Here is a 57,671-nt window from a genome sequence, read left to right on the forward strand (position 1 = left end):
TTCTCGCGACGCCTTATGGGATCGAACCGGACAACTCCTCGACCTCTTCCCCGCCCACGAATGTCAGAATTATATCCGCCATGCCGGATATGATCCCGTATGATCACAAAATGCTCTAGCGCGATCGCCCGCCATGCGGAAGCGCCCGCCGACAAAACGCCACACGCCGACGGACGCCCCTCAGACGGTCATTCATGGGCATGAACGAACCGCAGGCGCGCGGTAGCATGAGCTGACAAATGGGCTGAGTAAACAATTGTAAAATCGAGATGCCGAATCCGGCCTGTCACTCGCCGGATGCTAGAGTGCGGAAGCTGGACGAGAATATCAATATTTCTTCCGAACAGACGTCGATCGTTGCTGGATGTGTAGAATCCTGATCTTCGAGAAACGCTCGAAGGATTTGATCCGTACGTTGCCCGGATCAAATTGGAACGGATAAGGGAAAAGATCCACCCATTTTGTCTGCCTGTCGATCGTCACGATTCTTGCTCGCTTCTCCCTATTCCGGGATTATAGGCATCGGAGTGCCGATGAGCACTCTGCCAGGCAGAGCGCATCTTCCTCGAGCGTCGGCTCCCGCTTCCGACAATCCGATCCGATAGGCCTGCCTCGGCGGCACCGCGCCTGTCATGGCAGGAGCATCTCGACCCGCGTGCCTGCCGCAGCCGGTACGATCACGAGCTTGCCGCGATGAAAGCTCACGATCGCGGCGACGAGGCTGAGGCCGAGGCCAGTGCCAGGTTGCAGCACCGCATTCGGCGCCCGGAAGAAACGCTCGGTAACCCGGGTGACATGCTCTGGCAGGATCCCCGGCCCATCGTCGCTGACCGCAATGCGGGTGCACGCGCCGGATCGATCCGCCGTCACGAGGATGTGCCCTCCTACGCCGCCATATTTGATCGCATTGTCGAGCAGATTCGATACGGCCTGGAAGATGAGATCCGGATCCGCGCACAATGCCAGCCCCGGCTCAATCTCGGTCACGATGGACTGGCCGTGGCTTTCCGCTTCCGGCTGATGGAATTCCACGGCGTCGGCGAGCAGGGCGGCCAGATCGATGGCGCGCAGGCCGGCAGCGTGGCGGCCGCTTTCGATCCGCGCGATCTTCAGCAGCGCGTCGAAAACGGCGCGCAGGCGTGCCGCCTCGTCGATCGCCTGCTCGACCAGCGTTTCGCGCTCCTGCGCATCGGCCGCTCGACGCAATTCGTCGAGATCCGCATGCAGCCGGGCGAGCGGAGTGCGCAGTTCATGGGCGATATTGTCCGAAACCCGGCGGACGGATTCCATCAGATCCTCGATACGCGCCAGCATGCCGTTCAACGTGATCGCGAGATCGTCGAAATCGTCCCCGCTGCCACGGATGGCGATACGCTCGTGCAGATCGCCCTCCATTACACGGCGGGCGGTGCGGTTTATCGCGTCGAGCCGCATGCCTACTGCACGGCTCATCGCAAAGCCGCCAATGATGGTGAGCAGGATCGCCGCACCACCGAGCCAGAGCGCACCCTGCGCGAACAGGCGTTCGCGATCGGCGAGCATTTCGACGTCGCGTCCGACGATCAGCCTGGCTCCGTCGGACAGGGCGCGTTCGACGACGAGGGCTTCCTCGTCATGTTCGATGCCATTTTCAAAAACATCTGCTTCGAGGCGGATCGAATGGGTGATCGGCTTGCGTGGCCAACTCGGCAGATTTGCGGTGATCGCCTCGCCGTCGGATGCGATGAGCGCGTGGAAGGCGACAGTTTCCTCCCGCTTTCTCACGCGCCGCTGGAGCGCCTCGATCAATGCTGGCCGTCCATGCGCCGCGTCGATTCGGGCAAGCGTGTCGGCCTCAGCTGCCACGATGCCGAGCTCCTCCTGCATGGGGCGATGCACGCTGAGCCAGAAGGCCGCGCCGCACAGGCTCAGCAGGGATCCTAGGAACAGCCCGACATAGGTCAGCGCCAGCCGAAAGGTGAGGCTGCGCCTCATCCGATGGACAACGCCGCGCAGGGCCCTCATTCGCCGGCGCGCAGCACGTAGCCCGTGCCGCGCACGGTGTGCAGCAGGGGCTTGCCGAAGCCGCGATCGATCTTCTGGCGCAGGCGGCTGACATGCTGATCGATGATGTTGGTTTGCGGATCGAAATGATAATCCCACACATTTTCGAGCAGCATCGCGCGCGTCACCGTGCGGCCGGCATTGCGGGCGAGATATTCGATGATCCGGAATTCGCGCGCCGTAAGGTCGATGCGCTGGCCCCGTCGCGTGACCTGGTGTCCGAGCAGATCGATCGCGAGGTCTCCGACGACGATCTCGGTCGACGGCGCGATCGCTGGTCCGCGCCGTACGATGACGTCGATGCGCGCCAGCAGCTCAGACATGGCGAAGGGCTTGGTGAGATAGTCGTCTCCGCCGGCGCGCAGTCCGGCCACGCGCTCGTCCACCTCGGCAAGCGCGCTCAATATCATCACGGGCGTCGTGATGCCGCTGGCGCGCAGCGTACGGATGATGGTCAGTCCGTCGACCTGCGGAAGCATGCGATCGATGACGAGCAGATCGAAATCCTCCGACGCCGCTCGCAGCAGGCCGGACCGGCCGTCCGCCTCGCGCACCGCACTATGCCCCGCCTCGCGCAGGCCGCGTCCGATATGCTGCGCGACGCGATCATCGTCCTCGATCAGCAGGATGTTCATATCGGCTGGTTAGAGCGAACGCACAGCATGCGCCACCATGCCCAACATTTGATTTCGGCCATCTTCAGGGAGGCGGGGAAAGATGGCCGAAATCAAATGTTCGAACCATCCTATCGTCAGGCACGAGTGCCACGCCTCGCCGCGAAAGGGAGCGACGATGGCATTGAGGGATGACGGGGTGGAAAAGCCTGATGGTCCGGCGCCCCGGCCGACCCTGCTTTCGGTCTTCGATCTTGACCGCACGCTAACCCGGCTGCCCACCTACTTGCCTTTCCTTCTCTACGCCGCGTGGCAGCGCGCGCCGGAGCGCCTATTGCTGCTGCCCGCGCTGCTCGCGCCGGCGCTGGCCTATGCGCGCGGCAGCCTGCCTCGGGCGCGCATGAAGGAGCGGATGCACGCGTTGCTCCTAGGCAAGGCGCTATCGGCCCGTGAGGTGCATCTGCTGGCCGAAGGATTTGCCGAGCGGCTGGTGCGGGCGGGTATCTATCGCCAGGCGCTCGACCTCATCGCCGCGGACAGGGCGGAGGGCCGTCGCATCATTCTCGCCACCGCGGCGCCTCGCTTCTATGCGGCGGCCCTCGCCGGGCGGCTCGGCATTGGTGAGGTGGTGGCAACCGATTGCGACTGGAGGGAGACTTATCTCACGCCTCATATCGTCGGCGAGAATTGCTATGGCGATGCCAAGTGCGCGATGCTGGCGGATCATCTGAGCGCGGGCGGGATCGAGCGCGACCGGGCGCACATCCGCTTCTACTCCGACCATTGCTCAGACTTGCCGACGTTCGACTATTGCGATGAGCCCGTAGCGGTGAACCCATCCCCACGTCTGCGTGCGGTCGCTGTCGATCGCGGCTGGCGGATACTGGATTGGCGCGGTTCGGCGGCGGCTGCGCGTGCACTATGGGACGAAAAGAACGAAAGCCAGCTCGGGATGGCCAGATGACAAAGCACATATGCCATTGGCGGCCGGTGCCGGTCGCTCTCTCTTTCGTTCTCCTGTCAGCCGCCTCACCTGCCCAGGCGAGCCGTGGTGGCTGGGACGACGCCAGCACGATTGGCCGCGACGTTCTGGTCGCCGCGGCTCTGATCACGCCCGCCGTGCAAGGAGACTGGTCGGGCGAATTGCAGGCCGTTGGCAGCCTGGTCGTCGCCGGCGGCACCACCAAGCTGCTCAAAGAGGGTTTTCCGGAGCGCCGGCCTGACGGCAGCGACCGCAAGAGCTTTCCCTCGGGCCATACGTCGATCGCCTTCGCCGCGGCTGCGACGCTGGAGAACCGCTACGGCTGGAAAGCGGGCCTGCCAGCTCTGGCAGTGGCCACTTTCGTGGGCGTCGGTCGCATTGAGGCAAAACGCCACCACTGGTACGACACGGTAGCAGGTGCCTCGATCGGGCTCGCGAGCGGTTTCCTCCTGACGCGGCAAAGGCACCCGGCGGTGCGCCTCGTGCCGTGGGGAGACAGCAAGGGCGGTGGTCTCGCCTTCTCGACCCGCTTCTAGGTTGGTGTACGATTCGATCGCATCGGATCGAGCGATCTTACTCGTTTTGGTATCGTAGTTTCCGAGCTGGCAGCTGGGCCCGGCTGCTTCGCAATCGCGTCAGCGCCCCGAACCGGACGTTCGCGCATTTCATCACGTGCGAAGGCAGGGATGACTTTTCCCGAGAGCCGGGAAACGCGCGCGCGGCAGTTCGAAAAGCGCTTCTCGATCGCCGCGTGCGACTATGTCTCCCCTGGAGGCGATCTTTCCCTGGGGAAACGGCCATGGCCGTTTCCTTCGAAGCAGCGATGAGGAGCGGGGGATACAGGGTCAAGCCACTGCGACTTCGAGATCCGGTGCCAACACCGGTGCGCTACCCCCGTCTAACGAGGTAAATTCTACCGACGCCGACGAACCGGTCCGCAATTCTTTTGCAGACGGATCATGAGGTGGACGTGAGATCGTATTCCACCGGGGGGCTTTGGCGGCATAGCCTGGCCGATCTCTGACCAGTCCGGGATCGTCATGCTGGCATAGGGCGCTCACCTGACGGCGTTCGCTGGACCGAGGCGATCGCAAGCGTCTTTGTTGCAATGCGGCGTCTTGTCAGGCGACCTGGGTTCGCGTACCCGCCGCCACAACGGCCGTGGCCGGTCCACGGCCGGTGACCGGCGGCGTGTCTGCTTCTGTTGTGCACTCATGAAGGTGGGATAAGATGAGCCTCTACCTTGATTACCTGACCGAAATTCAAGGCAGAGCAACCCAGGGGCTTGCACCCAAGCCGATCGACGATGGCGGGCTCCTCGCCGAGATCATCGCGCTCATCAAGCAGCCTGGCAACGAGCATCGGGCCGACGCTCTGAAATTCTTCATTTACAATACGTTGCCAGGTACCACCAGCGCGGCGGCGGTCAAGGCCGCTTTCCTGAAGCAGATCATCCTCGGGGCAGCGGTTGTTCCGGAGATCTCGGTGGCCTTCGCGCTTGAGCTCTTGTCTCACATGAAGGGCGGCCCATCGGTCGAAGTGCTGCTCGACCTCGCGCTGGGCGATGAGCCCGCGATCGCGAAGCAGGCGGGCGACGTGCTCAAGACGCAGGTCTTCCTCTACGACGCCGATATGGCGCGTCTGCGCGACGCATTTCTGCTGGGCAACGGCATTGCGACGGAGGTCCTCGAGAGCTACGCGCGGGCTGAGTTCTTCACCAAGCTGCCCGACGTCGAGGACGAGATCCCGGTCGTGACCTTCATCGCTGGCGAAGGCGATATCTCGACCGACCTGCTGTCGCCCGGCAATCAGGCGCATTCGCGCTCGGATCGCGAACTGCATGGCCAGTGCATGATCTCGCCGGAAGCCCAGCAGGCGATCGTTGCGCTCAAGGCGCAGCATCCGGACAAGCGCGTGATGCTGATCGCCGAGAAGGGCACGATGGGCGTCGGATCGTCGCGCATGTCGGGCGTGAACAATGTGGCGCTGTGGACCGGCAAGCAATCGAGCCCCTATGTGCCCTTCGTGAACTATGCGCCCGTGGTCGCGGGCACCAACGGCATCTCGCCGATCTTCGCGACCACCGTCGACGTGACCGGCGGCATCGGCATCAACCTGAAGAACTGGGTCAAGAAGACCGGCCCCGACGGCAAACCGATCGTCAACAATGACGGAAATCCGATCCTCGAGGAGAAGTTCTCGGTCGAGACGGGCACCGTCCTCAAGATCGACGTGAAGAACAAGAAGCTCCGCAACGCGGAGGGCGAAGAACTGGTGGACGTCGCCGCCTCCTTCACGCCGCAGAAGATGGAATTCATGAAGGCCGGCAGCTCCTATGCCGTCGTCTTCGGCAAGAAGCTCCAGACTTTCGCCGCGCAGACGCTCGGGATCGAACCGACCCCGGTCTTCGCTCCGAACAAGGAGATAACTGCGGAGGGCCAGGGGCTGACCGCGGTCGAGAAGATCTTCAACCGCAACGCCGTCGGCGTGACGCCGGGCAAGGTGCTGCATGCGGGCTCCGACGTGCGGGTCAAGGTGAATATCGTCGGCTCGCAGGACACGACCGGGCTGATGACCGCGCAGGAACTGGAGGCGATGGCGGCCACCGTCATCTCTCCGCTGGTCGATGGCGCCTATCAGTCGGGCTGCCACACGGCTTCGGTGTGGGACAAGAAGGCGCAGGCCAACATCCCGAAGCTCATGGCCTTCATGAACAATTTCGGCCTGATCACCGCCCGTGATCCGAAGGGCGTCTATCATGCGATGACGGATGTGATCCACAAGGTGCTGAACGACATCACCGTGGACGATTGGGCGATCATCATCGGCGGAGACAGCCACACGCGCATGTCCAAGGGCGTGGCCTTCGGCGCGGACTCCGGCACCGTCGCACTGGCGCTCGCCACCGGCGAGGCGACCATGCCGATCCCGCAGTCGGTTAAGGTGACCTTCAAGGGCAAGATGCAGCCGCATATGGACTTCCGCGATGTCGTCCACGCCACCCAGGCGCAGATGCTGCAGCAGGCCGGCGACAATGTCTTCCAGGGTCGGGTCATCGAGGTCCATATCGGCACTCTGCTTGCCGACCAGGCCTTCACCTTCACCGACTGGACGGCCGAGATGAAGGCCAAGGCCTCCATCTGCATCTCGCAGGACGAGACGCTGATCGAGTCGCTGGAGATAGCGAAATCGCGCATCCAGATTATGATCGACAAGGGCATGGACAATGCCGCCGGGACGCTGAAGGGTCTGATCGCCAAGGCCGATACCCGCATTGCCGAAATTCGTATGGGCGAGAAGCCGGCGCTGGCCCCCGACGCCAATGCGAAATATTTCGCCGAGATCGTGGTGGACCTGGACCTGATCGACGAGCCGATGATCGCCGATCCGGATGTGAACAACGCTGATGTATCGAAGCGCTACACGCACGATACGATCCGACCGATCTCCTATTATGGCGGAACCAAGAAGGTGGATCTGGGCTTCGTTGGATCCTGCATGGTGCACAAGGGCGACATGAAGATTGTCGCGCAGATCCTCAAGAATATCGAAAAGACCGACGGCAAGGTCGAGTTCAAGGCGCCGCTGGTCATCGCGCCGCCCACCTACAATATCGTCGATGAACTCAAGGCCGAGGGTGATTGGGAGATTCTGCAGAGATATTCGGGCTTCGAGTTCGATGATGCGCACCCGAAGACGGCGTCCCGGACCGAATATGAGAATATTCTCTATCTCGAACGTCCGGGCTGTAACCTCTGCATGGGTAATCAGGAGAAGGCGGCGAAGGGTGACACCGTCCTTGCCACCTCCACCCGCCTGTTCCAGGGCCGCGTCGTCGAGGATTCCGTGGAGAAGAAGGGTGAATCGCTGCTGGCATCGACCCCGGTCGTGGTCCTCTCGACTATTCTCGGCCGCACGCCGAGCGCCCAGGAATATAAGGCCGCAGTGGAAGGGATCGATCTGACGAAGTTCGCGCCGCCGAAGGCGGCGTGATCCGAGTCCGGCCCGTATTGTCAAAAACCGGCTTCGTACCGCTATAGCAATCGCGGCAATCGCGGCATTCAATGAAGACAGCGCAGCGTCTCGCTCGCGCTGTCTTCACTGTCGCGGAATCTGTTCCGTTCCGTCAGAGATGTGGTTCCGGGATCTGGTGACGCGGATCTGACGTGAAGCGGTTGGTTGGTTGCCCCGTATGCGGATGGCTTCGCGCTGCCTGCGGCCCAGCTGCATCCTTCCATTCAGGCCGAATGGTGCGCGTCAAATTCCGGGGGGAGATAGCTGGCGGCTCCGCGTCAAAAATTTCCAGGTCACGACAAGGACGTCGCGATGGGCCGGATGGGCCGGGAAAGCCACTTTTATCGGGGTGACGCCATGCCTGATCCGCCTGTCGTCGAGGAGCACGGCATCGCCTGGATCACGAAGCATGAAGCGGCCGAGCGGCTGTTCGTCATTGCCTCCAATCTCGGTCACGCCTTCGTCCACATTTTCGCGGGATATCAACAAGACCAGCACCCAGTCGACGCCGTCTCGATGCAGACCCTCGGGCGTCGGGCGGCCGATCTCCGTCGGCGAGGCTTCGATCCTGAACTGATGCATTTCGCTGTGCCAGCACCCTGAGATATTCCGACCATCGAGTGTGCTGAACAAAGGGGTCAGGCGCTGAAAGATCGAGCGCAGGATAGCGCTGTCGGCGACGGCGGATTCAACGGGGTCGAACCAGCGCTGCACATCGCCGTTGAGCGGATTATAGTCGCGGCTTTGGAAATGCGGCTGGTGAGGCTTGCGAACGAAGTCGCGGCCGCTTGCTTCGAACACGGCGTGGCGACGGCGCCGGTAGCGCCCACCGTCCGCCATGTATCGGTCCTGCCCCAGCCTGTCCCAGGACGATGCAAAAGACGGCCAATTCTCATCGGACCAACCAGCCAGCCGTTGGAGCGCTGGTGCGGGCAAGTGAACATACCCGCTTTGGACGAGCTTCTCCCGAAAGCCAGTAATCGCATCACCATGACTCGCCACTGCGATCGGATCTCCCTACCAGCTGCAGATAGGAGGCGGTGGAGCGAATTGCGATGCCGGTGCGGTCGGCCCAATGGTGCATCATCGCCCATTCGCCGCGATAAGGTCATTCTTGGGTCGCCGGCTTTGATGGGCCCATGATCTGACGTTCAGCTTCCAGCCTTGCCGTATCCGACGAAAGCTCTTCAGGCTGCGCGTCAGTGGGGAAGGGCGAAGGCGAGCGTATAGTCGCCATAGCGGGTGCCGAGCGCGCCATGTCCGCCTGCCGTGATGACGACATATTGCCGCCCGTCACGGCCCCGATATGTCATGGGTGTTGCCTGGGCGCCGGCAGGCAGACGGGCTTTCCACAGCTCAGCGCCCGACCGTGCGTCGAATGCGCGCAGATATTGGTCGGTGGTCGCGCCGATGAACAGCAGTCCGCCGCGGGTGAGGATCGAGCCGCCGAGATTCGGAACGCCCGTCTTGATCGGCAGGCCGAGGCGGGTTCCGAACAGACCGGTGTCCCGCGCCGTACCGAGGATCTGGCTCCACAGGACGCGCCGGGTCTTCAGGTCGACCGCAGTCAGCTTGCCCCAGGGCGGCGCGCTGCAGGGTGCGCCGAACGGCCCGATCCAGGCCTGCACCACCGCCACATAGGGCGTGCCGAACTGTTGATAGTAGATTGGCGCCTTCGCATTCTCACCGCCGCGCGCGGCCGCCGCGATCATCTTCCTGCCCTCGGTCGAATCCGCCCGGACGAGATGAATCCGAAACGGCATCTCCATCGTGTTCACGGTCATGAACCCGCGTTCGGGATCGACCGCGGCGCCGCCCCAGTCGGTCACCCCATCGAAGGCGGGGTGGCCGATGATGGGGGTCATGCCGATCGGCGCGTAGATGCCCGCGGCCCGGGCCTCGCGAAACTGGATGCGACAGACGAGCTGGTCGATCGGCGTCGCACCCCATGTCGCCGTCTCGGTGGGCGGTGGTGGGGTGAAGGAGGGCATCCCGACCGAAAAGGGCTGCGTCGGCGAGAAGCGTTCGTCGGTCATTCCACCTTGTGTTGGCACGCGCCGTTCGACGATCTGGGCAAGCGGCGCGCCCGTCAGGCGGTTGAGAAGATAGACCTGGCCCATCTTGGTGGTCTGGACGAGCGCCGGGACGGTAGCACCACCCGCTGCCTGAAGATCGATCAGCGAAGGGCCGACAGGCACGTCCATGTCCCACATGTCACGGTGCACGAGCTGGCGATGCCAGCGCATCCTGCCGGTGGCGATGTCGAGAGCCACGATCGACGTACCATATTTGTCATCGAAGGGACGGCGGCGCCCGATCCAGTAATCCGGCGTCGCGTTGCCGGTCCCGAGATAGACGATGCCGTTTTTCGGATCGGCGGTCATCGCACCCCAGACATTGGGTGTGCCGCGCGTGTAGGTTTCCGTCCCGGAGAGAGGCTTGACGGCGTCATCGCCGCGCCCGACGTCCCAGCTCCATATGGGCGCGCCAGACACGGGATCATAAGCGCGTACCACACCGGCGGGTTCGTCGACTGCGACATTGTCGATCACGCGTTCACCAATGATCAGGCGGCCGTTTGCGACCACGGGCGGTGACGTGCTGATCTGGAAGGCGGCGGGGGAGGGACCCATATTCTCGCGCAGGTCGATATGCCCTTTTCGCGCGAAGCTCGCGCAGGGGCGACCGGTATCTGCATCCAACGCATAGAGTTTGGCGTCGAAGGTCGGCGCGAAGATGCGGCGAGGGCAGGGCGTCCCTGCTGGCGCCTCGAAATAGGAAACGCCGCGGCAGACCAGATAGCTATTGCCTTTGATATCGGCAGTGCTGTGCCAGCTCCATCGGGTCTTGCCCGTCGTCGCGTCGATCGCCTGGACATAGCTGTGCGGCGTGCAGGTGTAGAGCGTATCGCCCACCTGGATCGGAGTGGCTTCAGAATGATATTCGCGCAGGTGCCTGACCGCTTCATCCGCCATCACGACGTCTCCCGTGCGCTGGGTCCAGGCCAGCTGGAGCCGGGCGACATTGGCGGGTGTGATCTCGTCGAGGGTGGAATAGCGATCGCCAGCCAACGTGCCGCCATAATGTGACCAGTCCTGCATGCCGGACGCCGATCCGGCCGTGGCGGCCGTTGCCGAGGCTGTCGCCTGCCCGGCGGACGGGGCGAGACCGTGAAGCACGAGGGCAGTTGCGCTTGCGAGCAGAAGGAATGTTAAGGCCGAAGCCGGCACGCGCCCCCGCAGCGGCCGGCGGATCAAGGTGAGGGCCACAAGGATGAGGAGAACGGTCGGCGCAACGAGACGCGGGATGAGCTGAAGGCCGTCGAGTCCAACCTCCCAGATCGCCCAGGCCAGCGTCGCAATCCAGACGAGCAGGTAGAGCATGGCGCCTCGCCGGTCCCGCCGTCCCAGGAGGGCCCCGCTCACGATCATGGCCAGCCCGGCTAGACCATAATAGATCGAACCTCCCAGCAATGCGAGCTTGCTTCCCGCGACCAGGAAGAAGCCGCCGAGAAGTGCGATGAGCCAGCCCAGTGCGATCGCATAAATCTTTGCCATGTCGCGGTACCCTAATGCGCCAGTTGCCGATCAGGCTATGGCGGCCCGCGAGAGGAACACATTCGGCGGCAAATGGTGCCGCCCCGAACGACCGCCCGGAGCAGACCACGCACTGTGGCGTAGCGGAGAGAGGCGGATCATTGCGTCTCTCTAGATCGCCCGCACTCGTTTCGCACCTCCATCGCAACAGGCGCCGGCAGATGCGGGATAATCAGATTGTGGCCAGCAATAGCTGCATTCCGGCCTTTTCCTTCCCATCAGCTCATCCAGCGTCTGCCACGCAAAACTGCGGACGGGCGCCGGACCGCATCTCCCTACAGGCGCTCGTCAAACTCCATTACAAAGGGTTCACATGGACCGTCAGGCCAAGGCGAGCTTGACTGCGACCGGCTTTGCAGGTGGCAGCCCGTCCTGTTTGGACTTTTCGAGCAGGTCCTGCTTGCGTGCCATCATGGCGTCACGCAATGCGACGAGATCGACATCGGTCTTGCGACATTGGGCGAACATGCCTTCACTGGGCATCTCTTCCTCATGCACATGATGTTTGATTTCTTCGGACAGCACCGTGATCTTCGCATCGTAGAAATTATCGGAAGGGCTGGCTGCCTCGATGTCGTTGACGAGCAGCTTGGCGCCATCATGCTCGACATAGGCTTCGTCGAGCGTGTCGTCCTCGATCTTTCCGCGAAAGGCAGGGTAGAAAATCTCCTCCTCAATCAGCGTGTGGATCTTCAGTTCGGTGCAGATCTCCCCCGCAAGCTGCTGCTTGCGGTTGTCATCGCGTGCTTTTTCAAACGCGGCGAACAACTGCTCGACCTTGCGATGATCCGCCTTCAGCAAGGCGATAGCATCGGTGAACATGGCCTCGGTCATGGGCGTATCTCCATTGCGTGGGAATGGCAGCTAAACCGCGATGCGGCGCCATGAGTTCCGATGAGCGGGAAGGAAAAGAACAAAGGCAAATGGAGTTGATCAATGTTAATCATCTGCCGATCAATGCAGCAACGGTCGATGAGGATATCCGGAAAGCGGGAGAGCGATCTCCAATAATTGCGGCCACTAGCCCAAGGAACTGGATCCCCTAATTCCCGAGCGCTGATCTCGATCAAGTCTCGCGTCCATAATCTGCGCTATCCAGTATGTGAACGGGCGTGGGGCGAGTCGAGGAGACGAGCACATGGCGGATATCGGGATCGCAACGGACGAGACGTCCACTCTGATAGCATCCAACAAGGTAGAAGGAACGTCCGTCTACAACCGCGAGGGCGAAAAGCTCGGCAGCATCTACAACTTCATGGTAGACAAGGTTTCCGGCGAGGTTGAATATGCCGTCCTTCAGTTCGGCGGCTTCCTGGGTTTGGGTAGCGACTATTATCCGCTGCCTTGGGAGATGCTCACCTATGAACCGCAGCAGGGCGGCTATGTGGTCGACATCGACAAGGAGACGCTGCGGGACGCGCCGCATTATGCCAATGACGAGCCGGCATACGACCGTGCTTATGGCGAGCAGGTCTATGGCTATTACGGATTGACCTATTTTCCCTGATCCTGGAACGGAGCCAGACTCCAGCAGCCTGGCTCCTATCCCGTCAGCCTGCAAGCGCATTGACACCTTATATCTTCGGAGATGTGAAGACGGACTGGTCGCTAACCTAGGCTATTATGCGCCCGTTCGGGGCCATGCGACCATTGCGGATTCACATAGATCACGTCTGCGCGGTTATTCCCAGCACGGGTGGGAACGGCGTGTTCTCCGGTTGGTTCTGGCTCAACCCTCCACACGAGAGAGCCTTACCATGAGCGATTCCACGACCTGCGCCTCGCAGGACGACGCCCCTTTGACCGCGTCAAAGCGCAGCGATGCGGTGGATGCGGCGACGGCGGCGTTGGTCGAAGCGAAGGGCGATACACTTGTCGGCCGCACCGTGACAGTTAATCGACCGCGCGAGGAACTCTATAATTTTTGGCGTGACCTTTCGAACCTGCCGGCCTTCATGGAGAATGTCGAACGTGTCGACGTCATCGATGATCTCCGATCGCACTGGGTTGTCAAGGCGCCCGGTGGCCGGACAGTCGAGTGGACATCGGTGATCACCGAGGATCGTGCAGGCGAGCTGGTAGCGTGGGCGTCCGAAGACGGCGCGGACGTACCGAACAGCGGCCGGATCGATTTCCGCGACGCGACGGGAGGGCGCGGCACCTGCGTCACCGCGACCATCCTCTATGATCCACCCGCAGGCGCGGTCGGCCGATTGATCGCCAAGCTGTTCCAGCGCGAACCTGCCATCCAGGCGCGCCGCGATCTCCGCCGCTTCAAGCAGCTCATGGAAACCGGCGAGATCGCCACCTCCGCGCGCACGCGCGCGCAGCGCGAACAAGAGAGGGATTGAGACCGATGCGCGCACTGACCTGGCACGGCAAGCATGACGTCCGCGTCGAGACGGTTGACGATCCGGAGATTCTCAATCCTCGCGACGCGATTATCCGCATCACCTCCACTGCAATCTGCGGTTCGGATCTGCATCTCTATGATGGCTATATTCCGACGATGCAGAAGGGCGACATCCTCGGCCACGAGTTCATGGGCGAAGTGATCGAGACCGGGACCGGATCAACGCTCAAAAAGGGCCAGCGCGTGGTCGTGCCTTTCACCATCGCCTGCGGTGCCTGCTTTCATTGCTCCAAGCATCAATATTCTGCCTGCGACAATGGTAATCCTGCGGACAATCAGGACATTGCAATGGAGCTATATGGCCAGCCAATGTCCGGCCTGTTCGGCTACAGCCACATGACCGGCGGATATGCTGGCGGCCAGGCCGAATATGTTCGCGTGCCGTTTTCCGACGTCGGGCCGATCGTGATCCCGGACGGCATCGAAGACGAGAAGGTGCTGTTCCTGTCGGACATATTGCCGACGGGCTGGATGGCGGCCGAGAATGCCGAGATCGAGCCGGGCGACACGGTAGCGGTCTGGGGTTGCGGCCCGGTTGGCCTGTTCGCGGTGCAGTCGGCGTTTTTGATGGGTGCCGAGCGCGTGATCGCGATCGATCACTTCCCGCACCGGCTGGAACTGGCCCGCCGGTTCGGTGCCGAGACGATCAATTTCGAGGAAAGCGCGACCTATGAAGCGCTAATGGAGATGACCGGCGGAATCGGTCCTGACGCGGTGATCGACGCGGTGGGCCTCGAGGCGCATGGCTTCTTCGTCGATAATGTGATCGATCAGATCAAGGCCTCGACCTTTCTCGGCACGGATCGCCCCCATTCGATCCGCCAGGCGATCATCGCGTGTCGCAAGGGTGGCCGGGTCTCGATGCCGGCGGTTTATGGCGGCTTCGTAGACAAGTTCCCGCTCGGCGCGTTCATGGAGAAAGGGCTGACGCTCAAGACCGGCCAGACCCATGTCCAGCATTATATGCCCGCGCTTCTGAATGCGATCATCGAGGAGCGGGTCGATACCACCTTCCTGATCAGCCACCGGTTACCGCTCGAGCAGGCACCCGAGGGCTACAGGATGTTCCATGACGAGCAGAACACGGTGACCAAGGTCGTGCTCAAGCCCGGCATGGCATTTGGGGCCGAATAGGAGATTTCGCATGGCGGACAAGTTCGCGATCGTGACCGGTGCGTCGACTGGCATCGGCTTGGAGCTGGCGGCCCTCGCCGCGCAGAATGGCTATGACCTGCTGGTCGTAGCCGACGAATCCTATATCAACGATGCCGCGTCGGACCTCCGGCAATATGGCACCGAGGTGAAGCCGTTGGAGGCCGATCTATCTACACTGGACGGCGTCGATGCGCTGCTCGCTGCGACGAGCGGACGCCGGATTGACCTGCTTTGCGCTAATGCCGGCCGTGGGCTGGGTCGCGCTTTCCTCAGCCAGTCGGTGGATGACTGGCGCCGGGTGATCGACACCAATGTCACCGGGACCCTGTATCTCTTGCAAAAGATCCTTCCCGACATGGTGCGGCGGGACGATGGCAAGGTGCTGATCACCGGATCGATCGCCGGCTTCATGCCCGGCAGCTTTCAGGCGGTTTACAATGGCTCCAAGGCGTTCATCGACAGCTTTGCCGACGCGATCCGCAACGAGTTGAAGGACAGCAAGGGGTTGACGATCACCACGCTGATGCCCGGTCCTACCGAAACCGAATTCTTCGATCGAGCCGACATGATGGACACCAAGGTCGGTACTCAAAAAAAGGACGATCCCGCCAAGGTCGCGAAGGACGGCTGGGATGCCCTGATGGCGGGCCATGCGCACATCGTCTCTGGCTGGAAGAACAAGGTGCAGGCGGCCGTTGCCCATGTCGCGCCTGCTTCTACCCTGGCCGAGCGGCATCGCGAAATGGCTGAACCCGGCACCGCCGAGCGCGACAGGAGGAACGATTGATACAGCGCCGGAGCAGGTGCGCGACGGGCGGGGCCTCGCTAGATCAGCGGGCGTCGAGAATCTCGCGCACCTTCCTGGCCAGCGTCTTGAAGGTGAACGGCTTCGCCAGAAGCTCCACGCCCTCGTCCAACCGGCCGTCATGCATGATCGCGTCGCGCGTATAACCGGAGCTGTACAGGACCTTGAGCCCAGGCTGCCGTTCGACAGCGGCCCGGGCCAGTTCGCTGCCCGACATGTTGGGCATGACCACGTCGGTCATGAGCAGGCTGATCGGCAGTTCCTGTTTGTCGAGTAGCCGGAGTGCGGATGCGCCGTCATGTGCCTCGATCACACGGTATCCCAGCTCGCGCAGCACGCCGACCGTGTAGGCTCGCACGTCATCGTCGTCTTCGACGACCAGCACCGTCTCGTCGGCCGATCCTTGTTCGACGCCATTGCCCTCCGGAAGCATGTCCGCCGCCACGACAGCGTCGGCGCGAGACAGCAGCAAGGTCACGCTGGTGCCTGCACCGGGCTCGGAAGAAACCGTGACCCCGCCGCCCGACTGGCGTGCGAATCCATAGACCATGGACAAGCCGAGGCCCGTTCCCTTGCCGACCTCCTTGGTCGTGAAAAAAGGATCGAACACCCTGGCGAGGGTGGCGCCATTCATGCCGATGCCGGTGTCGATGACGGTGATCGCCACATATTCGCCAGGAGCGACGCCCTCCGGAGCCGTTTCCGAAACGACGCGCTGATGGCGCGCGCTGATCGTGAGCGTACCCCCGCTTGGCATTGCGTCGCGGGCATTGACGGCGAGATTGAGAATCGCATTCTCGAGCTGGTTCGGATCCGCCTCGATCCGCCAGAGATCGTCAGGGACATCGATCACGATGGCGATCGATTCACTGATCGCTCTGCTCAGCAGATCCGACATGCCCGAGATGAGCCGTGCGACATCGAGGATCCGGGGATTCAGCGGCTGGCGCCGTGAGAAGGCCAGTAGACGGTGGGTGAGAGCGGCCGCGCGTTCCGCCCCCTTTGCTGCATGTTCGAGGGCGCGCCTGAGCCGCGGGTCAGCATTTGCGTCGAGGCGTCGCGTCGCCGTATCGACACTGCCGATGATGATGGTGAGCAGATTGTTGAAATCGTGCGCGATGCCTCCGGTGAGCTGGCCGACCGCTTCCATCTTTTGCGATTGCCGGAGAGCTTCCTGGGCAAGCGCGAGCTCGCCCTCGGCGCGCTTTGCCTCGGTCACGTCGTAGGAGGTGCCGGAGGCCCCGATAATTTTGCCCTCGGCGTTCAACAATGGATTGAAACGCACTTCGAACCAACGCGGTTCGCGTTCTTTCTCGCCAAATTCCTCGGTGACGACGAATATTTCCCCTGCGAGCGCCCGCGACCATATGGCCCGCTGCCGGTCGCCATGTCCGGGCAAGCCGTCGAATAATGCCAGGAAATTGTCTCCGACCTCCGGCCGTCGGCCATAGGCCTTGTCGAACACCGCCACATTCGCCGGATTGATCGCCAGGATGCGATATTGATGATCGAGCACGGTTACCGCGGCCGGCGAGCACGCGACGACGTCGGCATAGACCTTTTTTTCCAGCAGCGCCTCGGCGACGCGCTGCTCGAGCGTTTCGTTGAGGCCGCGCAGTTCGGCCTCGCGTCGCTTGGCATCGGTAACGTCGTAGACGACGCCGAGCAGACGGTAACCGCCGGCATCGCCATCACGGATCACTTCGCCGCGGCGGGCGATCCAGCGTATCGCCTCGTCGTCGCCCCGACGGATCTGAAAGTCTCCGTCGAGCATCGCGGGAATCGCGTTGTCGGCCCCTTCCGGGATCAGCGGACGCGCGGGCTCGAGCAATACCCCATTGATCGTTCGGACCGGCAGGCGATCGGTCGGATGCAAACCGAGCAACCGGCAGAACTCATGACTTACGGAGACGGTGGCGAAGCCGTCGCTATATTCGAAGGTGCCGATGCCCCCTGCGCTTTGCGCGACACGCAGACGCTCCTCGGTACGCTTGCGTTCGGTAACGTCGACGATGAGGCCGGTGAAGCGTACCGGTTCATCGGCCGCGTCCCGGTGGCTCTGGCCCCGTCCGTGCATCCACAGCACGGCACCGGTCGGATCGATGACCCGGAATTCCTTCGAGAAGAGTTCGGCACCAGCGAGAAGCCCGGCGACCGCGATGCGGATCCGGGCCCGGTCGTCCGGGTGGATCGCCGCGAAGAAGCATCGCGTCGGGTAGCCGGTTGCGTTCGCGGTTCGATCGAGCGCATAAAGCTCTGCGAAACGATCGTCTACATACAGCCGATCGGCCGCGATATCCCAATCCCAGGACCCGCTTGCCCCGGCAGCGGCAAGCACTGCGCGAAGCTGATCGTCGCTCGGCCGTTGATCAGCCATCGTCACCCACGACACGGGCGATGAACTCGTCTAGCAGTTCCTTCAGCGTCGCCAGCGACGGGATGTCCATGAGCATGGCGATATAGCCACGGATGTCGCGCTTGCGGATTGCGAAATCGACATAGAGGAAAAGCACCAGTCCCTCGGTGTCGCCCTTGTCGTCGACCTCGAACAGGGTTGCTCCGTCGCCGCGCAGCACCTCCGGGATGGTCATGCTGAGCGAACGCTTGAGCATGTTCGCCATCGTTGCAAGGCAGCTGTTGAGGATGACGTTGCCGGTCTCCCCCAGCGCTTCATGCTCCATCTCGACCACGTCTTCGACGGATAGTTCGCCGCCGGTGACTGCGCGCACGAGTTCCAGGCTGTTGGTCTCCGGAAAGATCAGCAGCGCCCGGCCGGAAAATGGCCCAGAGAAATCCTGGCGGACGGCGACCAGATCCGTTGCTTCGCGTTCGGCGATCAGGCGAGCGGCGCGGCGCTGGTTCACGACCTCGATCGACGGGACCGACAGCAACACCTGGTCGCCGACCATCTTGCGCAGGTTCGACGCGGCACGGCTGACGCCGATGTTGACGATCTCGGTCAGCGCGTCGCGTTCGAGTTCGCCGAGTGATATCTGCTCCGGCGTCATGACCTCGTGTTTCTCAGCTTCAGCGCGGCACCCGACACGAAGCCCGAGAGGCCTTCGCTGGTGACGGGTTTGGCGATGAACGCCGCACCGACCTCGCGTGCGCGTGCAATCACCTCGTCCTGAATGTTGGCGGTGATGATCGCAATCGGCATCTCGGGCCGCAGAGCGCGCAGCTCGGCGGCGAGTTCCAACCCATCCTTTTCGGTCATGTTGAAATCGACGAGTGCGATATCGATCGATAGCTGTCCGATCTTCTCCAACGCTTCGGCGGCGCTGCCGGCCTCGACCTTGGTCCAGTCCGGCTGCAGCTCGGCGAGCGCCTTGCCGGCGACGATCCGTGCCAATTTGCTGTCATCTACGATCAGGACGGTCCTCACCACATGCGACTCCGAAACTCTCTGGGTACTCCACCCAGCTATAGAACGGGGCGGCTCGGCCCGATATTCCATTATCATTGATCCAAGTGAAACAGTGCAGGAAGCAGCATATCACGCAGGAAGGCATCGCGTGGCGCCGCGACAACCGGCGGCTTGGCTGCTGCCAATAGCTGCGCTACGGCCATGTGTAACCGCGTCGCGGCGGACAGATCCACGCCGGAGCCGGGATTTTCCAGAAGCGCAACCAGCAGCATTTCGGCCTCTTCGACCGGACAATGGCCGGCAATCATGATGACCCCGTCCCGAATTGCGATGCTCATGCCAAAAGCTCCGGAAGATCAAGGACGATCAGGACGCTACCGTCGGCGAGCACGCTGGTGCCCCCGACCGCCGGCACGGAGGCGAGCAAGCCGGATCGTGCGCGCACCATCGCGTCGATACGCTCGCCGAGCGCGCGGACGCGTAGCGCCACCGACTCTCCGGTTACTTCGGTCACGACAAGGCGTGCGATGTCGGACGTCTCGCCAGGCTGGCCGAGCAGCTGTGCCAGGTCCATGACCGGAAGCACACGGTCGCGGATCATACAGACTTGCCCCTGACCTACCATGGTGATGGCATCCGCATCGATGCGCGTCGTCTCGACGATTTGATCCAGCCGCAGGCCGTAGGTTGTACCACCCGACACGACGGTCAGCAGCCGTGTCGTGATGGCATTGACCGGCAGGCTGATGTGGAAGCGTGTGCCGGCGCCCGGTTCGGAATGGATGTCGATCGTCCCCTGGAGGCGCTCGATCGCGCGCAAGACCGCATCCATCCCGACGCCGCGCCCAGAAACGGTGGACACCTCCGCCGCCGTAGAGAAACCAGGCAGGAAGATCAGACGTTGCGCCTGGACGTCGCTCAGCGTCAGCGCAGCATCCGCCTCGATCAGTGCCTTTTCGACCGCACCTGCACGAACGAGCGTGGGATCGATGCCGCGACCGTCATCGCTCATCGTCGCGATCAGGCGGTCGCCCTCGATCGCGATCTGCAATGCGACTTGTGCCTTGGCCGACTTGCCTGCTGCGATGCGTGCCTCCGGAGTTTCGACGCCGTGGTCGATCGCGTTGCGAAGCAGATGCAGGAGCGGTTCGAACAGCATGTCCGCAATCTGCTTGTCGGCGCGGACGCTGTCGCCAACGAGGCTGAATCCGATATCCTTGCCGAGCGACTCGGCAAGCTCACGCGCAAGACGCGGCATGCGGCGCAATGTCGGTGCCAGCGAAACCCGCCGGATCGCCGAGATCGAATGGCTGAGCGCGGAGCTTGCCTGTTCGATCGCCGCCTCGGCGCGACGCAGATCCTGCGCCAGTGAAGAATCGATGGCGTCAGCGCGAGCCGCCAGCGTTTTGAGCCCGCTGCGAGCGACGGTCAACTCGCCGGCCTGCCTTGCCAGACGATCGAGGCTGTTGCTGTCGACGCGAAGGGTGGTCTCGGCGCCGAAATCCATCAGCCGTTGCGGCGCGTGTGCGCTGCTTCCGAGCGGCGCGATCACAATCTGATCGGGGACGAGGCGGAAGGCGGCCTGGACGGCTTCGATGCCAGCGCCGCTCAGTCCGTCGATCGAGACGATGCAGCGAAACGGATCTATGGTTTCAAGCGATGGCCAGTCGGTGTTTGGCACGATGGCGACCGCGATCAGCTCGGGCACGGCGGCAATCAGGCTGAGTGGATCGTCGCCACGGAAGAAGCAGTCGGAATCGGGCGTATAGCGGAACGCTGTCGTGGCATCCGCCAGCCTGTTCCGCAGCATGGCGCGCGCGCGCAGCTGTACGAGCCATGCCGGATCCTCCTCCTCCTCGCGCTTTGGCAAATGGACGACAGCCTCGGCGCTCGACAGCGCCTGGCTCAGCTGTTCACCGAGACCGGCGGCCCCATCGGGCAAGCCTCCCGCCTCGAGGGCATCGATCCAGCGATCGACCTGATCGATCGTCGCGACCAGTGCTGCATGCAGCTCGGGATCGGTCGACATTCCCGATCTCCGTACCCCGACAAGGCGCGTCTCGGCGGCGTGCAGCACGGTTTCGGCCGGGGCCATGTCGAACAGGGCAACCGAGCCCTTGAGGGTGTGGGTAGCCCGGAACAGGGAGTCGACGGCTGCCGTGTCGCCCGGGTTCAGCGCCAGCACGTCGAGCGCACGATGCGCCTCGACGATCAGGTCGCGACCTTCCAGCAAAAATTGTTCGAGCAGTTCGTCCATCAGTCGCGACGATAGACTATGGCGTCGTCTAGGCGAACAAAGGTGAAGCGCGGATCGATCCGCGCCATCGACTCGCTATGGCCCAGGCAGAGATAGCCGCCGGGATCAAGTGCGTCGAACAAGTTGGCTGCCGCCGCCGTCCGGGCGGGCTCGTCGAAGTAGATGAGCAGATTGCGGCAGAAGATGACATCGAACTTGCCTGCGGTCCCGACCGAGCGCGAATCGATCAGGTTAATTTGGGTGAAGGTCACCGATTGCCGTAGATCCTCGATTATCCGGAATTCATGATTGTGTTCCGGCTCGAAATAAGCTTGGCGTGCGGCATCCGGCAGACGGGCCAGTGCGCGTTGGCCATAGCGCCCCTCCCGCGCGGCGGCGAGTGCATCTGTATCGATGTCCGAGCCGACAATCTCGACATGATATGCATCGACCATCGGCCAATTGTCTAGCAGCCAGAGCGCGATCGAATAACCCTCTTCACCGGTAGAGCAGGGTAGCGACCAGATACGGATGCGATCGCCGGGGCGCCTCCGGGATGCAATCTCCGGTAGGATATCCTTGGAGAGGGCGGCGAGCTGGTGATCCTCGCGGTAGAAGTAGGTCTCGTTGATGGTGACGGCGTTGATCAGCGCCTGACGTTCGGCCGCGTCAGCGAGCAGCCGCGTGAAATAGGCACAGGGATCGGCGCTTCCCGAGCGCCGCATGCGTTCGCGGAGGCGACGTTCGAGATAATAGCCTCTTTTTTCGCCGAACGTCATGCCGGTCCAGTGCTGCAGCAACTCGCTCAGCCGCTCGAGCTCATCGCCGCTCAGGGGATGTGGACGGACCTCCGTCACCCCAGCGCCAGACCGACGAGATAGGGCGCGATGTCGTCCAGCGGCAGCACGCAATCCGCACCGTCGCTCGCGACGAGAGCGCCAGGCATTCCCCAGACCACCGCGCTGTCCTCGTCCTGAGCTACCACATGCCCTCCTTGTGCGCGGACCTGCGCCAGCGCTTGCGCGCCATCCGTGCCCATGCCGGTCATCAGCACGCCAACCAGCCGCTCGGGCCCGAGCACATCGGCCGCGCTCGTGACGAGACGTTCGACGCTGGGGTGCCAGAGGTAGTTTCCCGGCGGGGCCGGCATGACCATGGGCGCAGAGCCCCGCTTCGAAACGATCAGATCCGCGTCGCCGCGCCCGACATAGATATGGCCTGGGGTCAGGACTGCAGGAGCGGTCACTTCCGAGACCGGCAAAGCGCAACCGCGATCGAGCCGGCGCGCGAGCGGACCGGTGAAGCTTGCCGGCATGTGCTGGGCGATGAGGACTGGCCAGGGAAAGTCGTGCGGTAGCGTGCCGAGCAGCCTGTCGAGCGCCGGCGGGCCGCCGGTCGATACGCCGATGACGACCGCGCCGATATCGACGAGGCGGCGCCCGCTTCGTCTCCGAAGAGATTTTGCGACGGGCTTCGGCGCTGCGAATTTTCGTTGACCGGCCTGCAGTCGCACGCGCTCGGTGAGCCGTTTCGTTCTCGGCAGGCGGGCATGCGAGGCCGCCCGGACTTTTGCGATGAGGACATCGGTGATGTCGTCCATGCCGAGCGAAATCGGTCCGCGCGGCTTGGCGATGAAATCCACCGCGCCGAGCGCGAGCGCCTCGAGCGTCTCGGTAGCCCCTTCCTCGGTGAGCGCAGAGACCATCACGACCGGACAGGGATGCTCGACCATGATGCGATCGAGACAGTCTAGCCCGTCCATGCCTGGCATATGAATGTCGAGGGTGATGACGTCGGGCAAAAAGACCGAGAGCTGCTGGAGCGCCTCTGCCGCCGACCGGGCAACCGCCACTTCGAAATCACCGGCGTCCGAGAAGATGCCGGCCAGTAATTTGCGCATCAATGGTGAATCGTCGACGATGAGCAGCCGGGTCATGTGCGTAGCGTGGCTCTGCTGGCCATAGCGGCGATCAGGTCCGCGGAAATCTGGTCGAACAGCTGGTCAGCGGAAAGAACCGGTGTGGGCTGGGAGCCGTCGTCGAGCGCGAGGAGGTTGCTGATCGGCGGCGCGCGGTCGCCGCCCAGTGGGGCGGCTACCATCGAGCCGGGCGCAACCCGCACGACGCTTTCCACGGATCCGACCAGCAGCGCTGTCTCGCCGCCCCTTATGGTCACGATCAGCAGCCTTCCGTTCTGTAGCGCGGTCGGCGGTGCTCCGTGGTGGGCGGCAAGATCCACGACGGGCAGCGCCATACCGCGATAGCTCGCGATGCCGCGCAGAAAGCGTGGCATATTGTGGATGCGAGTGATCGTTGCAGGGCAGCGCGCAACTTCCTGGACCGCGCCGAGTGGAATTGCGTAACGTCTTCCAGAAACCGAAAAGAAAAGCAGTGTCACCTGTGCGGCGACTTCCGCTTTTGCCGTCTCGCAAGCGGTCGATTCTGCGGCCGGCCGCGTGACCAGATTGGGATCCAGCAGTTGCTTGGCCGAGAGTACGGCAATCAGCCGGCCTGCGGCTTCAGGCCGGACGATCGCCTGGATCGGCGCTTCGCCCTGCTGGCCTCGCAGCAACGCGACCGGCACCGGGGCCACGCGGCTCATCGGCGGACGAGCGATCGCCGCGATTCGATCGACGCTCAGACCGATCGCTTGGTTTGCTGCCCGGACAATGACGATCCGCGTGGTGTGTCGCGTCGCGTCGTCCATGCCGAGCAAGGTGGCAGCAGAGAATATCGGCAACTGTGCTTCGCGCCACGACATCGTACCGACGGTGGCTGCATCGCCGCCAGGAACGCGCGCGATGGCATGCGGCATCGGTGCGACGCCGAGCACGTCCTCGAGCGGTAATGCGAACAGCTGATCGCCGATCGCGAACACCAGAAGATCGAGCCGTGCATCGCCTCTCGCGATATTGTGGTTTGTAACGGTGCGCCGCGTGATGCTGTGTTCGTCGCGCAGTGGAAAGGCGGTATCGAACAGATCGGCAACATTCGGAACGGTGCGGCCTTCGCCGTCGGACACGATGCCTTCGATGCTATCGACCGCGAGTGCCGTGGGGCGGGTACCGTTCAGAAGGATGATCTGCCGCATCTCGCGCGGCTCGTCGCCGAGCAAAGCCGCAAGAGACACCACCGCAACCGCTTCACCGCGGATATTGCCGATGCCGAGAAGGGACGGTGGCGCCAGGGGTACGCGGGTCAGCTGTGGCAGCCTGCCCACCTCGCGTACCTCACTCGCCGGCACGCCGAGCCGTTTTCCTCCCGAGCGAAAGGCAAGCAGGGACACACCGGACACACTCATTCGCGCTGCTGGCCGGCAAGCGCGGTCGCGAGCGCCGCGATATCCTCGATAGCGGCGGCCAAGTCCTCGGCTCCCTGTGCCTGCTGGCGTGCCGCCGCGCCTCCTTCGCGCGCCGCGCCGGCGGCAAGCTCGGCGGCGATGGCGATCTGGTCGCAGCCGCTCTTCACTTCGCGCGCGGCGCGAAGCGCGATGTCCGCCCCCTCGAGAATTGTTTCATTTGCGGCGGCGGTCTCGCGCAGGCGAGTGATCATGACATCGAACCGCTCGATCATCGCGTTGTTGCGTCCCGTCTCAGCCTCCCCGGCTGCGGCGATCAGGTCGAGATCGCGCCGGACCTCACCGAGCTGATCCTGGATTGCACGCACCACGTCCTTGGTTTCGTCCGCACTCGTTGCCCCCGCGCGTGCGAGTTTGCGGATGTCGGCAGTGACCGTGGCGAAGCCGATGCCGGCCTCGCCGGCCCGTGTTGCTTCCACCGTGCCGCTCACAGCCAGCATGTTGGTCTGCAAAGCGACCAGGGCGAGCCCGTCAGCAATTTTCTCGATCCGCCTCGTGGTGTCTCCGATGGCGACGAGGGTCACGAGCGCTTCACGGGTATCGTCAATCGTGCTCGCCACGCCGGCGACAAGCCTTGCGATGCCGGTCTTGCTTTCCGCGGCTGTTTCGACGAGGGCGCCGATCCGCTCGGATGCGGCGCGCGCGCGTGCCTCGGCGATGCCAGCACTTTTTTCGATCTGCGCCATGGCAGCGCCCGCCTGGAGTGTCGCTGCGCTCTGCACTTGCGCGCCTCTGGCGATCTGCTCTACGGCAACCAGGATCTCCCCGGAGGCGCCGGAAAGTTCCTGGACAGTGGCAGACAATTGTTCGGCGGCAGCAGCGATCTCTTCGACTGCGCTCACAGTATTTCCCGAGCCGAGTGCTGCGGCCAGGGTGCCGAGTGCCTCGGCGGTCTGCTGGCTCTGGTCGAGCGAGACGGCCTGCTGACTTACGGCCTGCTGCGCTTCGGCGGCGGCGGCGGACTGTTCTTCCGCGGCGGACGCTATCTGCTCGGCTCCTTTCTCAGCCTCGGTCACCGCTGCCTCGGCCTCCAGCGCCGCTGCCGCAATCTCCTGCGCTCCGGCCGTCAGCTGATCCAGCTCGAGACGAGCTGACTGCAGCTGTGCCGCGATCTCTGCACCGCTGCCCGCCTCGGCTTGGGCACGCTCGGCGGCGATCCTGATAGCCCGGCCCACGCCACCGATCTCGTCCACGATCCGCCCGGCAAGCTCCTGAATATCTCGAGCGCTGATTTCCGCGCTCTCGGCGAGCTCGCGAACTTCGTCGGCGACGATCGCGAACCCTTTGCCGCCTTCCCCCGCGCGCGCCGCCTCGATCGATGCGTTGAGCGCCAGGATGCTCGTTTGTTCAGACAGGTCCCCAACCCTGATACCGACCGCAGTGATTCCGCTGGCGGCCGCTTGAAGTTTCTCGGCGATGGCGAGCGAGCCGAGCTGACGTTTCGCATTGAGCGTGATCGCCTCCACCGACGAGACGATCTGCGTGGCCGCGTCGCCAAATCCGCCCTGAAGCAGTTCAGTCTGGCGCAGTGATGCCGCGGCCCGCTCGCTCGCCTCGCGGAAGCCGCTGCGTAGATTACCGATCAGGCCGAGCGATTCCTGCGCTGCTCCGGCGGCTTCTTCGGCCCCGCTCGCGATCTGGTCGACTGCGCGTTGCAGTTCCCCCGCTGCCGCCGCCGCCTCGCCCAGACCGCCGGCCAGTTCCTGCGTCGCCTGGTCAAGGCGCTCGACCGCATTTGCGGGACGCTTGCGCCGGGATCCACGCGCGGTCGGTGAGCCAGACGGGGTTGCGATGTCGGTGACCGAGCGCGTTCCGGCGCCACGGGCGCCCAGCGCAGCTTTCTTGACCAGAGGCATCGGGGAACTTTCTGCCGCGCGAAGAATGATTTCAACCGAATAGGCGAGTTGGCCAGCCAGCGCCAGTTTCGTTGCGAGGGCATTGCGACAGAGATGCTTGCTTGCGGATCGTCAGGCTTTCATGCGGGCGAGCGCCTTCAGATCGACAATGCACCGTCAGCGTTGTTCGATCCCAATCCCGGCGGTCATGCTAGGAAATCGGTCAGAGTCTGTTTGGAAATGCACCGTCGCCGATGCCGCCTCGAAATGCGCGCTTCCGCGCATTTCCAAACAGACTCCCAGCCAAACGATATGCAGTTTGGGCACGCTTTTGCGCTGGCGACGCTCTCTGGCGCGAGTGCGAGGTCCGACCGGACCTGCCCACGACCGGCTTAAGGGGCAACCAGCCTAGGTATCGCTGCGCGGCTCATCATTCCGGCCGGGGTGCCGCTTGATGAGCCCGCCGGCCCATTCGATCTCGCCAGCGTCCGGAGCATCCCAACGCTCCTGCGCTTGATCGCCACGCGGCAGATCCTGACCCGGTGTTTCGATCTGCGGGCTTTCGTCCTCGCCATCGGAAGGCGGTGCGACCCCTTCCTCATGCAGTTCCTTCGTGCACATTGTGGCCTCGCTCATCGATCGGATGCAGGTTTGCGTGCGGATTGGAGACCGTTCACATCCTCTTCTCCGAGTTGACCGCTGCCGTGATATGCGATCTCGGTCTGGCCGCCATGATCCATGAAATCACCGGGCGACGTTTTAGGCTTTTTACCGCGATGGGGATTGGGGTATGCGCCGCCGCCACTTTCGCCACGCGAATCGCGGCCGGACGGTTTCGAGCTTACGCCGTCGCCATGGACCACTTTTCCGCCGCGGCTTGCTTGAACGGGATATTTGTCGGCCATTGCCTGCTCCGAAGGTTGTTCAGAGGAAAATGCCCGCGCGGGCATGCCGTTCCTGCGCGTGCCGCCTCGATGGGGAGTCAGCCAACCTCGATCTGCGTAGACCAACATAAGTTGAAGGCGGCGCCGGCCTGCCGCTGCGATATTATGTGCTAGGCGGGCGGATATGACGATCGCGCGCCGAGCCGTTAAGTCGCTGGCGGTGAACCATAGCCGCGAGCGGCACATCCATGCTTAAAAGGAAAAAGCCGGTTGGCGGCTCGAGCGCTGAGCACGACGATGCGGGCATAGCGGTCGCATCGGAGACGACCTGCCCATTCGCCGGCCCGTTCGTGCGGCCGAGCGCCTGGAGTACAACTTAAGTGATTGTGAATGAACCGTGCGTTCCTGAACTATTCGGACGGGGGCGTCATGGTCGAGGAATGCTGTCATGACCCAGATTGAAACGAGCCAGCAGCGCGCCGGTGGGCCTGAGCGGGAACGTCGCCAGGACGGCGGTGGCAGTCGCACACCGCCACCCGGCAGCGAAACCGAGCGCGGAAATGTCGAGCCGCGCGTCGACGCGCCGCATGCGGCCGAGGAGATATGGTCGCCCGAGAAGGGTACGCGCAAGATTTCGGGGGCGGACGCCGCCGAAAACGGCGACGAGAATGCCGGACCCGATCGCTGACGATCCCGTTCGCGCGGCTTGCCGCGCGTGTGTGATCATGGATGAGGAAGTCTCGTCTCGACCCTTATCAGGGAAATGGCGCTGCGTCGTGGCTGAGTCAGCATGAAGTGGACGGCCACCGCGATATCCTCGGCACGCAGCATCTTATGCTGGCGAATCAATTCCCGCTGCTTGTCAGGCGGGAACTCCGGATATTGGAAATCGGCCCCGGTGAAGCCGGGCTCGACGAGACCGACCTTGATATCCTGTTCTCCGACTTCCTTGCGAAGAGCTTGAGAGAAGCCTTCGATACCACTCTTGGCTGCCACATAGACGGATGACCCCGCTGAGCGCGAGACGGCGGACATCGATCCGATCAGCACCAGATCGCTGCCAGCGCCCATGCGCCGCACGGCGGCGTGCGCGGAGGCGATATAAGCGGTGAAATCGGTAGCGATCTGGTAATGGAGCTCCTCCTCGTCGGTGCCTGCCAGATCGTCGGCGGGGATGGCCGCATTGATGATGGCGACATCGATGCCGCCGAGATAATCGTCGGCAGCCTCGAAGAAGCGATGCCTTTCAGCATCTTTCGCAAGATCGACGCTGATTCCGTCGCCTTCGCCGACCTCGCGAATGCGGGCGAGCGCATCGGCGAGATGTTCCGGCGTCCTGCCGCAGACGAATAGCTTGGCGCCGTAGCTGGCGAGCAGGACCGATATTGCACGGCCTATGCCCGTCGTGCCGCCGGTGACGATAATGCGCCTGCCGGACAGACTGGACTGCGCGGTGTGAGCGTCGGAAAGATTTGCATTCCGTCTTTTGTCGATGGTTCCGTCACTTTGCATCAAATATCTCTCTTATTTAAAAACAGCAAATGTGAGTGGCGACCGCACACAGCCAGAAGCACAGGGCGCCTGTGTTCTGCGAACGTCGGCCGCTCTATCAACGATATTGAAATGGGATCTGGCTAACGGCGTGCCGGAGGTCCGAAAAAATTCGATCGATCTATTAAAATAGATCAATCCAATATGATCCATGATTATCGAAGCTGTGACCTATGCAACTTTGTGATTTTAAGGTTTGCAACCGCACCCATGACCGGTCTGCTGGTCTCGCTCGAGAGTGACGCTCGTGAAAACTGCATATGTTCTTACCGCGTTGAATGTCTATGCGTTTGCCGCCGGGCCCCGCTCGCTCATCATGAAAACCGCTGCTTCACCCGTGCATCTTGCCGTTGCGCCGGCGAAGCTGGATCCCGCGCCGCCAAGGGGATTGAAGGCGATCATCTCCACATCAGGCAGCAGCGGGCACTGACTTGCGCAAGAATTATGCTGCAAGCGGTGTCACGTCTTCGCTCAAGCTGCGGCGGCCGAGATCGCACCTGTCGCGCAGCACCATATCGAGATGCTGTGCGATCTGACCGGCATATGGCGCTAGCGCGCGGTGATCGAGGCCGCTCGTTCTGCAAGAATGCAGCGCCCTTTATACGATGATACGGACGGGCACGGCCTTGGCTGCGGGCGTCTTGGAAAGCTGATCGTGATACCAGAGCGGGATCAACGGATTGAGTTCAGGATAATAGCCGGCCACGCAGCCACGGGGAAGCAGGAAGGGCGTTACAGCGAGGCCGTCCACTCGCCGGTCGACTCCATCCCCCGCATCGCTTGCAAGCGCCACGATCTGGCCTTCGGTCAGACCGGCGGCAGCGACGTCCTCGGGATTCATCAACAGCACGTCGCGGGTCTCCTCGATGCCGCGCAACCGATCCGAATAGCCATAGATAGTGGTATTGAACTGGTCGTTCGAGCGCAGCGTGATCAGCCGCCAGCGGTCGTTTTTGTCCTCGAAGCCGAGTGCGTTGAGCATCTTGGGCACGGTGAACAGCGCCTTCTTGCTTTCGGTTTTCCAGATGCGTTCCCTGGCCGGATTGCCGCGATAGAAACCGCCGGGTGTGAAAACGCGCTGATTGAAATCGGCGAATTCATCCGGATAGGTCCATTGGATCGCATCCCGAATCTTGGCGTAATCGGCAACCCATTCGTCCCACGGTACTTTCGGATTGGGCGCCAGGGTGGCCTTGGCAAGCCCCGCCACGATCGCGACCTCGGATTTCAGATCCGCGCTAGCCGGTTTGTTCTTGCCGAAAGAACCGTGAATGCAGCTTAGGCTGTCTTCCATCGTCACCGTCTGCGGCCCGCTCTCCTGCATATCCTCCTCGGATCGGCCGAGACAGGGCAGCAGATAGGCGATCTCGCCGTTGATCAGATGGCTGCGGTTGAGCTTTGTCGCGATCTGTACGGTCAGGCGCATTCGTTGCCATGCCGCCTCCATCCGCTCGCGTTCGGGGATGGCGCGGACGAAATTGCCGCCAAGGCCGATAAAGGCTCTCACCTCGCCGGAAAGGATCTTCTCACAACTCTCGACCGTGTTCATTCCCTTCTCGCGTGGCGGTTCGAATTGGAACTGCTCTGCGAGCCGATCGAGCGGCACGAGCTCCGGCTTCTCGCTGATGCCGACGGTGCGCTGGCCCTGAACATTGGAGTGGCCGCGAACGGGCGAGATGCCGGTCCCGTCACGACCCACATTGCCCTTGAGCAGCATCAGATTCGTGAGCATCGCGAGTGTGTCGGATCCGTGAAAATGCTGGGTGAGGCCCATCCCGTACATTGCAATCGTGCGGTGTGCTGAGATGTAGATGTCGGCCGCCTGTTCGATGTCGCCTCGGGAAAGTGCGCTCTCCCGTTCGATCTCATCCCAACCGATTGCCTCGACTTTCATTCGCATCGCTTCGAAACCGGTCGTGTGCTGCTCTATGAAGTCGACGTCGATGACGTGCTGTTTCTGCTCCGCCCAGCGTTGTGCCTCGACTGCGAGGACATGCTTGATCATGCCGAGTATCGCTGCGATGTCGCCGCCTGCCTTTACCTGCAGATAAAGCTGCGAGATGAGCGTTTTCTTGCCCGTCAGCATCTCCGCCGGATTTTGCGGATTTTTGAATTCCTCGAGCCCTTTTTCCCGAACCGGATTGAAGGTCACGATCTTGCAGCCGCGACCGACTGCTTCCTGTAGCGGGTGCAGCAGGCGCGGACTGTTCGAGCCTGTATTCTGGCCAAAGAAGAAGATTGCATCGCATAGCTCGAAATCCGACAGCACGCACGTGCCGACGGGGGATCCGATCACCTTCTTGAGGCCGACCGAAGTGGTCTCGTGGCACATATTCGAGCTGTCGGGCAGATTGTTGTGGCCGTACATCCGGGCGAACAACGCATAGAGATAGGCGGTTTCGAGGCTGGCCCGCCCGGACGCGTAAAATACCGTACTTGCGGGAGCAAGGGCTTTAAGCTCCGCACCGATCGCCTCGAACGCTTCCTCCCAGGAACAGGGCAGATAGGAGTCGCTCGCCCGGTCATAGCGCATCGGATGCGTCAGTCGTCCCTGTTGTTCCAGGTCATGATCGCGCCAGTCCCTGAGTTCGCTGACGGTGTGCTCGGCGAAGAAGGCAGGGGTGCAGCGCCGCGTCGTCAGCTCCCAGAGCGTGGCCTTTGCACCGTTTTCGCAGAATTCGAACATATGGGGCTGTTTCGGCTTGGTCCATGCGCAGGATACGCACATGAAGCCCTTCACCTTATTCTGTCGCTCGAGCGTGCGCAGCACGGCCGGTGTGGGCCGCTCCATCCCTGCGATGCGGGCCATGCCTTTTACCGAGCCCCAGCCGCCGGCGGTGCCCTTATAATGCACCGTGTCCTCTTCGTCGGCCATCGTCTTCTCCTTCGAGGCTTAGACTAGCGGCCCAAAAGATTGCAGCCGCTAACGGATGTTAAGGGGCGAAGCGAATGTGCACGCTATGCCTCGGCGATCAGCGCAGGCTGCGAGAGGATGGCCGAACCGATGGAAAGACATTGGCTGCAGATGCCATGTCGTCATATCCTGCTCGCGTGCATGCTGTTCTCCATGCCAACGCTTCCCGCCTGCAGCAGAGAAAGTCGCAGCCTCGGGCCTGGGCAGCCTCAGACCCCGCCGTCCGGCTTCGCGGATCCGCGCATCACCTATTTCGAGGACAATCTCTACCAAACCGCGCAAGGCGGCCGATATTTCAGCTGGTATGGCTGCGCCGCCTGTCATGGCACTGAGGCCCGTGGTGAGCGCGACCTGATCGCCGTTCAGCTTCGACATTCGCCGTCATTCGTCGACGTCTATGCTTCCATCGCGCATCATCGGGGCGTCTCGTTTGGCCATGACGGCATGATCCCGACCGAGCAGCTCTGGCAGCTCGCCGCCTATGTACGCTCGCTCAGGGCGCTCAAACGCGAACAGCGCCGTCGCCAGGATCTCGATCAAGCCGGCGAGCCGCAGGCGATGAGTTGGTCTGGCACCGTACGATGACGCAGAAAGGCCACCTTGCCTTCCTGCTCCCGCTCGCTTCGTGTGCTGGCGCGCAAACGCCGCTTGCGCCGGCCGGAGACCAGGCGGCCGGCCAATATTCGCTGCTGTTGCTGATGCTGTGGGTGTGCGGCATTCTCTATATGCTCGTACTCGGCTTTCTGGCCATGGGCCTCTGGCGGTTGCGGCGCGGAGCGCCGGCCGGCAACGAGCCGACGCTGGAAACGCCGTCCGATGCGGTGCTGGGCAAGACGCTCTGGATATGGGCGGCGATCATCGTCGTGGGCCTCTTGCTCCTCGCCGGCGCAAGTTTCCTGCTCGAGCGTCGTCTCGCCGCGGCCGAGGCGCGGGAGGCGCTTCTGGTCCGTGTCAGCGGTCATCAATGGTGGTGGCGAATCGCCTATCGCGATCCGCGCAACGGCAGCTGGATCGAGACGGCCAACGAGCTTCATCTCCCGGTCGGCACCACGGCGCGGATCGAACTCGGATCGGCGGACGTGATCCATAGCTTCTGGGTGCCGAACGTGGCGGGCAAGATGGACGTCATTCCTGGCCGGGCCAATGCGATCGACGTCACGCCCCGCCGGATCGGATGGTTTCGCGGGCAATGCGCCGAATTCTGCGGTTTGCAACATGCGAAGATGGCCTTCGACGTGAAGGTGGAGACGCCGGCGCAATTTGCCGGATGGCTCGCTTTGCAGGCCAGGCCTGCGCCCGCGCCCGAAGATGCCGCTGCTCTCCGCGGCATGGAGATCGTCACTCGCGGCGCATGCGCGATGTGCCACAGCGTGCGCGGCACGTCCGCACGCGGCAGGCCCGGCCCCGATCTCACCCATGTCGCATCCCGGCGCATGATCGCTGCGGGAACGCTGGCGATGAATCGCGGTAATCTACAGGGCTGGATCGCACAGCCGCAGGCACTGAAGCCCGGCACGCTGATGCTGCCGGTCACGCTGGAGCCGCGTGACGCTAACGCCGTCGCGCAGTATCTTGGCCAGCTGAAATGACGGCGACGGCAGCGGGCCCGGGGGATAGCCGCGCTGCCCAATTGCGGCAGACCTGGCGCGACCCGCCGGGTCTTTGGGGTTTCCTGACCACCGTGGATCACAAGCGCATCGCTGCGCGCTATATCGTCACGACGCTCTTCCTGCTCTTCCTCGCCGGCATGCTGGCGATGGACATGCGCCTGCAGCTCAGCGCGCCGGGTCTCCACCGGATGGACCCGCAACTCTATAATGAAAGCTTTTCGCTGCACGGCTCGACCATGCTGTTCCTGGTGTCGGTGCCAGTCATGGAGGCGATGGCCCTATGGCTCGTGCCACTCATGCTCGGGCAGCGGAACATGGCCTTTCCAAGGCTCGCTGCCTTCTCCTACTGGCTTTATCTGGGCGGGGTGCTCATGCTCTGGCTGCCGCACGCTGTGAACATCACGCCGGATCTTGGCTGGTTCGAATATCCGCCACTTTCGGGCCCGGCTTATTCGCCCGGGCACCGCGCCGACATCTGGGCGCAGATGATCACCTTCACCGAGGTCGCGGCACTGGCTGCCTCGGTGAACGTCGCGATGACCATCCTGAAGCTCCGTCCCCCGGGCATGACGCTTGCAAAGATGCCGCTGTTCCTCTGGGCAATGCTGGTCGCATCGCTGATGACCATCTTCGCGCTACCGGCGGTGATGCTTGCCACCTCGATGCTGATCGCCGACCGGTTGGTGTCGACACATTTCTTCTCGCCTTCCGGCGGCGGGGACGCGCTGCTGTTCCAGCATCTGTTCTGGTTCTTCGGCCATCCCGAAGTCTACATCATCTTCGTGCCTGCGGTTGGCTTCGTGTCGGCTATCGTCGAGACCTTCGCGCGGCGGCCGATCTTCGGCTATGCGGCGATGGTGCTGTCAGTGCTGGCGATCGGCATCCTCGCTTTCGGCCTATGGGTGCATCACATGTTCGCGGTCGGCCTGCCGCGGCTGGGCAACGACTTCTACACCGCGGCGAGCATGACGATCGCCTTGCCGGCGGGCATCCAGATCTTTTGCTGGATAGCGACGATTTGGGGCGGGCGGCCCCGTCTGGCGACACCGATGCTGTGGGTGATCGGCTTCATCATCACCTTCGTCATCGGCGGTCTATCGGGTGTCATGACCGCATCGGCGCCGCTCGACCTGCAGTTGACCGACACCTATTTCATCGTCGCGCATTTCCATTATGTGCTGGTCGGCGGCGCGATTTTCCCGCTGCTCGGCGCCTTCTGCTACTGGTATCCGAAGGCTACCGGCAGGCTGATGTCCGAAAAGCTCGGCACCCTGGCTTTCGCGTTGATCGTGGGCGGTTTCAATCTCGGTTTTTTCCCGATGCACATCCTCGGCCTGTGGGGCATGCCGCGGCGGGTCTATACCTATCCGGCCGGCATGGGGTGGGGGACGCTCAATCTTGTCGCGACCATCGGCTCGGCCGTCGCGGTCGTCGGCGGTCTGGTCTTCGTCGCCAACGCTTTGTGGAGCTTTTGGTATGGACGCCGAGTTGGCGCCGACCCGTGGGGCGGGCCGACGCTCGAATGGGCGGCGCGCTCGCCCCCGCCGCCGCATAATTTCGATCTGGTGCTTTGCGTCGACAGTCTGACGCCGCTCTGGAAAAAGGAGCTGACGGCGTTCGACGGGCTTGCACTCGACCGGCGCGAAATGCTCGTCACGACGGTGATGGAAGCCGAACCGATCTACCGCCAGAACAGCGTCGGCCCCTCGATCTGGCCGTTGATGTCGGCCCTTGCCGTAACCCTGTTGTTCGTCGGCAGCATTTTCACGCCCTGGGCGCTCGTCTGGGGTGCGGTGCCGGTCGCGATCGCGCTGACATTCTGGTTCTGGCCGACGCGCGCACGCGCTAGCACCGGCCCGCTCGGGAGACGCCGTTGAGTTCCCCCGAAAGCCCCAGGATCATCGGCAGCCTCGCGGATCTGCCGGACAGCGCCCGCGGTGCCGCGCACCTCGTCTGGTGGGGCAATCTCGGCTTCATGCTGATCGAGGGTACCGGCTTCGTTCTGGCGGTCGGTTGCTATCTCTTCCTGTCGAGCGCAAGCGCAGCCTGGCCACCGGCCGGCGATCCGCTGCCTTCCTTATGGTGGAGCAGCATTTTCACGCTTGCTCTGATCGCGAGCGAAATTCCCAACCTCTGGGTGAAGCGCCGGAGCGGAGAACATGACGCCGCCGCGGTGCGGCTGGGCGTGCTGGCTATGACGGCAATAGGCCTGATTCTGCTCTTTCTGCGCGCCTGCGAAATCGCCGCGTTGCAGCCGAGCTGGCACCAGGATGCCTATGCCTCGGTGATGTGGATGTTGGTGATCCTGCATAGCAGCCACATAGTGACCGACTGGGGCGACACCCTCGTGCAGGCGCTATGGCTCCATACCCATCAGATCGGCGATGACCAGTTTGCGGATGTCGAGGACAATTGCAACTATTGGACATTCGTCGTCGTGGCCTGGCTGCCGCTCTACGCCGTCATCTACTGGCTTCCGAGATTCGCATGACTTCTGAGAGCGGCCGGATATGGGTGGCTCTGCTGCTTCCGCCTGCGGCCTGGTATGGACAGCAGCAAGCCTTGGCCGGGCCGCTGCGGCTCAATTGCCATCTGATCGCAGGCTGGCCGGCGTTGCTGTGGGGTTTGGCCAGTCTGCTGGCGTGTGCATTCTCCGCTTGGCTGGCAGCGTCGCGCTCGCGCGGCAGCGGGGCGGAGGTCGGCGTCGCCACCGGCATGGCGCGTATTGCCATGCTCGGTGCTGGCCTGTTCGGGCTGGCGATCATGTTCAGCTCGATCGCCGCTGCGCTGGTGCCGGCATGCGCGCGCTGATCAGGATCATGATCTGCGCGCCGCTGCTATCCGCAGCGCCGGCAATGGCACATGTCGAGGCGTCGGCCGATGAGGCGGCGCCGGGATGGACCCTGGATCCCTGGATCACGCTTCCGCTCCTCACCGCCGTCCTGTTGTTCGCGATCGGCTGGAAGCGATTGTCGGTGCGCTCCGGCCGAAGCAAGTCATGGCGCGGACATGCGTTTTTGCATGTGCTGGGTCTCGCCACGATGGCCATTGCCCTGGTGTCGCCGCTCCACGAAGCCGGCGAGCGCTCTTTCGCGCTGCACATGACCGAACATGAGCTCATCATGCTTGTCGCCGCACCGCTTCTCGTCGTGGGCGAGCCGCTCGCTCTCTATCTCTGGGCCTTTCCGCTTCCCCTGCGCCGCGCCATCGGCCGCCTCGGCTCGGCAAGGCCTGTGGTGCTGCTCCGGCGGCAACTCTGCGAGCCGGTGACCGCGACGCTGCTTCAGGCGGCGGCCTTGTGGCTCTGGCATGCCCCGCTGCTGTTCGATCGCGCCCTCGCCAGACCCTCCTGGCACATTGCCCAGCACCTCAGCTTCCTGGTGACGGCGCTGCTGTTCTGGTCAGCAATTCTGGGCCGGCGCGGAAGTGGCTCGCGCCTGTCCGCGCACCGTGCCGTCGCCGTGCTTTGCCTGTTCGCGACCTCGGTGGTGTCCGGTGCGCTCGGCGCGCTCATGGCCCTGTCGCAAAGTCCCTGGTATAGCGGCTATGCGGCTCTGGGCATGGCACCCTTTGGGTTGACGCCCGCACAGGACCAGCAAATCGCGGGTCTGCTAATGTGGGTGCCGGGCGGACTGGTGCATGCCGGCGCGGCGCTGCTGCTTGTCCGCACGATCCTCAGGCAGCAATCCGCAGCGGAGGCTGCCGATGCCGTCTAGCATGCGCCTCCTAGTCCTCTTCATCCTCTTGTCGGGCCTGATCGCGGCGGTCGCCATACCGGTGGTAAAGTGGCAGGATAAAAATCAGGCCGAAATTACCGCCCGGCAGCTTACCGGTGGCTCGGTTCGCGCCGGCAAGGCGGCATTTGGCCGCTATGGTTGCGGCTCATGTCACCTGATAAGCGGCATGTCCGGCGCGGACGGGCAGGTCGGCCCGTCGCTGGACCGGGTCGCAACCCGCGCTGAACTTGCCGGACACCTTGCCAACGTGCCGGCCAATATGGAGCGCTGGATCCAGCATCCGCAGCTGGTTGCGCCAGGCAATGGCATGCCCGAGACCGGCGTATCGGATCCGGACGCTAAGGACATCGCCGCCTATCTTTACACCCTGCGATAGCCGAGAGTCGTTGCAGTCGACGCGCAGAGCGTTCCCTCGACGGAGCATTTATATGGGGTGGATCGTTGGTGCGTTTCCAAAGATCGATCAAGGAATGCATCATGTTCAAGAAAAGGCTGGCAATCGCCATGATCGCCGCGGCGACTGTGATGCCGATGACTCTCGCGACTTCGGCTGATGCGCGAGACAAGCACCATCACACTTATCGTGGTCAGGACGGCCAATACCGTCATTATCGTTGCAAGAAAAGCAGCGGCACGACCGGGTTGATCGCAGGCGGCGCGGGCGGTGCCTTGGCAGGCAATGCGCTGGGCGGCGGGACGCTTGGAACGGTCGCCGGCGGAGTGGGGGGAGCGCTGTTAGGCAAGCATCTCGACAAAAAACACGATGCCGCGCAGAATCGGCGCAACGGCTGCTGAGCGCTGCTGCCATCGCCAAGGGCGTATTCAACCGCAGAGCCTATCATGGTTGGACTGCGAGGGTTCTTCCGCGCCAATCCGCGTGGCATGACGATCCGAATGGGATCTTCTTCACAGGATCGTCATGCCATGAGGGCCGCAAGATCGAGCGCGTTGGCGAGGGCCGCTCCTTCCGCTGTATTGTCGAAGACTACCCAGCATTCTGCCTCATCCTGAAGTCTTAGTTCGGCAGCCATGTTGGCTAGGGTGGTGGCAGAGTAGCTCGAGCGATAGGTGCGAGGGCTTCCGTGCAAGCGGAAATAGCTTATTCCCGTCCAACCGCCGGGACGGGCGGCGGTGGCGCAGACCGGCGGATCCGCGGCAACTCGCGCGATGCGCCTGTCTGCCAGAAAGGCATCCACCTGCGGCGTAAACCATGACGGGTGGCGTGGCTCGCACACCACATCCGTTGCAAACATTCGGATGAGAAGGGCAAAGAAACGATCCACGGATTCGGCAGCGAACGCCAGGCTGGGCGGTAGCTGCACCAGCAGCGGCCCGAGGCGTTGACCGAGGCACGCGATGCCTGCGGCGAATGGTCCAAGAAGCGCTTCGCAGCCGACCAGCCGGTGCTCGTGCGTAATCGACCTGGGGAGCTTTACGGAGAAACGGAAATCCACCGGCACACTCTCCGCCCATCGCGCATAGGTCGATGCGCGATGGGGTCGATAGAAGCTGCTGTTGATCTCGACCGCGTTCAGACTGAGGGCATAGCGCTCGAGGATGCTGCCCTGCTCGGCGAAATGACCGCGTAACGCCCGGGGAATGGCCCAGCCTGCGGTGCCGATGCGCATCGGCGTGGTGGCCCGCGGAAGGACATCGTCGGCATCTTTCATTTGCTGTGAGTCTCCGGGAAGACAATCGATGGCAGTTCTGACTCGTTCCCTTCGAGGATTGCTCGACGGCGTGCCGCGATGTCTCCCGTGAGGAGCAGATATCGACCAGAGGATGCTCGATATATCGATGCCACATGCATGCCAGCGCCGCCAAGACGGAACGGGCATGACGGGCAGAGCGTTGCCGGCTGCGAGATGCCGATCGCAGAAATCCAGGAACATCACGTGCAGGAACAAAAGTGCCGGGATGTGTTCGTCGGAACGGGCATCGGTGAAACGGGCGCTATTGAAAGGAATATAGGATGGACGTCTCCGTTACCCCCGTGGTCGAACGCATCGCGAGAGTGCTCGCCGCACAGCGTCTCAGCAATAACGCCGGCGGGAAGGAGCCTTCTGCGGCGCCCGATGTCGATGAGGCTTGGCCCGATTATCGCAACGATGCCGTCGCCGTTCTCAAGACTCTACGTGAACCCGATGAACCCATGGCACGAGCCGGAGACGTGGCGATCTGGGAAAAGATGATCGCAGCGGCTCTGAGCGGCCATCTGTAATTGTTGTCCGGAGCAGATGGGAAACAGGCCGCCTCCCGCTTCGGTCTTTGGAGTGAGGGACCATGAGCGGCTCGCGGTCGTGCTCCCCTTGAAGCGCTGAGAGCCTTTTGGGAAACGCTCGGAAAACGCCCATTTCACGCGATGATCGACCTCCGCCATCTTTCCAGCGATGCGGCGCAGCCTGAACCTTGGATGATTCCGCCCGATCCCGGTTCGGATTCATCAGATATAACGCCGGGAAACCGGAGGCTGATGCTCCGGATTGTACCGGCACTCAACGTCACCGCTCGCCATATCGCGTTTTCGAGCCGCCCCTTGTTTCGGCGTGATTTGTCCGATCATGGCGAAACCGAAACGAGCGCTGAACGTTTCGCGGGTTATGATCAATATGCATTCTTTTTTGGTGCGTGGCGCGCGATCAGGCGAAACTGCCGTTGTCAGCGCGGAACGCTTTCGCGCCGTTTCCGCGTATGATGTTGGATGCGGCAGCGCCGTCGTGGATTGCGTCGATGCGCTGCGGGCCGGGATGGCCGAACTGGCGCGCGGGAGCGGTTCTGCTGAGCGTGCTGCCGGGATAGATGCCGATGCTTTCGACAAGCTGGGGCAGCCAGCGCAGACCGTCGCGAGCGCATTGCGACCGTAGATGCCATTTACGAACAGCGCGGGGGAGGGATCGTGAGCCTGCCATCACTAGAAGCAAAGGATTTTGCGGATCCGATGATCCTGCTTTCGGGCCCGGTCGACTATGCGATGTACAATGCATTTCGCGAAAAGCTCGAAACGGCCCTAGAATCCATGCCCGGCGGGGGTGTCCTCAGCATAGAGCTTTCGACGCTCGGCGGCGATCCCGAGGTCGCGCGGATGATGGGTGAGGACATTCGTTTCCACAGTGATCTGGTTCCCGAACGGCGGATAGTGCTGCTGGGCAAGGCGGCGCTCTATTCGGCGGGGACGACGTTCATGAGTTTTTTTGCCCGCGACAATCGTTATCTCACGCGCGGCACCCGGCTGATGATTCATGAGCGCAAACTTTCAAAGAATCTGGAGATTCATGGCCCCCTGACCAGCTGCATCGCTACGGTGGAAGCGACCCTCAACGAGATCCGCAGTTCTATCGCGATTCAGAATGAAGGCTTCGAGAATCTGGTGCGGGGCAGCAGCGTGACGATGGATGAGGTGCTCCGCAAAGCATCCAGCAACTGGTATATTGAGGCTGACGAAGCATTTGCGCTGGGCCTCGTCGCGGGTGTGCTCTGAGCAACGCTCAGGTAGGGCGTTCCCCAATGATCGCTTCGCTAGGGGCTTGTTTCAGCTGCCGGTGCACTGGCAGCCTGATCGCCATGCCGTGAAAGCGCATGGCATATATATCCTTGCTGCGTCATAGACTGCTCGCCGACCGCCCTGACAATCGGCCTATCTGTCCGCGGGGAGGTCCCGGGCATTTATCGGCATCAAAATCGTCGTCTACTTAATCTGCAGCAAGGACGGCAGCGATCGAGCCATTAACCTGCGCCGGGTATGCGTCCTCCGTGCGGTCATTGTGGAATGTCGATCATATTCTGGGCGCCGCGTGTCTGACGCAACGGATTTGAAGAATATCGGCATTGAGAAGCGCTTCGAGCTTCTCGTCAAGGCCGTGAAGGATTACGCGATCTATCTGCTCGATCGGGATGGCTACGTCGCCAGCTGGAACGCCGGCGCCGAGCGCTTCAAGGGGTATAAGGCGCACGAGATCATCGGCCAGCACTTCTCGCGTTTTTATACGGAAGAGGATCGGCAGGGCGGCGAGCCGGAGCGCGCATTGCGTCTTGCCAGGGAAGAAGGCAAATATGATGTAGAGGGTTGGCGGGTGCGCAAGGACGGAACGCGCTTCCGCGCCAGCGTCCTGATCGATCCGATTCACAACGAGGCCGGTGAGTTGCTCGGCTTTGCCAAGGTGACCCGCGATCTTACCGAGCGCTGGCAGGCCCAGCAAGAGGTCGAGCGCGCGCGCGAGGCCATGGCGCAGGCGCAGAAGATGGAAGCGATCGGCCGCGTGACGGGTGGAGTCGCGCATGACTTCAACAATCTGCTGACGATCATCCGTTCGTCCGCCGACCTTCTCAAAATGCCAGGGTTGGGCGAAGAAAAACGGGCGCGTTACGTCGCTGCGATCTCCGAAACCGCAGACCGCGCGGCTGCGCTGACCTCGCAGTTGCTCGCTTTCGCGCGGCGCCAGCCACTCAGGCCCGAAATTTTCGACGTGAGCGAACGGATTGCGGGCATGCGTCCGATGATCGAGGCGAGCGTGGGATCCGGTATCCAGATCCGTCTCGATCTCACGGAACGGATGATCGTCAACGCCGATCGCAATCAGTTCGAGACCGCTCTGCTGAACCTTATCGTGAATGCGCGCGACGCGATGCCCGCCGGAGGGGAGCTCACGCTTGCCAGTCATGCTGTGAAATCCGTGCCGGCAATTCGCGGCCATAGCGCGGCCGCTGGCGCTTTCGTCGCGATCCGCATCGAGGACACCGGAACGGGAATCGCACCGGAAACGCTGAAGCAGATATTCGAGCCCTTTTTCACCACCAAGGGCCTGAACAAGGGGACCGGTCTCGGATTGAGCCAGGTTCACGGTTTCGCCAAACAGTCCGGCGGAGAAATCGACGTGGTGAGCAAGATCGGTGTCGGAACGGCATTCACCCTCTATCTTCCGGTGATAAACGCCGATCGTGAACCGATCCCAGCAAAAGGCGTGGACAGCGAACGCAGGCTGATCACGCGCCGGGTTCTACTGGTCGAGGATAATGAGGCGGTCGGACAATTCGCCCGTGGCCTGCTGGAGGAGCTGGGACAGATCGTCACCTGGGTCCAGAATGGCGAAGCGGCGGTCGAGTTGCTGGAAATCGCCTCGGACAAATATGATCTGCTTTTCAGCGACGTAATCATGCCCGGTATGAACGGCCTGGATCTTGCCCGCATCGTCGCCCGACGCTGGCCCCATCTTCGCATCGCACTCGCCAGCGGTTACAGCCAGGTGCTGGCGCAGGAAAGCAGCCACGGCTTCGAGCTCCTCCGCAAGCCCTATTCCGTTGAAGATCTTCTGCGGGTGATTGGCGGTGAGCGGATTTCGGAAAGATAGACAGCACCTGTCCCTTCGATGCGGCTAATCCAGCAATGTGAGATACAAGTTAAAACGGCAGATCCTATGAGAAATTAGCTGGATTCCGCAATTGAAGGCACAGGAAGCTGCCAGCCTTTTTTCCATCTTCGACCGGCGGCGCGCTTAAAGAGGGATCAGATTCATGGCGGAAACAATGGCGAAACCATCCGCGCCGATAACGCCTTATCTTGTCGCCTTGCGCGATATGCTGAGTCGATCCCGACACGTGCTCTGTCGTTTCGGTTTGGGCGAGCTCGAGGTGGAGGTCAGGGCGGTCCACGATTCTGTGTTCGCGATCATTCGCAGACCGGAGGCGGGCGCCCTGGCAGTGCGCGTGGCTCTTCTGAGCTCCCCCTTCCGATGCAGGCGTGTCAAGCGCGGTGCCGGCGAGGTAGCACGTATCGAGGTTGAAAGCGGCATCGGCCGGCATGTCATTCGTTTCGGCAAGCACTTCGAGGCGTTGGAACAGCTCCGCATCACCGTCGAGCTGACGCCCTCAATGCCCCTGTCGCTTCCCTTTCTGCCGCGTGATCTGTATCCGCTTGGTGCAGATGATGATCCGCTGCGGGCTGAAGGGCATGTGGAAGCTTCGCAACGCGGCCTCAACGCCGGCCTTCTCTATTTTCACATCGAAGAGCCATCGTTTGGAAATATACTTTATTTTCAGAATTTTACGGCACTCAACGCCTATTTTCGGAAGACCGGCACTAAGCCACGCGAAGCAGTAGGCGGACAATGGCCCGAACTCGGCTATCTTCTGCCGACATCCGTGCAGCAGGCGGGAGCCTCCGCTGACGGTCTGGCGGCAGACAAAGCGGTCATAATCTCAGACGCGATACTGGTTTTCCGCCACGAAGCTCCGCCTCATGAGCGGGAATCCGCCCGCCAGTTCGTCCAGATGCTCGGAACCGTCTATAAGATGCTCGACCTGCCTCCGGTGTATTATCACGACTGGGTTGACCGGGCGGATCGAACCGCGCGAGACCTCGCCAGAGCGTCTGACGCAACTATTCGGCACTATGGAAACCTCTATGTTCATCCCTACACCGGGGCGGAATATCCCGACATCATGGTTCAGATGTCGATCGTCGCCGCTCTCCACGATTGGGGAAAATGGCGGGGAGCGCCCTTGGCGATAGAAGCCGAACTCAAAAAGGGCCTGCGCAGATTCTACGATCCCGCACTTCATACGTTACGCCGTTATCTGCCCAACGTCGGCGATGACAAGAATGCCGATGCCGTCGACAGCTGGTATCTCTATCATCCCCTCCTGAACCTCGGCATTCTTGCTCTCGATGATGATGGGGACGCGCGGGCGCTTTTCCTGGATTCAATCGATTATGCAGTGAAAGCTGCGCAGCACTTCGACTATAAATGGCCGGTTCAATTCGATATTACCGATTTCTCCATCATAGAAGAGACCGCTCCTGCCGATGGTCGCGGCCAGACCGACGTGGGCGGGATCTATGCCTGGGTCATGCTGCAAGCGTTCGAACTGACCGACGAGAAGCGCTTCCTGGATGAGGCTCGGGCGTCAATCGAAGCAGCGATCGGCCTGCGCTTCAACGTTAACTATCAGGCCAATCTGACGGCGTGGGGCGCCGCGGCCTGCATGCGGCTTTGGCGGATCACCAATCGCGATGTCTACCTTGAGCAGAGCTACGTCTATCTGGCCAGCTTTCTGCACAATGCGGTGATCTGGGAAAGTCAGATTGGACATGCAGCCCATTACGAGACGTTCCTCGCGGTAACATGTCTGCAGGACGCGCCCTATATGGCCATGTACGAATGTTTCGACAGCTTCGTGGCATTCGAGCGCTATCTCGAGGACGGCGGACCCGACCTAGAGCCTGAAGCGCTCATGCTCGTGACGGAATATTGCAAATATGCCCTGTCGCGCGCGTGGAATTATTATCCGGATGTGCTTCCTCCGGAAGCGATTTCCCAAAAGCAGCGCGCGTCGAACGGCCATGTCGATCCGGAGCTCTCCTTTCCGCTTGAGGATCTCTATCCCGACGGCCAACCGGCCGGTCAGGTTGGGCAGGAAGTCTATGGCGGCGGCGGTGCCTTCATCTTTGCTTCGCGCGCTTTTCATAACATAGAAGATGCGCCATTCCGTCTCTTCTGCGACTATCTCCTCCGTGGAATCGAGCGAACGGGAGACCGGGCCTTGACGATCACGCTCCACGGCAGGGAAACGTGCACCGCCAACCTGCGTGTCATCCGGTTGAAACGGCATAAGCTCGGCAAATTTACGCTTAAGACAGCAGGCGGTGATGCCGTCCGAGCGCACGCATCGTCAGCGGATCGCATTGACTATCATGTGCCCGGAAACGGCCGTCTCGTGCTGACCTGGCAATAGCCGCCGCCGTTGAAATGTAAGGGTGGCGAAACGTGCCTGGCCACATCTTCACAGCCATCGCTTGAACGCGCTGACCAGTTTCCTGGGCATCCGACACAAGCATCACGACGCGTTGAGCGATGCCCGTGCGGCCGGCATGGTGATCGCGCGTGCCATCGATCACACGGGTATCGACCTCGCGGGCTGGCTGACTCCTTCCAGCCCGCGCGGAGGAAGCGCGCCGAGACCAGCGGCCAGCGGCCCGCTCGGGGGTGAGCGCGTGGCCATCCTGGGCGCTCCGCGCGACGGTGCGTTCGCGCACTGGCTGGCTGCTGCCGGCGCCCGCATAGTGGCCTCCGTCGGTACGACGACGACGATGCTCGTCATCAGCAACGAGCAGCCATTTGGCCGCCATGTGGATTTGAGCCCAGCTTTCCGGCGCGCCGAGGAACTTCGGTGCAATGGTGCCCGGATCGAGATCATAAGCGAGGACCTGCTGCGATCGCGCGTTGGATAGCGGTCTGCAGCGGGGCCGGCGAGTGCGATCGAAAAGCGGTGTGGGAGAGAATATGCGTCGTGCGCGTTGTTCGATCATGCACTGCGCACATGCATCCGTCCGACGAGCGCCGCGATGCCGGCACCGCCCGCCCAGGCGAGGGCCGCTGCTGGAAAGATCTGCTCGTTGGGCGCTTTTTGCGCCAGCGTGCGTTCAGCGATAACATCGGGCGATGAGGGGCAGATGCCGACGGACTTCGGGAGACTGATTTCAACGGGCAATACTGGACTCGACGAGATAGTGCGCGGCGGCTTGCCGGCCAACCGGCTGTATCTGGTCGAGGGTAGCCCAGGGTCGGGCAAGACGACGCTGGCCCTGCAATTTCTGCTCGAAGGCATGCGTCGAGGCGAGCCCGTCCTTTACATCACTTTGTCGGAAACCAGCGAAGAGCTGGAGGTAGTCGCGCAATCGCATGGCTGGAGCCTCGAAGGCGTGGCGCTGTTCGAGCTCGCTTCCGCCGACGAAGTGTTGGGCGCCGACAGAGACCAATCGATCCTGCACAGCTGGGAAATGGAGCTTGGCGGAACGATTCAGCTGATCAAGCAGGAAGTGGAGCGGATCATGCCCCGCCGGGTCGTGTTCGACAGCCTTTCCGAGATGCGATTGCTTGCCCAGGATCCGCTGCGTTATCGTCGGCAGCTTCTGCTCCTCAAGCAATTTTTCAGCAGCTTGAAGACCACCGTCCTGCTGATCGACGATCTCACCGGGACGCGTGCGGAGCGGGACAGCCATCTGCACAGCCTCTGCCACGGCGTTATCACCTTGGAACGGTTGACGCTGGATTTTGGCGCCGCGCGGCGCCGCCTCCAGGTACAGAAGCTGCGCGGCGTGGATTTTACCGCTGGCTATCACGATTTCATCATCCAGAGGGGCGGCCTGGAGGTCTTTCCGCGGCTCATCGCCGCGGGCCACTACAGTCCGTTCGCGGGTGAAACCATCGGCAGCGACGTTGCGGAACTGGATGCCTTACTGGAAGGCGGACCCGCACGCGGGACGAGCACGCTTATCACCGGACCCTCGGGAGCCGGCAAGACCTCTCTTGCCTTGCAATATGTGGCGGCGGCCTGCAGGCGCGGCGAGCATTGCGCGATCTATGAGTTCGACGAGCGGATAGGGACGTTGCTCGCACGTGCCGAGGCGTTCGGGATCGATCTCCAACGGTTCATCGATGACGGCCGCCTCGTGCTGCGGCAGCTCGATGCGGCAGAGGTGGCGCCGGGTCAGTTTGCCGCCATGGTTCGCGAGCAGGTCGACGGACGGAATGCCAAGGTCATCCTGATCGACAGCCTCAACGGCTATCTGGCCGCTATGCCCCAGGAACAGCAGCTGATCCTTCAGCTCCACGAACTCCTCTCCTATCTCAATCAGGCGGGGGTCGTGACCTTCCTGATCAATCCGCAGCAGGGCTTCTTCGGCAACATGCAGGGGCATGGTCTCGATGTATCCTATGTGGCCGATGTCGTCATCCTGCTCCGTTTCTTCGAAGCGGAGGGGCGGATCCGCAAAGCCATATCCGTCGTCAAGAACCGGAGCGGTGCCCATGAGGACACCATAAGAGAACTGCGCATCGATGGGGAAGGAGTCCGGGTGGGTGAGCCGCTCTCCGCCTTCAAGGGGATATTGACCGGTACGCCCGAATATGTCGGCTCGCGAACGCCGCTCATGGAAGATCGCGGATCCGGTGCATAGAACCGCGCCCGAAGGACATCGCGTCCTCATTACCGCCCCCTATGGACGCGATGCGGAGAGTGTCGCGCTCCTGCTGCGGGACCGTGGCTATGACGCGTTGATATGCTCCAGTCTGACAGACCTAGCGCGAAGCCTGGATGAGCATGCCGGCGCGATCCTCATCACCGAGGAGGCACTCGCCAATGAGCTCGGCACTCTTCGCCAGGTGCTGGAGGATCAGCCCGCCTGGTCCGACATCCCTTTCATTCTCCTGGCCGGCCGCCGCAAAGTGCGGCCTTTTTCGGCGGAGGTCGTCAGAGGGCGGTTGCCGGCCAATGCCACCAATGTCGTCCTGCTGGAACGGCCGCTGAGCACCGAATCCCTGCTCAGCGCCATCGCCTCGGCGATGCGCGCCCGCCAGAAGCAATTCCAGATGCGCGACCAGGTCGCTGCTCTCGACGCCGAACGGCGGCGGCTCTCGACTCTCCTGGAAAATCTCCCGGTCGGCGTCGCTTTCGTCGGTCCGACCGGGGACACGCAGCTGGTCAATCCGGCGTTCCGCCGCTTCAGTATTCAAGACGTCATTCCATCTTTGGATCCTGACGGCCGTCATCGTTGGGAAGCTTATGACGCGAGCGGCGAAAGGCTGACCAGTCGCGATTTTCCCGGAGCGAGATCGCTGCGCGGCGAGATGGTTCAGGGTGTCGAATTCCTCTTTCACGCACCGGACGAGACGAACGTCTGGACACGCGTCAGCGGCGTTCCCCTCAAGGATGACGACGGGACGGTCGTCGGCGCCATTTCCGTCATCGTCGACATCGATCAGCAGAAGCGGGCGCAGGAAGCGCTGATCGATGCCGCCCGCAATCTCGAGGCCCAGGTCGCTGCGCGAACCGCCGATCTCGAAAGCGCGCTCGATCGCCTGACCGCAGAGGCCGCCGAACGCGAACGTGCGGAGGCGGCATTGCGCCAGGCACAGAAGATGGAGGCGGTCGGTCAGCTTACCGGCGGCATCGCGCACGATTTCAACAATATGCTGACGGGCGTCATCGGCGCACTCGACATCATGAGGCGCCGGATAGCGTCCGAACGCTATGAGGATCTCGATCGCTTCATGGACGCCGCGGCTGCATCCGCTCAGCGCGCGGCGAATCTGATCGCCCGTCTGCTGGCCTTTTCGCGGCGCCAGTCGCTCGACAGCCGCGCCATCGACATCAATAAACTCATTCTGTCTCTCGACGAACTGCTGCGCCGCACGATGACGGAGCGGGTCGAGGTGTCGATCAACCCGGCGAATGACATTCCGGCAGGCGTGGTGGATGCGAACCAGCTTGAGAGCGCCGTCATCAATCTTGCGATCAACGCGCGCGATGCGATGCCCGACGGCGGCAAGCTCATCATCGAGACGCACGAAGCGAAGCTGGATGACAGCTATTGTGCCACTCACCCCGGGGTGGCTCCGGGCCGATATGTAGTCGTGTCGGTGACGGACAGCGGCGTCGGCATGGATAAGGATACGCTCGATAAGGTTTTCGATCCCTTCTTCACCACCAAGCCGATCGGCCAGGGCACTGGCCTGGGCCTGTCCATGGTCTACGGCTTCGCCAAGCAATCGAATGGGCAGGTGCGGGTCCACTCGGCGCCCGGCACCGGAACCACCGTCAGCATCTACCTGCCCGCCGCGGACGGAGCGCGCGAAGAGCAACCCGGTGGTGACACCGCGATCGTGCGGGAAGGCGACGGGCAGACCGTGCTGCTGGTGGAGGACGACGACTCGGTTCGGCTGCTGGTAAGGGAAGTTTTAGAAGAACTCGGCTATCGCACCTTCGAGGCGGCGGAACCCGCGAGCGCAAGCGATCTGCTGCGATCCGGCCAGCATTTCGACCTGATGGTGTCCGATGTTGGCCTGCCGGGGATGAACGGCCGGCAACTCGCCGAAATCGCGCGCGAACATCACCCGGATCTCCCGATCCTGTTCGTGACAGGCTATGCAGAAAATGCCGCTAACCGCGCAGGTTTCCTTGGCGCCAACATGGCGATGATCACGAAGCCGTTCCAGATCGAGATGCTCTCCGCAAAGATCAGCGAGATGCTCGGAACGGAATGATCCCGGCCCAGAGGACGATTTCTCGAGCGACATTGGACCGCGAATGATGCGGGATTTGCTGCGGACGGTGGTGCGCTGGCCACGATTTCCGTGGCGAGCGTCCGATGCAGGCGGCTGACCCGAGGCGTGATCGAGCGATCGCGCCCGTCGCTCATTGCCGACCACGGATCACGCGGATTATTATTGACCGATCGTTCAAAATTATTATGGAGACCGCATGGCGAGACCCAAGGCCTTCGACGAGGAAGACGCACTCGACGCAGCCATCGCGACCTTTCGCGAACATGGCTTCGAGGGCACGTCGGCCGAGATGTTGGTCCAGGCGATGGGGATAGGCCGGCAGAGCCTCTACAACTGCTTCGGCGACAAATGGCAGCTCTACTGCCTGGCGGTGCGGCGCTATGCGGCAGCCGAGGCGAGGGCGCACATTGCCAGCCTGGGCGGACCGGCGCGCGCCGTGGACGGACTTCGCGCGATGGTGGACCGGGTGGTGGCCGGTGCTGAAGAGAGTTGCCTCGGCGTCAACTCGGTCTGCGAGTTTGGCGAACGCGAGCCCACGCTTACGGAAATAAGGCAGCATGCCGATGCCGTGCTGCGAGGTCCGATCAAGCTTCGTGTCGTCGAAGCGCAGGCCGATGGCGATGTTGCGGGCGACCTCGATCCCGATTGGATCGTCGATTTCTTCATCGCCTCTTTCGCGGGGATCAGGGTTGCGGCGCGAGGAGGGCTGAGCGGCGAGCGACTTGCCGCCCTCGGCGACATGGCCATGCGCGCGCTTCGCTGAACCTTTTTTTTGACCAGTTATGGAATGATCGTTCAGTAATCTGGTCATCCCGGGCGGAACGCGTATCTCGGTTTTTCTCGAAAGGATAGAAAATGACGAAGGCTAATACTGGGCCGCGGCAGCGCGTGGCACTCGTCTTCGGCGGATCGCGGGGCATTGGCGCTGCGGTCGCGGAGCGGCTTGCTGCCGACGGCTTCGCGGTAGCGCTGACCTACGCCACGCGTGCAGACAAGGCAGATGCGGTGGTACGTGCGATCGGGAAATCGGGCGGCAGCGCCCTCGCCATCGCTGCGGACAGCGCCGATCCGGTTGCGCTTCGGGCCGCCGTGGATCGCACCGTTGCTTCCTTTGGCGGCCTCGACGTGGCGGTGATCAATGCCGGCGTTTATCGCAGCGGTCCAATCGATACGTTCAGCGTCGCGGATCTGGACCTTATCCTTCAGATCAATGTGCGCGGCGTGTTTCTTGCCATCCAGGCCACCGCTGCAGAGATGCGCGACGGGGGACGGATCGTCGCGATCGGCAGCAACACGGCGGATCGTCCGAGCGGCGGCAGCGCGGCTTATGCCATGTCGAAGGCGGCGGTAGCAGCGATGGTGAAGGGCATTGCCCTCGATCTCGCGCCGCGCCGGATCACGGTCAACACCGTGCAGCCGGGCCCGACCGAAACCGACCTGACTTCAGGCTTTATCGCGACATTGCAGAATGCTTCGCCGCTGGGCCGCGCCGGCAAGCCGTCCGAGATTGCCGGCCTCGTCGCTTATCTCGCCGGTCCTGAGGCCGACTATGTCACCGGTGCCAGCCTCACCATTGATGGCGGCTTTTCGCTATAGGGCGAGGCGTCCCGCCGCCGCGCCATTGTCGGGAAATCTGTCTGATCCAGATCAAACTGCCGAACCGATTGACCTTTCGGTGGTTGAGCGTCGCATCCAACAGGCGGGACAGGACGGGACGATGGCCGATCAAGCCGATTTCGAAACCAGCGCTGGCAATGGCGGTGAGACTCACCAGCACGTTGCGAAAGCCGGATCACATGGTGGGGAAGGGCATCTGACCACCAACCAGGGCTTGCGCATTTCCGACAATCAGAATCAGCTGAAGGCCGGCGCGCGAGGGCCGGTTCTTCTGGAAGATTTCGTCCTGCGGGAGAAGATTTTCCATTTCGATCATGAGCGCATCCCGGAGCGCATCGTCCATGCGCGAGGATCGGCGGCCCATGGCTTTTTTGAGGCCTATGAGAGCCTGGCCGACATTACGAGGGCTGATCTGTTCCAGCGGGCCGGCGAGCGAACGCCGGTCTTCACCCGCTTCTCGACGGTCGCAGGCGGCGCGGGATCGGTGGATACGCCGCGGGACGTGCGCGGCTTCGCGGTCAAATTCTATACAAAAGAGGGCAATTGGGATCTCGTCGGCAACAATATCCCCGTCTTCTTCATCCAGGATGCGATCAAGTTCCCGGATCTGATCCACGCCGCGAAGATGGAGGCCGACCGCGGCTACCCTCAAGCCGCGACCGCGCATGACACCTTCTGGGATTTCGTGGGTCTGATGCCGGAATCGACCCACATGATCATGTGGGCCATGTCGGATCGGACGATCCCACGCACTTTGCGCACGATCCAGGGCTTCGGAATCCACACTTTCCGCTTCGTCAATGCGGAGGGCAGATCGACCTTCGTGAAATTTCACTGGAAGCCCAAACAGGGGCTGGCCTCGACCTGCTGGGACGAAGCCGTCAAGATCGCCGGCGCCGACCCCGATTTTCAGCGCCGCGACCTGTTCGAGGCGATCGATCGCGGCGACTATCCCGAATGGGAGCTGGGCATACAGGCGTTTGATCAGAAATTTGCCGACAGCCTGCCCTACGACGTGCTGGACGCGACGAAGATCATTCCGGAAGAGTTGTTGCCCGTGCGCCCCATCGGGCGGATGGTGCTCGATCGCTGGCCGGACAATTTCTTCGCAGAGACCGAGCAGGTCGCCTATTGTCCCGCCAATATCGTGCCGGGGATCGATTTCTCGAACGATCCGCTGCTGCAAGGGCGGCTGTTCTCCTATCTCGATACCCAGCTCAAGCGCTTGGGATCGACGAATTTTCATCAGATTCCGATAAATCAGCCCAAGCAGTGCCCGGTGATGAACTTCCAGCGCGACGGGCACATGCAGATGCTTCAACCGAAAGGCCGCGCCAATTACGAACCAAACAGCCTGGCGGCGGCGGGCGAGACAGCGGGGCCGCGCGAATGCCCTCATACGGGCTTCACCAGCTTCGCCGGACGTGCGGAGTCAGACGAGCAAGGCGACAAGCTCCGCATCCGCCCGGAGAGCTTTGCCGATCATTACAGTCAGGCGCGTCTCTTCTTCCGGTCGCTGGATCCGGCCGAGCAGGCGCACCTCGCCTCGGCGCTGGTCTTCGAATTGTCGAAGGTCGGGCTCGAGCATGTTCGTACGCGGGTGCTGTCCAACCTCGTCAATGTCGATCCGGACCTCGCCCGGCGCGTCGCAGACGGACTGGCGATGCCGCTGCCCGAGGCGTCGCCGGTGGCGGCGCCGATACTCGATCTCGATCCGTCCCCGGCGCTCCGCATCATCCGCGGCGCGCTGGATCTGAAGACGTTGGAAGGGCGATCGGTCGGCATCTTGATCGCGGATGGATCGGACGGAAAGGCGGTGGATGATCTCACCAGCGCCATCGGCGATGCCGGAGGCCGGCCGGTGATCGTCGCGCCGAAGGTAGGCGGCGCGAAAATGGCCGACGGTTCCATTCTCAAGGCGGACGGGCAGCTTGCCGGAATGCCGTCCGTGTTGTTCGATGCCATTGCGGTCATCCTTTCGGATGAAGGATGCAGGTCGTTGCTCGAGGAGGCTGCGGCGGTGCAGTTCGTGATGGATGCCTTCGTCCATCTGAAAGCGATCGGCCACAGCAAGGAGGCGCAGCCGCTTCTCGACAAGGCTGGCGTGCGCGCGGACGAGGGCGTCCTGGAGATCGGCAAATCCTTCCTCGATGCTGCCGGAACCCGCCATTGGGATCGCGAGCCCAAGGTTCGCACGCTGGCCTGATGGACGCCATACCCAGCCCGATGGAAGCGCTGCTCGTCGAGCAGCTACCGGAAGGCGAGGGCTGGCAATATGAGCCAAAATGGGATGGTTTTCGCGCACTTGCCGGTCGGGATGGAGACGAGGTCTCGCTGATATCCCGATCCGGCAAGTCTCTCGGGCGCTATTTTCCCGAGATCGTGGCGATGATGCGAGCGGTGCAGGAGCACCAGTTCCTGCTCGATGGCGAATTGGTAATCGCAGTCGGCCAGGCGCTGTCGTTCGGGGCGCTGCAGGCGCGCCTCCATCCTGCCGCGAGCCGTATCGAGCGGTTGGCGCGCGAGACGCCCGCCTGTCTCATCCTCTTCGATTGCCTGAACATCGGAGGGCATGATTTTTCGGCACGCCCGCTAGCCGAACGGAGGACAGCGCTGGAGGCCTTCATGAAGTCGCTAGACGTGCAGGGGCTGCTGCTTTCTCCGGCGAGCGAGGACCCGGTGCAGGCGAGGCGCTGGCTGGCCCGGGCGGGCGGCGCGCTCGATGGCATCGTGGCGAAACGGACAGACCTGCCTTATCGCAACGGCCAGCGAGCCATGCTGAAGATCAAGCAGTACAGGACGGCGGATTGCGTCGTAGGCGGTTTTCGGACGACGGCCGGCGGAAAGGCGGTCGCGTCCCTGTTGCTGGGGCTCTATGGCGAGGACGGGCGGCTCGATCATGTCGGCTTCACCTCCGCTTTCCCGGTTCACGAACGGGTAGCGCTGGCGCGTAAGCTGGCCCCTTACGCTGGCGGGCAGGGTTTCACCGGCAATGCACCCGGTGGCCCCAGCCGGTGGAATGGAGGCAAGGCGAAACCATGGACGCCGCTTCGGCCGGAACTGGTCGTCGAAGTCGGTTATGATCAAGTGACGGACGATCGTTTCCGCCATGGAACGCGTTTTCTGCGCTGGCGGCCGGACAAGGATCCAATTTCCTGTGATCGAAGCCAGCTGATCCGGGAATTGCGTCCTGCCGATCTGGCTGCGCTCACTGGTCGGGATGCGGCCGAACACAGGGCAGACGCAACACGGCCTTAGCGGAAAATCGCAAGCCTGGCTGGAATATGGGCGCGGCGATGGGCCGGACGGCATCCTTTCCGCGACGGCACCCTATCGATACGGGACCGATCGTCTGGCTGTATGGAAGCGTTGGCGGAAGCACGTCGTTCGACACAACCTCGTCGTCCTGCGAGATCGCGGTCGCGAGGCGTATTGAAACGTCCGTTGAAGAGCGCAAAATGCCTTAAAAGCAAAAATGCCTTAAAATATGTGGTTCCCGGGATGCGCATGGGCAGGCGCGCTCAAATTGCTGAGCGGCATTGCCGAATCTGCTGTTATCGCTCCCTTGCCGATGCCGCGGGAGACGCCCCAGATGGCGGCCTGGGTCCGGTTGGCGACGGACAGCTTCCTGAGGATCGCCTTCACATGGACTTTCACCGTCGCCTCGGTGATGGCCATGCCGCGCGAGATGACCTTGTTCGCATCACCATGCACCAGGCGTTCCAATATCTGCAGTTCGCGTTCGGAGAGGTTCACATCCGAGAGGTTGCTGCTCCCGAACAGAGCGGGATTCTCCGTCCACTGCGTGGACAGCTCGAGGAAGACGTCTGCAGGAATGATCTTCTCGCCGAGCGCGACCAGCATCAGCTTGTTTCCGAGGCTGCTGACCGAAGTGTGCTTCGCGACATATCCGTCGCTGCCCGCGAGGAAAGCCTCCGCCACGGTCTGGCCATCACATTTCGCGGCGAAGATCACGATCCTGCACTGTGGCCAATTAGCGCGGAGATGACGGCACGCGTCGAGATTCTCTTGCATGGTGCTCAGATCGATGAGGACGACAGGTGGGTTATCCGCCCCTTCGACGGCGAATTCCAAATCGAATGAAGTATAATCGGCGTAGCATCCAATTATCGCCAGCGACTGATCCAGCAGCAAGCGCCTGAGCCCTTCGCGCTGAATCTCGTTGCGAATCAGCAGCAGGACATTGACCGGTTTCATCATAATCTCCCCCATTTTCCCCATTTTTCATCAATCGTAAGGATAATGTCCTGTTAATATGTCCTGAGAGTCAAGGCGGTAGATGCGAATTTAAAGGTTAATTCTCGATCGATCGAGCTGATACATGCGCAGAATCGAAGCTTTTACGGATAGGAAAAGAGGAGGTATCCCTGTCGCCTTACTCAGTAAGGAGTATAGAGCAAGCGGGTGGCAAGCGGCCGAGTTGACTGCGATTTGCTCTTCCTGCCGGATGCATGTGATATCACTTTTCCCGGATTCTCCGGTACCCCCTCGAAGCTGCTCCCTTTTTTGAAGCTATTGTTGGGTGTCCTATCAGTGATCGACGGACTGAGTGATCTCAGCCCGCAATTGATCGGCCTTTGCGCTGGCCCACCGCCGCGCGTCGTCGCCAAACACGAGCCGCGACGGCGGATCGCCCTGCGAAGCGAGCGCGACGATCCGCGCGGCGAGCAGCTTCGGATCGCCCGGCTGGTTGCCATTGGCCCCGTACACGAACGATCGATATTGCGCGACCGCCTCTGCATAGTCTGGAATGTCGATGCTGCCGAAGCCCGCCGACTTGCCGTCCATGAAGTCGGTGCGCAGCATCCCCGGCTCGACTAGAAGCGAGCGGACGCCCAATGGCGCCAGTTCCTGCGCAAAGCCCTCCATCCATCCCTCGATCGCGAACTTCGACGCGGAGTAGACTGCCCCGCCAGCGTTGGAGACCAGCCCGCTGACCGACGAGATGGTGACGATGAGGCCTGAGCGACGCGCGCGCATATGCGGTGTGACCGCACGCGCGACGTTCATCGTGCCGAATAGGTTGACCTCGAACTGATGCCGCACCGCGGCGTCGGTAAAGGTTTCGAAGAAACCCAGTTCGGCATAGCCGGCATTGTTGACCAGCACGTCGATTGTACCGAACCGTTCGACGGTTTTGTCGGCGGCGGCCTTGGCTGCTCCGGAGTCGGTGATATCAAGAGGGAGGACGTGGAGCCGATCCTGGTCGCTCCCAAATGCGTCTCGCGCTGCCTCGACCGATCTCGCCGTCGCCACGACGGTTTCCCCTGCAGCGAGTGCAGCGCGCGCGATTTCGTAACCGAGCCCTCGGCTCGCCCCCGTAACCAGCCAGACCTTTCCCACTGCCTGCTCCTCGCTTGACTCCGTTGTTACCCAACTAGGTAGCCATGCTAATGGATCGAGTGAACGGCCTGATCAGTCATGGGCCCTAGTAGTGAGGGTCATCAATGCGCCCGGATCGGCTTGCAGATCTCGCTATTTTCGCGGCGATCGCCTCCGAAACCAGCTTCACGCGCGCCGCCAGGCGGCTTGGCGTCACGCAGTCGGCATTGAGCCAGGCCATGAAGCGGCTAGAGGCGCAACTCGGCTTTCGCGTCCTCGCCCGCACGACACGCAGCGTCGCGCCGACTGCCGCCGGCGAGCGCTTGCTGGCTACGCTGTCGCCGGCAATGGCCGGCTTAGATGCCGAGATCGAGGCCTTGTCCGGCGCGCCAGGAGCAGCGATCGGCACCGTACGGATCACGACGGGCAAGCACGCCGCGGACACGGTGTTGTGGCCCATGCTGCCATCCTTCATGCGCTGCCACCCCGGCATCGAGGTCGAGCTAAGCGTCGATGACAGCATGACGGACGTCGTGACGGGCCGCTTTGATGCGGGCATCCGGCTCGGCGAGCGCTTGGAGAAGGACATGATCGCGGTGCCGGTCGGGCCACCACTCCGCATCGCGGTGGTCGCCGCTCCCGGCTATCTAAACGACCATGCCGCGGCGATGAAGCCCGCCGACCTCACAGGCCATCGTTGTATCGCCTATCGCGCCGCGAACGGAGACCTTTCGCCCTGGTCGTTCGAGCGCGACGGCCATTCAGCGACCATCGTGCCGGGGCGAGGACCGGTGTTCAACGACGGCGATCTGCTGGTAGCAGCTGCCCTCGAAGGCTTCGGTGTCCTCTACATTCTGGAGGATCTGGTGGCGGCGCAGCTGGCCGATGGCCGTCTTGTCCGGCTCCTGGAACCGTGGTGTGAACCCTTTGCCGGCTATCACCTCTATTACCCCGATCGGCGAGGGACGGCGGCCTTCGAACTGTTCAAGGACGCGCTTCGAGCAGGTGGGGCGATCTGAAGGCCTGGCCATATGTCGACAACGATCCGCCGAGGCTGGATCCTTGTAATACCGCAGGGAAGCTGACGGCTTGCGACGGATCGAAGCTTGACATCATGTTTGCTAGCTAACATTGATGTTTGATGGCTAACAAAGACGCGAACCGTGAAAACGGCACGGTGGGTGCGTGGGCGAAGCGGTGCTTTTTCGCGGGACGCGCGCTCATGGAAGAGGTTCTGCGCCCGCACGGCCTTGGCTCGACGCAATGGTATATCCTGCACCTGCTGGCGCAGGTCGGGCCCACGATGCAGCGCGATCTGGTTTCGCTGTTGCAGATCGAGCGCGCGACCGTCAGCATCATCGTCTCGGCGCTGGTGCGAAAGGGATTGATCGAACAGGTCCCAAGCGACCTCGACCAGCGCCAGAAGCTGCTGCGCCTGACCCCGGCAGGGATGAGGTTGTGGGATGAACTGCCCGACCTCGCTTTCATCCATGACGAGGCGTTCAGCGGCTTTTCCGCCGCCGACATCGAAACGACCGC

General features: G+C 62.4%; 52 protein-coding genes (1 of these 52 running past the window's edge). 31 read left to right on the plus strand and 21 right to left on the minus strand.

Going from position 1 to position 57,671, the window contains the following annotated elements:
• Positions 1–630 precede the first annotated feature (630 nt).
• Positions 631–1,974, minus strand: coding sequence for a sensor histidine kinase (locus GQY20_RS29955; protein ID WP_198351301.1), 1,344 nt, complete (start codon positions 1,972–1,974; stop codon positions 631–633).
• Positions 1,975–2,000: 26 nt separating this feature from the next.
• Complete coding sequence (locus tag GQY20_RS29960; protein ID WP_157220850.1) at positions 2,001–2,678, minus strand: response regulator transcription factor; 678 nt, start codon at positions 2,676–2,678, stop codon at positions 2,001–2,003.
• 157 nt (positions 2,679–2,835) lie between these two features.
• Here GQY20_RS29960 and GQY20_RS29965 point away from each other — a divergent pair, with 157 nt between their 5' ends.
• From GQY20_RS29965 to GQY20_RS29975, 3 genes are all read left to right on the plus strand, one after another.
• Positions 2,836–3,621 carry an HAD family hydrolase gene (locus tag GQY20_RS29965; protein WP_157220851.1) on the plus strand — a complete coding sequence of 262 codons (786 nt, stop codon included), beginning with the start codon at positions 2,836–2,838 and terminating at the stop codon, positions 3,619–3,621.
• Positions 3,618–4,175: a phosphatase PAP2 family protein gene (locus GQY20_RS29970; RefSeq protein WP_198351302.1), complete on the plus strand. Its 558-nt coding sequence runs from the start codon at positions 3,618–3,620 to the stop codon at positions 4,173–4,175. Before GQY20_RS29965 ends, GQY20_RS29970 begins: the two co-directional genes overlap by 4 nt.
• 694 nt (positions 4,176–4,869) lie before the next feature.
• Entirely contained in the window at positions 4,870–7,632 is a 2,763-nt protein-coding gene (locus tag GQY20_RS29975; protein WP_157220853.1) for a bifunctional aconitate hydratase 2/2-methylisocitrate dehydratase, read from the plus strand.
• A gap of 264 nt (positions 7,633–7,896) precedes the next feature.
• Here the strand turns inward: GQY20_RS29975 and GQY20_RS29980 are convergent, their stop codons facing one another.
• The 3 genes from GQY20_RS29980 to GQY20_RS29990 all read right to left on the minus strand — a co-directional run bounded on the left by GQY20_RS29980 (position 7,897) and on the right by GQY20_RS29990 (position 12,083).
• The gene (locus GQY20_RS29980; protein ID WP_408641152.1) at positions 7,897–8,589 is read right to left on the minus strand and encodes a 2OG-Fe dioxygenase family protein; all 693 of its coding nucleotides are present in this window, start codon (positions 8,587–8,589) and stop codon (positions 7,897–7,899) included.
• 263 nt (positions 8,590–8,852) lie between these two features.
• Positions 8,853–11,210 (minus strand): membrane-bound PQQ-dependent dehydrogenase, glucose/quinate/shikimate family, encoded by a 2,358-nt coding sequence (locus tag GQY20_RS29985; protein WP_157220854.1) that lies wholly within the window; start codon positions 11,208–11,210, stop codon positions 8,853–8,855.
• Between the two features lie 360 nt (positions 11,211–11,570).
• On the minus strand, positions 11,571–12,083 hold the full coding sequence (locus GQY20_RS29990; protein ID WP_157220855.1) for a hemerythrin domain-containing protein: 513 nt from the start codon (positions 12,081–12,083) through the stop codon (positions 11,571–11,573).
• A gap of 304 nt (positions 12,084–12,387) precedes the next feature.
• Between GQY20_RS29990 and GQY20_RS29995 the strand changes: the two genes are divergently transcribed.
• The 4 genes from GQY20_RS29995 (at position 12,388) to GQY20_RS30010 (ending at position 15,604) form a co-directional block, all read left to right on the plus strand.
• A complete protein-coding gene (locus GQY20_RS29995) occupies positions 12,388–12,756 on the plus strand; it encodes a PRC-barrel domain-containing protein (protein ID WP_157220856.1) in 369 nt (122 codons plus the stop codon).
• A gap of 250 nt (positions 12,757–13,006) precedes the next feature.
• Entirely contained in the window at positions 13,007–13,600 is a 594-nt protein-coding gene (locus tag GQY20_RS30000) for an SRPBCC family protein (protein ID WP_157220857.1), read from the plus strand.
• 5 nt (positions 13,601–13,605) lie between these two features.
• Positions 13,606–14,796, plus strand: a complete 1,191-nt coding sequence (locus tag GQY20_RS30005) for a zinc-dependent alcohol dehydrogenase (RefSeq protein WP_157220858.1) — start codon at positions 13,606–13,608, stop codon at positions 14,794–14,796.
• A gap of 10 nt (positions 14,797–14,806) precedes the next feature.
• Positions 14,807–15,604: an SDR family NAD(P)-dependent oxidoreductase gene (locus tag GQY20_RS30010; RefSeq protein WP_157220859.1), complete on the plus strand. Its 798-nt coding sequence runs from the start codon at positions 14,807–14,809 to the stop codon at positions 15,602–15,604.
• A gap of 43 nt (positions 15,605–15,647) precedes the next feature.
• Here GQY20_RS30010 and GQY20_RS30015 read toward each other — a convergent pair whose 3' ends face one another.
• The 11 genes from GQY20_RS30015 to GQY20_RS30065 all read right to left on the minus strand — a co-directional run bounded on the left by GQY20_RS30015 (position 15,648) and on the right by GQY20_RS30065 (position 27,322).
• Entirely contained in the window at positions 15,648–17,999 is a 2,352-nt protein-coding gene (locus tag GQY20_RS30015; protein ID WP_157220860.1) for an ATP-binding protein, read from the minus strand.
• Positions 17,992–18,630, minus strand: a complete 639-nt coding sequence (locus tag GQY20_RS30020) for a chemotaxis protein CheX (RefSeq protein WP_157220861.1) — start codon at positions 18,628–18,630, stop codon at positions 17,992–17,994. Before GQY20_RS30020 ends, GQY20_RS30015 begins: the two co-directional genes overlap by 8 nt.
• Positions 18,627–19,010: a response regulator transcription factor gene (locus GQY20_RS30025; protein WP_157220862.1), complete on the minus strand. Its 384-nt coding sequence runs from the start codon at positions 19,008–19,010 to the stop codon at positions 18,627–18,629. Before GQY20_RS30025 ends, GQY20_RS30020 begins: the two co-directional genes overlap by 4 nt.
• Positions 19,011–19,081: 71 nt before the next feature.
• Entirely contained in the window at positions 19,082–19,327 is a 246-nt protein-coding gene (locus GQY20_RS30030; protein WP_157220863.1) for a hypothetical protein, read from the minus strand.
• A complete protein-coding gene (locus GQY20_RS30035) occupies positions 19,324–21,246 on the minus strand; it encodes a chemotaxis protein CheA (RefSeq protein ID WP_157220864.1) in 1,923 nt (640 codons plus the stop codon). The genes GQY20_RS30030 and GQY20_RS30035 overlap by 4 nt, the downstream gene beginning before the upstream one ends.
• Positions 21,246–22,082: a CheR family methyltransferase gene (locus tag GQY20_RS30040; RefSeq protein ID WP_157220865.1), complete on the minus strand. Its 837-nt coding sequence runs from the start codon at positions 22,080–22,082 to the stop codon at positions 21,246–21,248. Before GQY20_RS30040 ends, GQY20_RS30035 begins: the two co-directional genes overlap by 1 nt.
• Positions 22,079–23,161, minus strand: a complete 1,083-nt coding sequence (cheB, locus tag GQY20_RS30045; protein WP_157220866.1) for a chemotaxis-specific protein-glutamate methyltransferase CheB — start codon at positions 23,159–23,161, stop codon at positions 22,079–22,081. The genes GQY20_RS30040 and cheB overlap by 4 nt, the downstream gene beginning before the upstream one ends.
• Positions 23,158–24,525, minus strand: coding sequence for a chemotaxis protein CheW (locus GQY20_RS30050; RefSeq protein ID WP_157220867.1), 1,368 nt, complete (start codon positions 24,523–24,525; stop codon positions 23,158–23,160). Before GQY20_RS30050 ends, cheB begins: the two co-directional genes overlap by 4 nt.
• Entirely contained in the window at positions 24,522–26,438 is a 1,917-nt protein-coding gene (locus tag GQY20_RS30055) for a methyl-accepting chemotaxis protein (RefSeq protein ID WP_157220868.1), read from the minus strand. Before GQY20_RS30055 ends, GQY20_RS30050 begins: the two co-directional genes overlap by 4 nt.
• 387 nt (positions 26,439–26,825) lie before the next feature.
• Positions 26,826–27,053 (minus strand): hypothetical protein, encoded by a 228-nt coding sequence (locus GQY20_RS30060; RefSeq protein ID WP_157220869.1) that lies wholly within the window; start codon positions 27,051–27,053, stop codon positions 26,826–26,828.
• Complete coding sequence (locus GQY20_RS30065) at positions 27,050–27,322, minus strand: hypothetical protein (RefSeq protein ID WP_157220870.1); 273 nt, start codon at positions 27,320–27,322, stop codon at positions 27,050–27,052. The genes GQY20_RS30060 and GQY20_RS30065 overlap by 4 nt, the downstream gene beginning before the upstream one ends.
• Before the next feature lie 427 nt (positions 27,323–27,749).
• Here GQY20_RS30065 and GQY20_RS30070 point away from each other — a divergent pair, with 427 nt between their 5' ends.
• Entirely contained in the window at positions 27,750–27,989 is a 240-nt protein-coding gene (locus GQY20_RS30070; protein ID WP_157220871.1) for a hypothetical protein, read from the plus strand.
• A gap of 35 nt (positions 27,990–28,024) precedes the next feature.
• Here GQY20_RS30070 and GQY20_RS30075 read toward each other — a convergent pair whose 3' ends face one another.
• Positions 28,025–28,813 carry an SDR family oxidoreductase gene (locus tag GQY20_RS30075; protein WP_157220872.1) on the minus strand — a complete coding sequence of 263 codons (789 nt, stop codon included), beginning with the start codon at positions 28,811–28,813 and terminating at the stop codon, positions 28,025–28,027.
• A 286-nt stretch (positions 28,814–29,099) separates the two neighbouring features.
• Between GQY20_RS30075 and GQY20_RS30080 the strand changes: the two genes are divergently transcribed.
• A complete protein-coding gene (locus tag GQY20_RS30080) occupies positions 29,100–29,282 on the plus strand; it encodes a hypothetical protein (protein WP_157220873.1) in 183 nt (60 codons plus the stop codon).
• 168 nt (positions 29,283–29,450) lie between these two features.
• On the opposite strand, the gene GQY20_RS30085 is transcribed toward GQY20_RS30080, so the two are convergent.
• Positions 29,451–31,727, minus strand: a complete 2,277-nt coding sequence (locus tag GQY20_RS30085) for an FdhF/YdeP family oxidoreductase (protein ID WP_157220874.1) — start codon at positions 31,725–31,727, stop codon at positions 29,451–29,453.
• Positions 31,728–31,919: 192 nt separating this feature from the next.
• Between GQY20_RS30085 and GQY20_RS30090 the strand changes: the two genes are divergently transcribed.
• From GQY20_RS30090 to GQY20_RS30125, 8 genes are all read left to right on the plus strand, one after another.
• On the plus strand, positions 31,920–32,351 hold the full coding sequence (locus GQY20_RS30090; protein WP_157220875.1) for a c-type cytochrome: 432 nt from the start codon (positions 31,920–31,922) through the stop codon (positions 32,349–32,351).
• On the plus strand, positions 32,348–33,355 hold the full coding sequence (gene coxB / locus GQY20_RS30095) for a cytochrome c oxidase subunit II (RefSeq protein WP_157220876.1): 1,008 nt from the start codon (positions 32,348–32,350) through the stop codon (positions 33,353–33,355). The genes GQY20_RS30090 and coxB overlap by 4 nt, the downstream gene beginning before the upstream one ends.
• The gene (locus GQY20_RS30100) at positions 33,352–35,253 is read left to right on the plus strand and encodes a cbb3-type cytochrome c oxidase subunit I (protein ID WP_157220877.1); all 1,902 of its coding nucleotides are present in this window, start codon (positions 33,352–33,354) and stop codon (positions 35,251–35,253) included. Before coxB ends, GQY20_RS30100 begins: the two co-directional genes overlap by 4 nt.
• Positions 35,250–35,867, plus strand: a complete 618-nt coding sequence (locus GQY20_RS30105; RefSeq protein WP_157220878.1) for a cytochrome c oxidase subunit 3 — start codon at positions 35,250–35,252, stop codon at positions 35,865–35,867. Before GQY20_RS30100 ends, GQY20_RS30105 begins: the two co-directional genes overlap by 4 nt.
• Entirely contained in the window at positions 35,864–36,187 is a 324-nt protein-coding gene (locus GQY20_RS30110; protein ID WP_157220879.1) for a hypothetical protein, read from the plus strand. Before GQY20_RS30105 ends, GQY20_RS30110 begins: the two co-directional genes overlap by 4 nt.
• Complete coding sequence (locus GQY20_RS30115) at positions 36,175–37,092, plus strand: cytochrome c oxidase assembly protein (RefSeq protein WP_157220880.1); 918 nt, start codon at positions 36,175–36,177, stop codon at positions 37,090–37,092. The genes GQY20_RS30110 and GQY20_RS30115 overlap by 13 nt, the downstream gene beginning before the upstream one ends.
• Entirely contained in the window at positions 37,082–37,489 is a 408-nt protein-coding gene (locus GQY20_RS30120; RefSeq protein ID WP_198351303.1) for a c-type cytochrome, read from the plus strand. Before GQY20_RS30115 ends, GQY20_RS30120 begins: the two co-directional genes overlap by 11 nt.
• A gap of 101 nt (positions 37,490–37,590) precedes the next feature.
• On the plus strand, positions 37,591–37,908 hold the full coding sequence (locus GQY20_RS30125; RefSeq protein WP_157220882.1) for a hypothetical protein: 318 nt from the start codon (positions 37,591–37,593) through the stop codon (positions 37,906–37,908).
• A 122-nt stretch (positions 37,909–38,030) separates the two neighbouring features.
• On the opposite strand, the gene GQY20_RS30130 is transcribed toward GQY20_RS30125, so the two are convergent.
• On the minus strand, positions 38,031–38,783 hold the full coding sequence (locus GQY20_RS30130; protein ID WP_198351304.1) for a DUF72 domain-containing protein: 753 nt from the start codon (positions 38,781–38,783) through the stop codon (positions 38,031–38,033).
• Between the two features lie 302 nt (positions 38,784–39,085).
• On the opposite strand from GQY20_RS30130, the gene GQY20_RS30135 reads away from it, so the two are divergent.
• The 12 genes from GQY20_RS30135 to GQY20_RS30190 all read left to right on the plus strand — a co-directional run bounded on the left by GQY20_RS30135 (position 39,086) and on the right by GQY20_RS30190 (position 54,047).
• Positions 39,086–39,334, plus strand: a complete 249-nt coding sequence (locus GQY20_RS30135) for a hypothetical protein (RefSeq protein ID WP_157220883.1) — start codon at positions 39,086–39,088, stop codon at positions 39,332–39,334.
• 340 nt (positions 39,335–39,674) lie between these two features.
• On the plus strand, positions 39,675–39,977 hold the full coding sequence (locus GQY20_RS30140) for a hypothetical protein (RefSeq protein WP_157220884.1): 303 nt from the start codon (positions 39,675–39,677) through the stop codon (positions 39,975–39,977).
• A 74-nt stretch (positions 39,978–40,051) separates the two neighbouring features.
• Positions 40,052–40,591, plus strand: a complete 540-nt coding sequence (locus tag GQY20_RS30145) for a ClpP family protease (RefSeq protein WP_157220910.1) — start codon at positions 40,052–40,054, stop codon at positions 40,589–40,591.
• A gap of 313 nt (positions 40,592–40,904) precedes the next feature.
• Entirely contained in the window at positions 40,905–42,458 is a 1,554-nt protein-coding gene (locus GQY20_RS30150; RefSeq protein ID WP_157220885.1) for a PAS domain-containing sensor histidine kinase, read from the plus strand.
• A 163-nt stretch (positions 42,459–42,621) separates the two neighbouring features.
• Positions 42,622–44,841, plus strand: a complete 2,220-nt coding sequence (locus tag GQY20_RS30155; RefSeq protein WP_157220886.1) for a hypothetical protein — start codon at positions 42,622–42,624, stop codon at positions 44,839–44,841.
• Positions 44,842–44,902: 61 nt separating this feature from the next.
• Entirely contained in the window at positions 44,903–45,337 is a 435-nt protein-coding gene (locus GQY20_RS30160) for a hypothetical protein (protein WP_232476333.1), read from the plus strand.
• Positions 45,338–45,559: 222 nt separating this feature from the next.
• On the plus strand, positions 45,560–47,065 hold the full coding sequence (locus tag GQY20_RS30165; RefSeq protein ID WP_157220887.1) for an ATPase domain-containing protein: 1,506 nt from the start codon (positions 45,560–45,562) through the stop codon (positions 47,063–47,065).
• Complete coding sequence (locus GQY20_RS30170) at positions 47,058–49,151, plus strand: PAS domain-containing hybrid sensor histidine kinase/response regulator (RefSeq protein WP_232476334.1); 2,094 nt, start codon at positions 47,058–47,060, stop codon at positions 49,149–49,151. Before GQY20_RS30165 ends, GQY20_RS30170 begins: the two co-directional genes overlap by 8 nt.
• A 217-nt stretch (positions 49,152–49,368) precedes the next feature.
• Complete coding sequence (locus tag GQY20_RS30175) at positions 49,369–49,935, plus strand: TetR/AcrR family transcriptional regulator (protein ID WP_157220889.1); 567 nt, start codon at positions 49,369–49,371, stop codon at positions 49,933–49,935.
• A gap of 92 nt (positions 49,936–50,027) precedes the next feature.
• A complete protein-coding gene (locus GQY20_RS30180; RefSeq protein ID WP_157220890.1) occupies positions 50,028–50,768 on the plus strand; it encodes an SDR family oxidoreductase in 741 nt (246 codons plus the stop codon).
• A 121-nt stretch (positions 50,769–50,889) separates the two neighbouring features.
• Positions 50,890–52,995, plus strand: a complete 2,106-nt coding sequence (locus GQY20_RS30185; RefSeq protein ID WP_157220891.1) for a catalase — start codon at positions 50,890–50,892, stop codon at positions 52,993–52,995.
• Positions 52,995–54,047, plus strand: a complete 1,053-nt coding sequence (locus tag GQY20_RS30190; RefSeq protein ID WP_198351305.1) for an ATP-dependent DNA ligase — start codon at positions 52,995–52,997, stop codon at positions 54,045–54,047. The genes GQY20_RS30185 and GQY20_RS30190 overlap by 1 nt, the downstream gene beginning before the upstream one ends.
• Positions 54,048–54,269: 222 nt before the next feature.
• On the opposite strand, the gene GQY20_RS30195 is transcribed toward GQY20_RS30190, so the two are convergent.
• Complete coding sequence (locus GQY20_RS30195) at positions 54,270–55,007, minus strand: LuxR C-terminal-related transcriptional regulator (protein WP_198351306.1); 738 nt, start codon at positions 55,005–55,007, stop codon at positions 54,270–54,272.
• Between the two features lie 333 nt (positions 55,008–55,340).
• The gene (locus tag GQY20_RS30200) at positions 55,341–56,153 is read right to left on the minus strand and encodes an SDR family NAD(P)-dependent oxidoreductase (protein ID WP_157220893.1); all 813 of its coding nucleotides are present in this window, start codon (positions 56,151–56,153) and stop codon (positions 55,341–55,343) included.
• Between the two features lie 104 nt (positions 56,154–56,257).
• Between GQY20_RS30200 and GQY20_RS30205 the strand changes: the two genes are divergently transcribed.
• Positions 56,258–57,151 (plus strand): LysR family transcriptional regulator, encoded by an 894-nt coding sequence (locus GQY20_RS30205; RefSeq protein ID WP_157220894.1) that lies wholly within the window; start codon positions 56,258–56,260, stop codon positions 57,149–57,151.
• Between the two features lie 122 nt (positions 57,152–57,273).
• A protein-coding gene (locus tag GQY20_RS30210; RefSeq protein WP_157220895.1) for a MarR family winged helix-turn-helix transcriptional regulator crosses the window boundary here: on the plus strand, positions 57,274–57,671 show its 5' portion. 61 nt of this gene lie beyond the right edge of the window; 398 of the gene's 459 nt are visible here — the first part of the coding sequence; the start codon lies at positions 57,274–57,276; the stop codon falls past the right edge of the window.

This window comes from Flavisphingomonas formosensis, from assembly GCF_009755815.1.
Classification (GTDB): Bacteria; Pseudomonadota; Alphaproteobacteria; order Sphingomonadales; family Sphingomonadaceae; genus Flavisphingomonas; species Flavisphingomonas formosensis.

What these genes read in the sequence shown, in the direction of transcription:
- GQY20_RS29955 (WP_198351301.1), bottom strand. Translation starts at nt 1,974, where the DNA reads ATGAGGCGCAGCCTCACCTTTCGGCTGGCGCTGACCTATGTCGGGCTG.
- GQY20_RS29960 (WP_157220850.1), bottom strand. Translation starts at nt 2,678, where the DNA reads ATGAACATCCTGCTGATCGAGGACGATGATCGCGTCGCGCAGCATATC.
- GQY20_RS29965 (WP_157220851.1), top strand. Translation starts at nt 2,836, where the DNA reads ATGGCATTGAGGGATGACGGGGTGGAAAAGCCTGATGGTCCGGCGCCC.
- GQY20_RS29970 (WP_198351302.1), top strand. Translation starts at nt 3,618, where the DNA reads ATGACAAAGCACATATGCCATTGGCGGCCGGTGCCGGTCGCTCTCTCT.
- GQY20_RS29975 (WP_157220853.1), top strand. Translation starts at nt 4,870, where the DNA reads ATGAGCCTCTACCTTGATTACCTGACCGAAATTCAAGGCAGAGCAACC.
- GQY20_RS29985 (WP_157220854.1), bottom strand. Translation starts at nt 11,210, where the DNA reads ATGGCAAAGATTTATGCGATCGCACTGGGCTGGCTCATCGCACTTCTC.
- GQY20_RS29990 (WP_157220855.1), bottom strand. Translation starts at nt 12,083, where the DNA reads ATGACCGAGGCCATGTTCACCGATGCTATCGCCTTGCTGAAGGCGGAT.
- GQY20_RS29995 (WP_157220856.1), top strand. Translation starts at nt 12,388, where the DNA reads ATGGCGGATATCGGGATCGCAACGGACGAGACGTCCACTCTGATAGCA.
- GQY20_RS30000 (WP_157220857.1), top strand. Translation starts at nt 13,007, where the DNA reads ATGAGCGATTCCACGACCTGCGCCTCGCAGGACGACGCCCCTTTGACC.
- GQY20_RS30005 (WP_157220858.1), top strand. Translation starts at nt 13,606, where the DNA reads ATGCGCGCACTGACCTGGCACGGCAAGCATGACGTCCGCGTCGAGACG.
- GQY20_RS30010 (WP_157220859.1), top strand. Translation starts at nt 14,807, where the DNA reads ATGGCGGACAAGTTCGCGATCGTGACCGGTGCGTCGACTGGCATCGGC.
- GQY20_RS30015 (WP_157220860.1), bottom strand. Translation starts at nt 17,999, where the DNA reads ATGGCTGATCAACGGCCGAGCGACGATCAGCTTCGCGCAGTGCTTGCC.
- GQY20_RS30020 (WP_157220861.1), bottom strand. Translation starts at nt 18,630, where the DNA reads ATGACGCCGGAGCAGATATCACTCGGCGAACTCGAACGCGACGCGCTG.
- GQY20_RS30030 (WP_157220863.1), bottom strand. Translation starts at nt 19,327, where the DNA reads ATGAGCATCGCAATTCGGGACGGGGTCATCATGATTGCCGGCCATTGT.
- GQY20_RS30035 (WP_157220864.1), bottom strand. Translation starts at nt 21,246, where the DNA reads ATGGACGAACTGCTCGAACAATTTTTGCTGGAAGGTCGCGACCTGATC.
- cheB (WP_157220866.1), bottom strand. Translation starts at nt 23,161, where the DNA reads ATGACCCGGCTGCTCATCGTCGACGATTCACCATTGATGCGCAAATTA.
- GQY20_RS30050 (WP_157220867.1), bottom strand. Translation starts at nt 24,525, where the DNA reads ATGAGTGTGTCCGGTGTGTCCCTGCTTGCCTTTCGCTCGGGAGGAAAA.
- GQY20_RS30055 (WP_157220868.1), bottom strand. Translation starts at nt 26,438, where the DNA reads ATGCCTCTGGTCAAGAAAGCTGCGCTGGGCGCCCGTGGCGCCGGAACG.
- GQY20_RS30060 (WP_157220869.1), bottom strand. Translation starts at nt 27,053, where the DNA reads ATGAGCGAGGCCACAATGTGCACGAAGGAACTGCATGAGGAAGGGGTC.
- GQY20_RS30065 (WP_157220870.1), bottom strand. Translation starts at nt 27,322, where the DNA reads ATGGCCGACAAATATCCCGTTCAAGCAAGCCGCGGCGGAAAAGTGGTC.
- GQY20_RS30070 (WP_157220871.1), top strand. Translation starts at nt 27,750, where the DNA reads ATGACCCAGATTGAAACGAGCCAGCAGCGCGCCGGTGGGCCTGAGCGG.
- GQY20_RS30075 (WP_157220872.1), bottom strand. Translation starts at nt 28,813, where the DNA reads ATGCAAAGTGACGGAACCATCGACAAAAGACGGAATGCAAATCTTTCC.
- GQY20_RS30085 (WP_157220874.1), bottom strand. Translation starts at nt 31,727, where the DNA reads ATGGCCGACGAAGAGGACACGGTGCATTATAAGGGCACCGCCGGCGGC.
- GQY20_RS30090 (WP_157220875.1), top strand. Translation starts at nt 31,920, where the DNA reads ATGCCAACGCTTCCCGCCTGCAGCAGAGAAAGTCGCAGCCTCGGGCCT.
- coxB (WP_157220876.1), top strand. Translation starts at nt 32,348, where the DNA reads ATGACGCAGAAAGGCCACCTTGCCTTCCTGCTCCCGCTCGCTTCGTGT.
- GQY20_RS30100 (WP_157220877.1), top strand. Translation starts at nt 33,352, where the DNA reads ATGACGGCGACGGCAGCGGGCCCGGGGGATAGCCGCGCTGCCCAATTG.
- GQY20_RS30110 (WP_157220879.1), top strand. Translation starts at nt 35,864, where the DNA reads ATGACTTCTGAGAGCGGCCGGATATGGGTGGCTCTGCTGCTTCCGCCT.
- GQY20_RS30115 (WP_157220880.1), top strand. Translation starts at nt 36,175, where the DNA reads ATGCGCGCGCTGATCAGGATCATGATCTGCGCGCCGCTGCTATCCGCA.
- GQY20_RS30120 (WP_198351303.1), top strand. Translation starts at nt 37,082, where the DNA reads ATGCCGTCTAGCATGCGCCTCCTAGTCCTCTTCATCCTCTTGTCGGGC.
- GQY20_RS30125 (WP_157220882.1), top strand. Translation starts at nt 37,591, where the DNA reads ATGTTCAAGAAAAGGCTGGCAATCGCCATGATCGCCGCGGCGACTGTG.
- GQY20_RS30130 (WP_198351304.1), bottom strand. Translation starts at nt 38,783, where the DNA reads ATGAAAGATGCCGACGATGTCCTTCCGCGGGCCACCACGCCGATGCGC.
- GQY20_RS30135 (WP_157220883.1), top strand. Translation starts at nt 39,086, where the DNA reads ATGGACGTCTCCGTTACCCCCGTGGTCGAACGCATCGCGAGAGTGCTC.
- GQY20_RS30140 (WP_157220884.1), top strand. Translation starts at nt 39,675, where the DNA reads ATGGCGAAACCGAAACGAGCGCTGAACGTTTCGCGGGTTATGATCAAT.
- GQY20_RS30145 (WP_157220910.1), top strand. Translation starts at nt 40,052, where the DNA reads ATGATCCTGCTTTCGGGCCCGGTCGACTATGCGATGTACAATGCATTT.
- GQY20_RS30155 (WP_157220886.1), top strand. Translation starts at nt 42,622, where the DNA reads ATGGCGGAAACAATGGCGAAACCATCCGCGCCGATAACGCCTTATCTT.
- GQY20_RS30165 (WP_157220887.1), top strand. Translation starts at nt 45,560, where the DNA reads ATGCCGACGGACTTCGGGAGACTGATTTCAACGGGCAATACTGGACTC.
- GQY20_RS30175 (WP_157220889.1), top strand. Translation starts at nt 49,369, where the DNA reads ATGGCGAGACCCAAGGCCTTCGACGAGGAAGACGCACTCGACGCAGCC.
- GQY20_RS30180 (WP_157220890.1), top strand. Translation starts at nt 50,028, where the DNA reads ATGACGAAGGCTAATACTGGGCCGCGGCAGCGCGTGGCACTCGTCTTC.
- GQY20_RS30185 (WP_157220891.1), top strand. Translation starts at nt 50,890, where the DNA reads ATGGCCGATCAAGCCGATTTCGAAACCAGCGCTGGCAATGGCGGTGAG.
- GQY20_RS30190 (WP_198351305.1), top strand. Translation starts at nt 52,995, where the DNA reads ATGGACGCCATACCCAGCCCGATGGAAGCGCTGCTCGTCGAGCAGCTA.
- GQY20_RS30195 (WP_198351306.1), bottom strand. Translation starts at nt 55,007, where the DNA reads ATGAAACCGGTCAATGTCCTGCTGCTGATTCGCAACGAGATTCAGCGC.
- GQY20_RS30205 (WP_157220894.1), top strand. Translation starts at nt 56,258, where the DNA reads ATGCGCCCGGATCGGCTTGCAGATCTCGCTATTTTCGCGGCGATCGCC.